Below are 57,671 nucleotides of genomic sequence, written 5' to 3'. Positions count from 1 at the left end.
ATATAAGAACAGCCAGAAGACGAATAAGACTATCTGTAAAGGAGTCACCGCTAAGACCAAATTCCAGAATCAGTCCTGCGAACAAGCCTGATATTACGCCGCCAATCCCAAAGCTTTTAGCCAAATGACGGTTATCAAACATAATTCCCAGACCTAATCCAAGCGCAGCCCCCATCAACATCAGTGACAAAATACGAACCGCAGCATAATAAGGACTGTCTGCCGTTGAATCACTGCGCTCAGTTAGCAGCGTCCGGTCTCCCAGACGGTCATAGATCTGCTGGAACACATCGCCCAGTAGGGCTGAATCCTTGACATCATAATAGTGTCCGCCTGTCACTCTCGCAATATCCTGCAACAGCTGAGTGCCTGCTGGATCATTCAAGCCCAGACCAATGGTATTCACAGCAATACCGCGCTCTACATAAGCCTGCAGCTCTCTTGTGGTATCGAAATTACTCACTCCGTCAGACAACAAGATGACCATGGCCCCTTGGTCTTTTTTGCCGTCACTGTCAATCTCCTTCAGTGCCTCTGAGACCGCACCGCTGATATTCGTGCCGCCTTCGGTTGGCTGCAGATTATCGATTGCAGTCAGCACCTTCTCACGATTCTCCAAATTTGAAAGTGGCGTTAAAGGTTGGACAACTACCGCTTCGTTGTTAAAGGTCACCACGGCTACCTTATTGTCAGTGTCCATTTTTGTAATTAACGCTTTTGCTGCGGAATACCGGCTATTATCGGGATCACTCTGTGTCATACTGCCTGAGTCATCGATAGCCATCACTACATTCTTAACCGGTCTCGCACCGCCAAAATTCAGCTCATAAACGAACTCCGTTAAGGCTCCAACTCCAAGTGCAAGGACAATCATCAGAGGCAGCAGCTTCCACGATAATCCCAGGTAGCGCTGCTTCCATGAAGCTCCGTTCAGTCGTGGCGAGATCATCTCTGCAAGCAGGCAGCCTACACCGACACCCAACGCCACAATGGCAAAATAAATACCCACAAGCAGGATGGAAGGCAGATCGTTATACCAGCTTAGCAGCCATTCGCCAAAAAGAAAGGCGACCCCGCCGCCGATCAGACTGAAGAAGAGCAGCAGCAGATTGATTTTTCTCTGCATCGTTATACTTCCTTTCCGGGTAAAATCTGAATTGTACTCTTATCCTTTAAGATTCCGGGGGTTATGCTGCCTGATAAACGGGCTACCCGGATGTGCTATCATCCCCCAGATTGCGCTTTGTGCAATAGAACGGAATAGGAGGAACATCTATTTCTATTCTATTGCATAGTGTGCATTGGAAATAAGGAGAAATGTCCCTATCCCAGAACTCTAATTAAGGGTTATATCCGATGACTCTATTGCACAAAGGCAATAAAGGGACTCAAAGTGAGGGGACCCTATCTATTACGCCATCAGCGCATCTCAGGAAGCTGATCTTCACTCAGTCCATGGAGCTGATAGCCATTCTGAGCATAAGTCTCATAATAGACCTTACCGTTGCGATAATAGAGCAGGTCCTCTAAATGAAAGCCGCCCATCAGGTTTAGCTTCTCCACTCCGCTCCTCCGCTGCTCATGCACGAATCCTAACCGGTAAATCCGGGTTGTCTCATCCACTCCAAAGGCGTAGCGTAGAAACTCTGATGAACTGTCTCCGAAGAAATATTTCTCCTCATGACGATGCTCTTGCGTATATTCGAATAACCGAACATTAATGGCCGCGCCCTCTTCTAAATTATGATACAAGCGCTTGAACAGCTCTTCCCTCGATAGAACCTGACGATTCTCATAGGCTGCCGCAACATTTGCACGACGCAGAAGCTCTTCCTCAAAAGATAAATTGAAAGGTTCTGCTGCCAGCAGCTCCCGGCGGCAAATATCAATCAAACGCTCAATCACAGCTTCTTTCCCTTGTTCTAAGAGCTTGGAGATACTGCCCATGTACTTCTCACTGAAGAATATTCCAGGGCCACGCCGGGTTTCGATATCCTTCATCACTTCTTCTGTGACTACGCGGTAGTATTCCATTACGTTCTGGCCCGTTGTTTCGTTTGTTCGCCCAATGCTGTCCATAACAGTAATACGCAATTCTTCCTCCAAAGTCTCCATAGCTTTCACACGAGCTATACTTTCCATATGAAGCTGCTCAAGTGCAGATTCCAAACGACTGCATAGGGCAAGCTCACTTTCTAGGCCCAATAGTTCATATTTTTTGCCATATACGGCTGAGAATAAGTAATGAATGAAGTTACGTACTGTTCTTTTGTCAAAAAGCGGCACACGCTGGAACGGCTGGCGCTCCACGCTTTCTGCATAAAGATCCTCAAGCTCCTCCTGCATGGAGAGAATCGCGGAACGCAAGCCTGCCATATGCTGACGTAAAAGATGGAGCACACTTCCGGCTTCATCACGATCTGCCGTCCACTCCGCAAGCTGATAAAAGCTTACCGCTGGCGTAGATGTTTCCTGTGCCGCCAGCATAGTGCGCCATTGGCGTAATGGATTCATTCCCTCCACTCTCCGGTTTGACTCTGCCACAAAGTTATTACGGAAATAAGCTTCGCCCCCGTCACCGAACAACTGCCGTTCAGCTTCACGAAGTGACAGCTGCTTCAGTTCATTATAGGAAGGGCGTCCGTGACTCATTAACCCCGTCATTTCATTCAGGCCGTCTTTCTCCGGAAGTAGCTGTACCGCGTGTTCCCGCAAGCTGTCAGGGTCCAGCCCTAACAACGCCTGCCGTTCACGTATAGTCCACGAACTGCCCTCACGCATATCGGAGACAAGCCGCCGGAACGCATGATACAGCACTGCCAAAGCAATTTGAACATTAGGTCTTCTTACCCCGGAAAAGCCAGCAGAGGCGTAGCCTTGTCTTCCAGTGCTGCCTCTGATGCCACTTTTGAAGGTCATATTGTTATATCCGCCATGACCAGTAGCCTGATCAGAAGCCGGGCGGACCCGATTTTTGAGCAGACTAATATGAGAAATAATCTCGTAGTTGTCATCCATACCGTGTGCAGACATCATACCGCGCTCATTCTTATCGGAGAGCAGATACACAAGGTCAAATAATGCGGAAGGACCATGGGCAACTGGAATCGACAGACCATCTTCCGTCACAAGTAACGGCGCATTAAACTTATAGTCCGTAGCTTGCATTTTGTCCAATTCACGCAGAAAAGCCAGCCCTACTGAGCTGGAATATCCAAAATTATCCCCCTGCTCCCGCTCATTGATCAGAGCGTAGAGATCTGTCTGTACGGACTTAAAGGACTGGCCGAGTACAGCACGAGCCAGCAGTGTAATTTCCGGCAGCAATACATTAAGCGGATCATCAACCCGCGTAATGATAGAGAGATGGATGACGTCAAAAGATGAATATAGACGTCCATAATCCGCTATACTGTTGCTCAGCCGCCGGATAACTTTATTCATTTCAGCAAGATAACGTGTATCCTCATGAAACTTGCGGTAAAGTTCATGACGCACAGTGCGTGGATCTGACCCTGCCGTTTCCGGCAAGGCCATGGCCAGCACCCGGTCTTTTCCTCCCGCAACAGATTCACTTTTGCTTCCGTCTGTTCCCTCTTTTGCCGCACCTGACACAGCATGTAATGCCATAACCCCGCCGGCGTTATCCCATTTTCGTTCGCAGCTATCCAGCACCGGACCGATGGCCGGAGCAACCTTGTCGCCTACGAACAGAAACAGGGCAGGGTAATGGATGCTGCTGCGTCCATCCCCTTTGCTGCGCTGTGCCTCTTCCTGTACCGCATATTGTTCACCATAAGATAATGCCTGTGTTTTGATCATAGGCCTATTTCAACTTTCTGCGGATACTGCCGAGCTTGCTAGTCATGCTCTTGTAGAATCCGTACATCTCATCGCCGCTCTCATACTCTACCCGTTCGTACTCCAAGCTGTCGCGTGCTTCCAGGAATGATACATACAGTCCTTCCAGCTTATAGAGCAGCGGGGTAACGTCTTCAGCGGCAGTCATTTCACCTGCACGACGTGCTGCCTTACGCAGCAGTACACTGCGGCTCTTCTCATCCAGCTCCCGGAAGTGCCGATACACGGCATACTCTACGTAGCTGCGCTCTTTCATCAAATTAGCAAACGGCTCCCAAGCGTCCTCTTCTTCATCACGGTCATAAACATAGAGTGCGCCTTTTTTGATAATGCTGTCCGTATACAAAGCTTCAATGAACTGATCCATCCACTTATCTTCGTCCAGATATTGATGGAGCACACCTTCAAGCTCAGCGGCTTTAGCAGTCAGTTCAGCATATTTAGCCAGCTCGACACGAACACGTGAAATCAGTTGCGGTGAACGAATGAGATTCTCCTGCGCCATGTCCTTGTTGATGCTGCCAAAGATATCTTTAATGCCTTCACGCTCCAAGCCCTTCTCACGCAGGCTCTTCAGCTCATCAACCGCCTTCTTCACTTCACCGAGATTCGGGCGTGTGGATTGCAGTTGCATATCGAAACCACTCAAAATGGCGTCCAGATCAAAAGGTTTGGTGAACACAACAGAATATCTGTTACTTGTGTTCTCATCTACACCTTTTTCAATAATAACTCCACTTGCCAGCGCTTTTGCAAAGTCTGCACGCACTCTAGCGTTATAATCACGTACACGAGAATTGACGTAAGTGTCGCCCCATGATTTTTCCGGAATCGGAGAAGGCAGATACGTCCAGTTGTTCTTATCCGTCATCACGAGATGGCGGCCAATCCCTTCCTTGTCGAGAATGGTCCGCTCATAGTTCTCTTCAAACACCCGCAGCGGCGTGTATACGAAAAGTGGCACACCGTTACGTGTGTTAAGCCAGAAAATACGGTTTTTCACTTGGCTTTCCTTGATCGTAAATTGCGATTTGCCAAGCGCATTATTCTGATAATTACGAATCCCTTTTAGGATACCCGGCGCTTTAACAGGCACGGAAACGAAACCCCATGATGGGAAATGTAAGCTGCCCGAGCTATTGCTAAGGTGGAAGGTAGGCACAGCCTCTTCGTCCAATTTACCGGCAATAATCCGCTCTACGAACTTATCCAGCGGCTCTTCATGGCCGAATTTCATCACAAGGAAATCCTCCATCGAACGGGTAATCAGATCCCCAAACTTATCACTAAGGAATTCCGAAATCGAGCGGACGATATCAATCTCCTGCTCTTTGACCCAACGTCCGGAATGCTTCAGCATTTCACGGGTAAAGTCACGAATCAGGTCGTCGCCATCCTTCTGATCCATAATCTTGGAGATGGTCGCCGAAATATCCGGCACGTTCACAATGTTCCAATAATAAGTTTTGTTTCCTTTATAGTCTGCCTGCTCTTCGCCATTGATAAGGATGTCCCCGTTCTTGGCAAAAATCGAGCTAAGCGCACTAAGAATCTCTGTAAACACACCGTAAATCCGGCTGTTCTCATCGTTTAAGAGCTCATATAAGTCCTCGTAAAATTGAATCATTTGCTCAGTGCGTTCTACATCGGCGTGCAGCCAATATTCATTGATTTTAGCCTCAATATAGGCATTTTTCTTCTTCTCTTTGGAGACAAAAGCACTGCGGGCATCGCTCAGCTTCTCATCCGCACTGTCCTGCGCCGTCTCAATATCACGTGGCAAACGCAACAAGCTTTCACGCAAAGCCTCAATATAAGACTGAATCAGCTTCAAAATACAGAAGCCCTTCTCGGTATACAGCAGGCGGGAAACGTAGAACGGTCCCTGCTCTGGATGCAGGAAGATGCGCTCCAGTTCTTCACTGAAACGTCCCACAATTTCGCCAGGCAGCTGCTTTTTCGATTTGATATATTCTTCACGGGCACGAGCCAGGAAGTTCTGCTCCAGCTCTGTATCCATGCTTACCACTTGATTCTTAACAACATTGGCATGGCTCAAGCGTTCGCTGTTCTCGTAGCCTGGCAACGGCTCAGGCACACGGGATTCAAACGTCTTGATCATACTGTCGAGATCAATCCCAAGCTTACGTGCGAATTTCTCTACATCCTCTTGACCTGGCGCCTGCTGGAACATTTTTTCCATTTTATCAAACAAGCGGAAAGCCAGATAAGTCGTCATTTCCTCAATCGGAAGCACAGCGGACGAGGCACCGATAATGTTGTATTCATAGTTAGCTGGGTAGGTCTTGTTCATCTGCGCAATGTTGGTGCGGATATTACTGATATAGTCATGGATGGCGAATTCTTCACCAGACTGTTTTTCTTCACTCGCCATAAAGTTCGTGATGTTCTCCGCCGTTACGTTCATACAGTAATCGTACGCATTCTCCAGCAGCTTACCCTCGGTATTCGTAGCAGAGATCAAATGACATAGATTAAATGGAGGCAACGGTGAATTTACCGTCAAAATATTACCGTATTGCTGCTGGAACCGCTCACCACGACTGTCCACATTCATCCAGTAATCCAGCTCTTTTAGCGCTGCATAACCGTTCTTGCGAATATATTCACGCGTGTGCTCGCTTAGACTTTTATTAGACAAATTCACGTCAGGTGTAAAGAGGTAGCCCAGCGTGTTCACACGGTCAATACCGGCTGATCCGTAGTCACGTTCAATAATACCGCGTACGATATAGGCAATATCCAAGAACGCCCCACTGCCTGTACCTCCCGACAGACCTGTCAGTAGAAAGACCATCAGCTTTTTGTTAGTGCCTACGGATAACGTCTTGATCTTCTTATCAATCGCGCCTACAACCTGATTAATCTTGGTGAATAAAAGCAGACGTCCAGCCTGCCGCACACCAGCGGCACCATTCATACCATCTGTAATACTTAACTCAGGTGACAGCCAATCTGTAATATAAGAATCGAGAATACTACGGTTCTGTAGCAGTCCGCCGATTTCAGCATTCGCCAACAGTACAAATTCATTTTGCGGGTCCAGCCCAATACCTTTGTATTTTTTTCCGCGATCCTGTTCATTCGTCTCAAAAGCTAGAAATTCTACATTATCCGGCTTGTCCCGTTTCTTCTTGGATATCGGATCCTCCGGCAGCTTAAAGCGGCGGTTAATCTGATATTTAAGACGCAGCAGGGCATCAATGCCCGTGCCCCCTAGTCCAATGATCAGGATCGGATTATCAATCGTATCCACCCTGATTTTATCGCTGACAATCCCGCCGCCTAGTGATACATCCAACTGCTGTATATGCTCTCTTACTACTGGTTTCATATGCTTATCCTCCTAAAAGTTTTGCGGAAGCTGTACTTCAGATATCTTGCAGCAAAACTGTTTCTGCGGCATACATTGCCCATTGCCTACTATACTAAATATTCCAGATAAATCGTCTTATCTACCGTCTGTAGAGATACTGAAACGCGGTCCCCACTCTTCAGTTCAAGACCACGCGAAGCATCCGCAGCACGTCCGGACCTCTCCACAGTAACACCTTCTCCGCTGCGTAACAGCAACCGGTCATTCTTAGCCGGGGTGAAAACAACACTTTCGCTCTCCTTCAGTTCAGGCGCCAATTGCAGCAGCTGATGAAGGGTGAACTTGCCCTTGAAGCCTGCAAGCTTCTTATATTGTGGGTAGGTCTTCTCACCCGTATTGCTGTCTTTAACCTCTACTACCAGCTGTCCAACAAAACCACGCGCCGATTTCTTATTCAGCACATACCATGCTGCACCAGCTGCCAGTACTAGAAGAATACCCCCTATAATGTAATACAGGGTTTTGGACGAAGCTTCCTTCAGGGGTTCTTCCTTGCCAGTCCCTGTAGAAGGTGCTGTTGTTGCTGCTCCGCCTGTCTTCGCGCTGATTTGGACAGGTGCACTTTCCCGATAGAAGCTGCTTTCCTCTGCCCGTACCTTCAGCTCGTAGTTATGGCTTTCTTTTACCTCAAAGGTACCCTTGAAGACAGCTCCGGAGTTATCCAGTTCGATTTCTTGCACATCTCCTGTATCGATATCTGTAGCAAGCAGTACCGCCTTCATATCTTGATACAAATTACTGAGTGTTACCTGAGTACCGTTGCTGAACAGATGCGAGGTGATGTCGATTTTATCACCCTTTTTATAGGTTGCTGATGGCAGCGCATCGATCTTAAGCTCCAGGTCATAGTTAAAGACTAGATTAATATCAATCTTATCCTTTGGCACACCTTTAACCTGAAGTTTCCAATCTCCTTCCTGCGGTGACAGTAGCTTAATCAAGCTATAAGTAGAAGACTTGGACAGCAGGACATTGTTTGAGGGGATCGCAACTTCTTTCCCTGACGGGTCCGTTAACTTCGCTGTCACAGGCTGTGAAGACATAATTGAGATATTGGCTTCCAAAACACTGCCGTTAGGTACGTTGACGGTCACATCCTGATAATCGCCATTTGCAGTAATCGACTGCACAGGCACTACCTTCAGCTTCAAATGGCTGGCAAAAATCTCACTCAGGATTTGCGGCAGATCATCTGCTGAGTCCGTCGAAAATGCTTTACCCCCCGTCTCATTGGACAGGTCGGCGAGGCTTTGTTTATTCAGCTTGCCATCTGCATTAAGTCCAATGGTATAGATGGGATAGCCATTCTTTTTGGCAACCTCTACGGCCGCCTTCAGCTCTTTATCTGATTCACTTTGCGTCCGGCCTGTCGCTTTGTTGAAATCGTTATTGCCGTCAGCGAGCATTACAATGATAGGCTCATGGGAAGGGTCGCTTCCATTCTGCAGAACCTTCACAGCTTCCTCTACGCCAATAGCGATATCGGTATAAGCTCCTCGGTCCAAACCATCAATAAAATCCTTCAAATCCTGCTTATCGCTCTCCGAGCTAATTTGCAGCAGGGCCTTTTCCCGTTGTACCTTGTCGGTATAGGCAACAATACCTACTTTATCACCTTGGGTGGATAACATATCTATGAACATTTTCATCGCTTCGTTGGCGATTTTGTTCTTGTCACTAGTCTTCATGGAGTTGCTGACATCAATAAGAAGCACAGCGTCAATATGAGATTGCGCCGACGTTGCCGCATAGGCCTTAACAGCTGCAAAAGGCGAGGCAGCTAGACAAAGAGCCAGGAGCAATGCCGGAAAGATACGTAGAAAGAGAGTCTTGGTTGTTCTAATACTTTGATATTTACGAAGCATAAATAGGGCTCCTCTTGTGTTATATTAGGCACATATGACAGGTTCAGCACTATCGCTAAAATCTGTAAATAGCATGCCATTATGATATAATTAAACCTTGTAAACTTCAACTTTAGGACCGCCGGACCCAGTGCATTGATGCATAGAAGATTATCATTCTAAAAGCCATCTGGACTGCAGAGCGTCCATGAGAAAGGATTGTTCCATGATTTCATACGTCATTCTTGGGATTACGTTCCTAATTGCCGTAATTCAGATTTCCATTTATGCCGCACATCAGCGCAAACCACTGACACGTGATGATATTAACGATCGACTGCTAGCCGCTTTGAACGGAGGCGATAAAGGCCGTGAATAAGAAAAGACCCGTTACCTTCCGGCCCTTTAAGGCCCCTCGTTACGCTTATGTCAAGCTGCGCATCTGTCGCCACTGCGGGCGGTATACCGCTCTTGGCGAAGACCGCTGTAGCAAATGTGGCAGAGCCTCACTTATTACTGTAGAGCAGCACGCAGCATCACTAGCCAGACGGAAGATGCATACCCGTCTACTATTCATCTTACTGCCCACACTAGCCTCTGTCTATTTTGGAAATAGCATCCAACAAATGATATTGTGTGGTGCCGGTGGTCTTGTGCTTGCTGGACTATTGTACTATACGCAGCGAAAAGTAAGGCAGAACGAGAATCTTCGTTCTCTCAATGAGCTGCTTGGTCGTGGGATCGGCATCATCAAGGAAGGGCTGGAGGTCAACCGTCAGGAAGCTGTCTCCGTACTCCGTGAGGATGATGTTCTTGCCTATGAGAAGCTGCGCGAGCTCTCCATCCTGCTTCGCGGCGACCGGATCGCGCGGCAGCGAGTGGCTTTGCTGCATGGATTTTTACTCCGCAAGGATATGGATCTAGAACTGGAGCAGCTTCTTCTAAAAGACTTCGAACCACTGCTAGCCGAATATATCGGCGAGATCGCTAAAGTCCGTCCCGATCTCATTAAGGATCGTACACTACGCTACGTGAAGAACTATGAAGTGGAGATTCGCCAGATGGCTAACGGCTTAACCATCCTTACGAGCGTTGCGGGAGCGGCGGTAAGAATGAAGCGTTATGCCCTGCTCTACTCCAATATGATTGGCCGATACGTGCAAGATCTGCCTAAAGACCGTTTTATGCGGTTGTCCAAACTCATTACTGCGAATCCCCATGAACCTTGGAACGGCTTAGACCTCAGGGTAGCTGACATTCGTGAAGCCAAATATCGCTGGGACCCGGAGGTCCAATAGATCTGAAAGCTAAGATGAGCCAATATAAAACAAACATCCTTATTGATGACAACCAACCGTTTCTCAAAGAAATATAAGGATGATGTATACCGTGAAACTTATACTTTCTTAGGCTTTCTTATATTTTGAAAAAAGAGGCTACTCTATATGACGTTCAAACAATTAATAACCCTGCGAAACTTTATGATCATTTTGTGTATATGCATGCTTGTGCTGCTTGGACAGAAGGTTTTTCTCATCGCAGATAAAATACAAATTACCAAAGAAGCCGACCGTCTCTACGCTGCTGGGGATCTGATTAATGCAGAGAATCAGTACCGCCAAGCAGCGGCCAACTATTCCATTGATTACCAGGAAGAAAGAGTCGCAAAACGTCTGGATGAATTAGCTCCAATCACAGACATCCGCAAAGTTCTGAATGTTTTGGTAGCCTCTACTAAGGAGGAAGCAGCAACTAAGGATTTTGCCGGATTTATGAAGAGCTATCAAGCTCTGCTTAGTTTAAAAGCTACATATATGAAGCCAGACGGCCCCTATGAATCCTATTATCGCCAGTTATCTTCGGCCTCAGGCATTTCAGACCAGTTCACCTCTTATTTCCGTCAGTTTAAGGAGCAGTTCCTTGCCGAGCTTGCCCAGAACCAGAGCGGAGGGGTGAGTAATGAAGAGAACTTTAAATGGAATCTTTTGCAGATTCCTGATGCTTATTATGGAAGTGCAGCTTCCAAAGAGGATTTACTAACCTCAAAGTTTAAAAGCCATGATACAGCTATATTAAAATCCTTAGCAGGAGCAGGAAACTTTACCGGCATGCTGGAAAGCACCCTGTCCCTGATGAGTGCTTATAGCCAGCATAATTACGAAGCTCCTTGGGTACTTCAACAAGCAGAAAGCAGCGGGAAGATCATCCTGAACAAAGATCTTGAAGGTGACAATATCACAGCTTTTGCTGGGCATGCTGTAGCTTATCGTAATTTTGCAGGATCGGCAGGCATCACGTCATCCAAGGTGCTGACTTTGATCGATACTAGTAAGGCTAAGGTACTGAAAAATGCCAAACGTCTGACTACTAAAGGTCAATATGCTGAAGCGATACAATTATACGGAGCGCTTGCTCCGCTAGAAGATACTTCGACAAACATTGCCGCTGCTAGGCTGGCCTGGAATATCGCAGAGCCTGTTCGCCTCCTTCCTGGCGGTGAAGAGCAAGGCAAATACGACAACGTCATCTCCCGCAAAGGACTATCGGGCACAAAAGTGATCGTCGCCGGGACGGATAACAGTGGCGTGCTCTATTATGCCGCGATGAATAACGACGACAATGTGGTCACATTAACCGGAAACAGCTTGCTACGCTTCGAGAGTCTGCGCAGTCTTACTTTTAATGAACAGTTGGCAACCTCCTCAGGTGTACCTGTGGTTTTAGCCCAATCTGAGGTTGAAGGTGGACGCACCCTTTTCACAGCGTATGAGATGAAATCGAATGGTATTTCGCAGTTATTTTCTTTAGCTGGCGATAGTTATGAATTGCAGCCCGATGACTCTATTCTCGTGCCTAATGCGGATCTTGGAGACGGTGTTGACGGGCAAACGGCACTTTACCGTAAAGTAGACGGCATCTATCAATTTGCGGAGATCGTTCAGGAGTATGCAGTAATTTCAGCTTCCGATCTAACCACTCATCCTTTTGAAAAGGTCTCTTTTCATTGTGAGATCGTCGTAGATAACTTCGGCAATAGTCTTGCTTACTCGGATGGGATTTATATTTTGCTTCAAGGAGAAGTGGGTTCCGTTACAGGTAATGCGTTAGTTAGTGGCCAATATCAGAATGGATATGAGCTCGTTGGAACAGACATAGGCGAGCAATATGTACCTGTGTTTATAGTGGAATCCGTAGGTAGCATGAGCTTTGGGAGGTAGGAATTTGGGATTTGGGATACGGGATACGGGATAACCTTGTCTTTGGCTCGGCTCCACGATCCTGTAAGCTCCACCACTTATAGCAACTGACTTGGACAGCGCTGCGATGGTTAATAGGTACCTAATGGCATGAAGATCACACAGCTCGTTAGTCACTTCGTAATTATCCTGTAGTCTAAGTCTCGTTAAGTCACCTATTTCGGATATTTTTACCAATTCATTGAACTTTCAAGTAATCTACTCCAGACGCTATCACACCATTGGTTACGCATCATCCCTTATGTGATCTCCGTTTGATGTAACTTCTTTAAGCAAATTTGCCATTGTTAGCAATACCTGTTGCTGGACAAAAAGACACTAACCGGGGGTTGGTGTCTTTTTGTCCATGTAGTAGCAGTCTATGGATAGATGAAAAAAATCAAATAGTAACCTGTTACGGGATAATGTACGTATTGCATTAAGCACGGTGACTTTTACTCAGCTACTCAATTGGCACTTATAATTTCTGAAGCACTTCTATATAGGTCCCACTCAACCATTTTTTGATAAAATCAAATTCAAAGGTTTAAATCGGTGTTCTCGTTTACATAGAGCTCGCTGGGTTCAATTCGATGTTGGCGAGTATGCAACAGCTCTGGCAAACGCCCCATCCGCTCAGCCAAACGGGATAGCTTTTGCTCATGAAAATTAGATAATCCTGTATGAATCCGGTCTTGGAAAGGCTCAAGCCATCTTGTTTCCAGGCTGTCAGAACCGAAATAAACCCCGAGCAGAGAGCCTGCTGTTGCTCCAAAGCTGTCCGTATCGTTGCCTTGCATCACCTGCTTGCATATCCCGTCACCGACATTGTCTGCAAATCGAAATGTATTAATTAAGGTACCTATTTCCTGATAAACCTGACAGTGACTATAATTTGCATACTTATGGTTAATGCTCTGATAAGCTTCCAGCCAGTTATCTGCATTCGCTACCATCTGCAGGCAATCCTGAGTAATCTCATAGAACCGGCTCCTTCTAGGTACGAATTGCAGTGCAGTACTTATTATTTTAATAGGATCGCGCAGCACTTGCGCAGCTGCAATCGCAGCGGCGATGAACATCGTGGCGTAGATACCCGTCCGGCGATGTGTAAAACTCGCATCACGCCAAGCTAGCTCAGCGGCAAGCGCGGGCTGACCAGGACAAGCATAACCGTAAGCATCTGCGCGAATTGCTGCTCCGCATAGTTCTGTATCTTGTACCATGAAGTCGGGCCAAGCCTCTATTTCAGAATGATTGAACAGTTCTCTATCATGCTCCAGATAGCTAATTCCCGATCGAAGCAAAATGGCTCTCTCCGGCCCCCAAGTAGTACTTATCGGAAGATGATTTATCCATAAATCTCTTAAATTTCTTTTCGTAAAACCATCACCAAATTGTTCTAACGCCATCATTCCCATTAATGTGTAATTGATATCATCATCAGGTGCCACATAACGAATTCGCCCCCGCGTCGTCTCAAACCAAGACCAATGTCGACGATCTAAAGCATGGAGAACTTCATCAGAAATGTAATCATTCAGTGGCCATTCCCCTACAGAAGTTAACGCTTTACGCAATTCCAACAAACTGGGGTTTACCTCAATCGGTTTGCCTAGCATTGAACCACAGACTGAAGCGAGGAATCCCGCCTCCACACGCTTGGAGCTATCCTTCAGATTCAAGATGCCTACCTGGCCTAAAGGTCGTGCCGGATCGCATTCCTGCCATATCTCTTCTAAATCGTCTGGTTCATAGTAAGGCCAATTGTCCCTCATTGGAATGGCAGCCAAGCTATGAGCGAATTCCAGATAGGCATCATAGCTTGCGGGAAGCTGTTCCAGCTTGGCTAAATAACCCGAGGTTTGATGCCCCTGTGCAAATTTATTGCGTAAAATCCCCTCTAATTGACCTTTAAGAAATGCGAGTGATGGCAGCATGCTGTATCTCCTTTGTCCGTTTATTAATCTACGTTTTAAATGATTTCTACATGAGAATGTAAACGATGCTAGATGGAAAAGCAGTCATCCCATAGCCTTCATTATAAGTTTAAATAAACGAACACACGATGATAGAAATAACAGTAAAAGCAATAAGTTTAATAGACTATTAAATAGTGAAAGACACTCTAAAAAATCCCCCCAACGGGGTGCCAAATGAGTCGCCACCCTTATGGCCTTCATTTTTTTGATTACGGGATTACGGATTACGGGATTACTTGTTGCGTTCAATTAGCTCATTACTTTACCTAATGAGATCGAATGTAATGGTTTATAGCATACACTGTACCAACTAGTGAACATTTATAATGAGTAGTCAAGTAACTATAGCGACTTGGGTGTACATATACGAAGCAGACAACTTTGAACGATTGGGTAAGCACTCCCTATGGGTAGTAGGCTCCTTCTGCCGACCATGGGAATGGGAACTCCTGTCTGGTTAGTTTTTTTGTCCAAGAGGTGTGGGTAGCCCGTCTATACTCTTTCTGTTTTTTTCTTGTCTATATTCTCTCAGGCCTGTCTCGCCCTTTTGGATAGACCAACGCTGCAACGTATCCCGCTCACCCGCATAACTCATGAATGGGACCGAAAACCCGCAGGAAGTCTGTACTTTATGAACATCTATCAAAATGATCTGTCTAGCTCCAGGCAGAGATGTAAACAAAGGGGACAGTGTTTCCCATTCTGCTGATTCAGGCAAAACCACAGCCCCTGTTCCATACAGCCTTAAAATATTAGGCGGTCCCTCAAACGCACAAAACATAACCGTCACTCTTCCATTTTCCAGCAGATGCGCGCTCGTCTCATTACCGCTACCAGTCATATCTAGATAGGCCACCTGATTAGGAGACAAAATCCGAAAACAATCATGTCCCTTCGGCGAAAGGTTAACATGCCCATCTCCTGAAAGCGGCGCTGACCCTACGAAAAAAAGGTGCTGCCGAAGAATAAACTCTTCATGTACAGGTAGTATAGCGGTAAATTGTTTTCCCATTTGACATTCTCCATTTCTGTATATTTGTGTATTGGCTAATTGGTCATCTCTACTCAACTCCATCGGATCCACCGACTTAACAAGTTCCATGATCTACATGATCTACATGATCTACATGATCTACAGCAGCTTCACCAATCACCTCAGTTCCATCAACCACATTTGCTTAACTAACTAGCTTTGCCGACTACATTAACTTCTACAGTTACATTAGCTCTATCAACTCCGTTAGTTACACCAACTGGATCAGTTCCTTAAGCGCTTTAACTCCACTAACAATAACAGCTCCACTAGCTCCTCCAGCAAACTAACTTTGGGTTGGGGCGGCTAATGTAGGGCATTTTTGCCTCTCTTTCCTGCTACTTTAGCTTCGGGCCGCTAATGTAGGGCATTTTTGCCTCTCTTTCCTGCTACTTTGGCTCGGGGAGGTTAATGTAGAGCATTTTTGTCTCTCTTTTCTGCTACTTTAGCTTCGGGCCGCTAATGTAGGGCATTTTGGACTCTCTTTCCTGCTACTTTAGCTCAGGGCGGCTAATGTAGGGCATTTTGGACTCTCTTTCCTGCTACTTTAGCTCGGGGCGGCTAATGTAGGGCATTTTTGTCTCTCTTTCTTGCTATTTTAGCTCGGGGCGGTTAATGTAGAGCATTTTTGTCTCTCTTTCCTGCTACTTTAGCTCAGGGCGGCTAATGTAGGGCATTTTTGCCTCTCTTTCCTGCTACTTTGGCTCGGGGCGGTTAATGTAGAGCATTTTTGTCTCTCTTTTTTGCTATTTTAGCTTGGGGCGGCTAATGTAGAGCACTTTTGCTCTTATTTCTGACTAATTCGACGCTATGCAGCTGATGTAGAGTATTTTTACCGTACATTTCCGCCACTTTGGCTCAACCCAGCAAATCTACGGGATTTTCACCGTTCATTCTCGCCACTTCTGCCCAATCCAGCGATTCTACGGGATTTTTACCGTTCATTCTCGCCACTTCTGCCCAATCCAGCAAATCTACGGGATTTTTACCGTTCATTCTCGCCACTTGAGCCCAAACCAGCAAATCCACGGGATTTTTACCGTATATTTTCCGCAGACACATTAGTTAAGTATATATACTCTAGGGCTTCTCTTATGTCTCCCCCGTCTGCCTAAATGCAAGCGCCTCAGCAAGGATTAACAACATATCCCCAGACGAGACAAGAGTCGTTATCAATTATTTTTTACTGATGTATATATTCTTTAAAGCTGTTTATTCTCTTCCACCGTCAAGTAACCCTTCCCCCCGGTACGAGGCACGTCAGCAAAAATAGGGACTACCTCTCGGCAGCCCCCTTCTCTCGCAAGTTGCTTGATACTACTGTCAGAAGCAAGTCCCTCAAATCCCTTTTCCCCTATAAAACACTTCACTTTAAAACAGTTCTCTATAAACACTTCCTATAACACTTTTCCCAAAAAAATCTCCCGCTTAAGCACTTAAGCCACTAAGCACACAAAACCATCTTTCCCCTACCTATTCAATCGCAATATAAATCTCAACCTGCGTGTCAGCGGGATCAAAATTCTGGGAATCATAAATCTCAAAATCCCCCGTGTAAGTTCTTACCTCCCTAGAGTCCTTAAAGTACGCCCAAATCTCCCCCCACGCTTGCGCGACTACTTCAAATACCGGACCTTTTTTCGTCGTAAAAACCATGTATTTGCTCTCCGGTACAGCCGCATAGGTGAACTGGGTTTCCACTAGTTGGCTTTCCTCTAGCTCGCTTTCCTCTAGCTCGTTTTCCACTAGTTCGCTTTCCTCTAGCTCGCCTACCTCTAGCTGACTTCCCTCTAAATGTCCCTCCTCAGCTACTTCATGCCCGATCACAACGGTATACGCTCCGCTCGCATCACTCTCATAATCCGTATACAAAGCATAGATATACTCAGGATTTACCGTAGCTATCTGCCCCGCAATATTACTCTGAAAATAAGTTTCCCACAGCTGCGGCAAACCTCCATCAGGTCCCATTTCTGCTTCATTAGTTGTGCGGATGCTAACCCCCGCCAAGGTCATTTTTGCTTTCTCTACAAAATAAGTATTCATCCATTCTCCCTCATTTCCTGTGATTGAACTTAGTATACACAGGCAAAGTGGACATCTGTCTGTCCAGTTCGAATAGATTGATTTCATTCTGGGTTATAAAGACACCATTAGGGTAATTAATAGTATGGAACTACACTCGAAGGGAATGACTACTGCATGTCAAAAATCAAATTAGCTGTCATCTACTACAGTGCCACAGGAACTAACTACCAGCTAGCACAATGGGCCGCGGAAAGCGCAGAAAAAGCAGGAGCTGAAGTAAAACTGCTGAAGGTGCAGGAACTGGTTCCCGAGGATAAAATCCAAGCAAATCCAGCCATGAAAGCCCTAGCTGAGAAAACAAAAGATATCCCAGTTGCCACACCCGACGATATAGTCGAAGCGGATGCGATTATTTTCAGTTCCCCAACCCGTTACGGTAACATTGCTTCCCAGATGAAGCAGTTCATTGATACAACCGGTGGCATTTGGGGCAAAGGATTAACAGTAAACAAAGTCGTCAGCGCCATGAGCTCAGCACAGAACCCGCATGGTGGACAAGAAGCTACGATTTTGGCACTCTATACGTCGATGTATCACTGGGGAGCAATTGTTGCAGCACCCGGTTATACTGATCCAGTCACATTCGGTGCGGGAGGCAACCCTTACGGAACAAGTGTCAGCGTAGATGGAGACGGTAAAATGATCGAAGATCAGGATCGGATCCGTGACGCTGTTTTTCATCAAGCGAAGCGTACCGTTGAAGTGGCCGGCTGGGTTCAGGCAGGCAAAAACGCCAATAATCAGAACTAGCGCAACTTAGTTAATATAACAACACCCCTCGGAGCTACTTGTGTAGCACTGCACCGAGGGGTGTTTAATTTATATTTTAATTACTCTCCAGGGTATTTAAGCCCCCACTGTGCACGCACTTGATCCAGCAGTTTCAGAATCGCTAACGATTCATCCAATGTCATCACTGGACTCTCTGTAAGCCCTGCCTGAAGACAACGTCCTACTTCCTCCGCTTCAAAACAATATCCAATAGAAGCACGGTCATCCACAAAGCTCTCTACCTTCTCATCTCCTATATAAAGCGCAGCCGATTTCGGGTTCACTAATGTACCCTCTACAATAATACGGCCTTCTGTGCCAAACACATGCGCTTCCTCCAACATGTTAAGACGAATACCACCGTTCAACGAAGCGGCTTTCCCATTACCATATGACAACAGCATCGAGAAATGCTCGTCCACTCCAGTCTCACCTATGTGCACTGTGCTGGAAATAGACTCAGGATGAGGTCCAAACACCATGGAGGCAAAAGAAACCGGATAAATTCCCACATCCAACAGCGCTCCCCCGCCCAGCTTCGGATTCAGCAATCTGCCTTCCGGATTCCAGTCGGTACGAAACCCTAGATCTGCCTTCACCAATCGAACATCACCGATCTTGCCCTCAGCAATCCATTCTCTAACCTTCACAATCGCCGGGATGTAGCGACTCCACATTGCCTCCATCAGGAATAGCTTATGTGCTCTAGCATAGGCCACAACTTCTTCCAATTCACCGCTGTTTACGGTAAAAGGTTTCTCACACAAGACAGCTTTGCCTGCACGCAGCGCCATTAAAGCATTTTCTTTGTGAAAAGGATGCGGCGTTCCAATATATACCGCGTCTACATTCGGGTCATTCAGCAATTCCTCATAGGTTGCATAGGCATGCGGAATCCCATGATTTTTAGCAAATTTATCGGCACTTTCCTGAGATCTTGACCCAACGGCATAAGCCATACCATTGCTGGCATGCGCCAAATCAGTAACAAATTGATGGGCAATCCAACCTGTGCTAATAATTCCCCATCTCACCTTGTAAGCGTTGTCCATTTTCATTTGCATGTTCCTCCTAATCCTTCTGCTAAGTCTCTTTAATTCTATCAGACCATTCTAATGAATGTATAGGAACTGATGCCAGCAAACACCACCGTCACCACCAAAATAGCAATATTCCAGATCTTGCTCAAGGCCGCTGAGTGCTCGTTAGAGCTTTGAATAAACGCTTTTTGCAAAAGGAACTGTAAAAGCTTCATGATTATGAATCCCAAACAACCCAGCCCGCTTTGCAAAATAACCTCCAGACTAGCTTTACTTACAAATCGATCAGCCATGTTCCCATCATAATGAATCGGAACGGTATCCGGCATTTTAGAATAAAGGAATAAATAAATAGCTACAGGAATCAAGGCCACCACACTGCTTAAGATCATCGTCAGTTTGGTTTTGAACAACGTTTTACCCTCCTTGTGCGGAAAAATAATCTCCCCGTTATTCTCCTTCCACTTTAATCAGATATATCCCCTTCTTAAATCCACCGCGACGTTTAGCTTTCTCTGCACGTTGCTTCTCCAGCTCCACGCTATTGCTCCCGTGTGTCACCGCCAGAGCCTGAATCACTTCCAGCATATCGGCAAGCTCCTCCAGTGCTTCTTCATCACTTGCTGCCTGAAAATATTCCTCCGACTCTTCTTGCAATTTTTTACGTAGTTCAGTTATGTATTCTTTGGACTCTAATATCCTTGTGTTAAAATCTTTACCTTGAGAAGCTATCAAATCAGGGATGCCGTCACGCACTAGCTTTTCATATACAGGCATTTAAGCTCTTCCTTTCTTCTATATTATATTCTATCTCCCTTCAATCCGGCTTTGATTCCATCACTAGACGTTCTACAAAAGGAAGATCTGCCGGAGCAAACATGAACTGACCCAGTTCAGCCGGAAGCACCCACCTATGTTCGTCGTGATCCACCAGATCAATTACACCTCCCTGATACCGCGCTTTCCAAGCAATCAATTGGATCTTTATCTCTCCATAGTTATGCTCGTTTATGCCAAAGCTCTCATAGGGAAGGATTGTGATCCCCATCTCTTCCTGAAGCTCTCTTTGCAGACACTCTGCGATGCTCTCATCCTGCTCTATTTTGCCACCAGGAAATTCCCACAGACCTGCCTGCGACTTACCTTGCCGCCGCCGGGCAATAAGAATCTGCCCTTCTTCATTATGTATAATTGCTGCCGCCACCTTGATCACAAAGAACACCTCCACTATTGCTAGTTATTCGACAGATACTACTATTAAAACATACAATTCATTCCAAACCAAAGAGACTCTCCCAAAAGCCAACACGGTCTGGGAAAATCTCTTCAGTACAGTCTCTCTATACATTTCACAGCAGCGTTATCCTTACGGAAGAGCTACTATTTTGTCAGCACAAGCTCCAAGCGAACCTCAAGATTATTTTCTGTATCCAGCACAACGGTGTGAGGATTGCTTAGACCAAAGTCAGAAAAGGCCACTGTTGTCGTTCCCGACAACATCAACTGTCCCCCGCTATACGCCGCTTGCGACTGAAAGGTGACGTCCTTTTCTACTCCTTTTACGGTAAGCGTCCCCTTCATTTCAACAGGCACAGTTGCTCCTTCAGTCCATTCTGCCGGCAGCTCCGAAAATGACTTCACTACAAACGTGGATTGTGGAAATTCCGTAACGGATAGAAAATCCTCTCCTTTTACATGCTCGTCCCGTTGGCTATTGCCAGAATCCAGAGCGCTCATATCCACTGTCCCTTCCCCGGCCATCGAAGTAGAATCCTCTATATTTACCTTCCAGGTACCCTGAACTTTGTTGTCTACGAAGTTTACTGTTTCTTTAGAGGTCGTCACTGACCAATAGACTTTAGAGGTTTCCGCAAGGGTCCAATCCCCGTTTAATTGTTCGGCCGTGACCGCCACCCCTGCTGATGCTCCAGTGTTATTTGTTGCCTCTCCAGCACCTGCTGTTGTTGCTTGATTCGGAATCACGGACTCGATCTCTACATTATTGCCCAGCGATTTATCCAGTAATGTATAACCTGTGACTACTCCTACGATAATAACTCCTGCAGCGATCAAGGCTATTCTTTTTCTCTTCATCCTGTTCCCTCCAATATTCATAATTTCTGTATGCTTTCAAGCTCGTCCCTCATTCTAACAAAACAATATGTCGGGAAGAAGTCAGAGCAGAACGGGCTATGATGTGTTAAACTTGTCGTAAATTTTATGGACTGGAGGTACTCCAATTTGACGAAATCCATTCTTGTTGTAGAAGATGAAGAAGCCATCTCTAGAGTCCTCAGTGCTTATCTGAAAAAAGCAGGCTTTCAAGTCACCCGTGTAGCTGATGGACGCGCTGCGCTGGAGTCTTTTGCTATATCTCCCCCTTCATTAGTATTACTAGACATCATGCTGCCAAACATGGACGGCTTTGAACTGCTTAAGCTCATCCGTGAAAAAAGCAGCTGCCCTGTGATCATGCTGACGGCAAGAGATGGGATCAATGACCGGTTAGCCGGCCTCGACGGTGGTGCGGATGATTATATGTCTAAACCTTTTATTCCCGAGGAAGTGGTGGCACGCGTGAACGCTGTCTTACGCCGTCCCTCGCAGTGGTCAGATGGCAGCCGTAAACGGCATTATGGCAGTTTGTTTATCGACTTCACAGCACGTGCTGTCTTTTTGAATGGGGCTGAGCTGAGTCTTAGTCCTCGGGATATGTCAGTACTGTTATTTCTCGCTGAACGGCCTAATCAGATTTGTACGCGTGAGCAATTAATAGAATTTGTATGGGAAATGGATTATGAAGGAAGTGACCGGGCGGTAGATTTGTCGATCAAAAGACTACGCCAGGCGTTGTCGCACTGGCCTACTAGTGAGGGGGAAATCCGTACCCTAAGGGGGACGGGATATCAATTATGGACAACTTAAAGAGAACCAACGCCAAACGCACCTCTATCCTTTCTTACTGGACGATACGTTATCTGCTCATTATTAGTGTAGGCCTGCTCCTCACAGCTTTAGCTACATTATGGTGGATCCGTCAGGAGGCTATGAGCAATCGTCTGCAGACTGCGGGGCTTTTGGCACAGGAGATTGCAGATCGCAGCTTAAATATGGAGGGCTCCATTGAAATCAGCCAAAATCTCGAAAAACTGATCGAAGACCGGAAGCGGTTTTTCAAGTTAACCATAGAGATGTGTGTGATCATTACTGATCAACAAGGTCAAATGCTGTTCTCCCTGCCACCTCTAACTGACAAGGAAATGAGATATAAGCTTAATGATAGCCTTAACGACTCCCGCAGTCCGGAGTTTAAAGCTGCTGTGGCACCCATAAATTCGAATGACAAAACACTGGGACAGGTTATTGTCCTGCAATCCAAAAAATCGCTGCGGCATATTCCACAGGAGGAGATCATATTTTTCTCCATACTGCTGCTGTTTCTAATCATCTTAAGTTGGCTAACCATTTACCTCTTATCTCGTAAACTGGCCAAACCCATTCAGAAGGTAGTCGAGGCAGCGGCTCAAATCAGCCATGGCCGTTATGATATCATTCTAGATAAGGATGCTAAAGAGCGGGAAATTCATGAGCTGATGATGTCTTTTGAAGAGATGGCAGGCAAGTTACAGCAATTTGAGCAGTCTCGAGCCGTAATGCTGGCCGGAGTCTCCCATGAGTTGAAAACACCCGTAACTTCTATTAAAGGCCTGGTGCATGCCGTCCGCGAAGGGGTCGTTGAAGGTGATGAAGCTGTGGAATTTCTGGATATTGCCCTGCTGGAGGCTGGGCGGTTGCAGCGAATGGTAGCCGACCTTCTGGATTACAATGCCCTGACTGCAGGAATGGTTTCCGTTCGTCATGACCGACTCGAGGCCGTACCCCTGTTATCCGAAATCGTATATCAATGGAAGCTGACACAGGCGGAAGAAGTCGCTGAACCCGTGCTCCATATGCCGATCAATCCCTTATTTTTGCGTGGGGACTCCCTTCGTATCCAGCAGATTATCGTCAATCTACTTAATAACAGCGTACAAGCCAAAGCTCCTGATCGAAGGGTGCAGCTTACGATAGAACTGCTGGAGCAGCAAGGTCATGGCTTTGCCGAAATTCGTGTTCAAGATAATGGGCTTGGCATCTCATCCAATCATAGTGAGCATGTCTTCGAAGCCTTCTTCCGGGGCAGCGACAAGCAGAGCACACTGCGTGGTCTAGGACTCGGCCTAACCTTCAGCCGACTGTTGGCCGAATCTATGAATGGAAGCCTCGTGCTTGAGGCGCACTCAGACAAAGGCTGCACCTTCGTGCTGTCTCTGCCGCTTGATGACTAAAAAAATAGTCTACGATCCATCGACATGGTATAATCATGTGCACAATCACACCGAAAACCGGAGGCTGTATATGCTTACTTTTGAACAAAAATTAGCGATTCTCGACTCTTACCCCCAGCTGGAACGCAAAAACGTATCCCTTGGGCGCGTGAACTATCACTACGAGGAAAGCCAGCATGATAAGAAAACCGTGGCTTTTCACCTGCATCCAAATGGTAATGGCTATGTGTTCGCAGGCTTACTGCGGGGCTACGAGACAGACGATAAGGGCTTCGTGAATATTCGCGACTACTCGGAATCCGAGCTGCGTAGTTTGCTGGATGCCTCCATCACCTCACTGTCTATTTACATTCCTGATGCTCCTGTAGCCAGCAAAAGAAAGAAAAAGGCTGCGGCAACTGCCGATACACTCTGGACTAATGATGAGGGCCAAACCCTAACCCTAAAGCTTGAGGATGATTTATGGTATGTCTATGCCGACCTCAATCTGGAGATGGCGTTTGAAACGCTTGAGGAAGCTAAAGAATATTTAGCGGAAGAGGGATTTACAGCAGCGCAGGAGTAATTGTCAGACTTTAATCTACACACTCACAACAAAAGAGGTGTCTGAGCAGCCATTTATTTTGGCCGTTCGGACACCTCTTTTCTAATAAAACGATCCTTAATATACAGGTTCCGTATATATGTAACTATAAATACCCAAATCGAGCTCGGAAACCACTTCATAATCTAGTTGGAATTCTATAATCTTATTTGATAGACCTCCTACAAAATAGCTGCCCTCCACAACCAACCTATCCTTCCCTCCAACTGGGGCGACCAAGATCAGCTGTTCAGCTTTATTGGCTGGGATCACAAAGTTTTGCAGCCCACCCGTCTGATCTTGAATATATTTACGGACAGACACGAGGTTACTGCCTAATTCCGAGAGGCCGGAATTGTTGTTCCGCCATTCATCAAGCGCATCTTGTTGGGATTGGTTGGAACTGACACATGCCTGATTAACTGAAAATTCCGGGATTTTATATATATTCCCGCCCATATTATCGATAACTACTTTATGGGTTACTTCCGTACAATTTTCAATTTTCAGAGTCGGCATGGGGTCCTTTTCCTTAGAGAACGTCTTAATGATTTTTTGATCACCAGACTTAAAACTTATTGAGATGTCTTTATTATCCATGTTAGAAAATTCGAGCAAGCTATACAACTGATTATTTTTAATTCCGTAGTGCTTTACGTTTATAACAAACCTGTTTCTCTCATCTGATAACGATTTTGATTGCTCTTGACTTCCTACTGAAATTGTTCTGTTAACCGGAGCAATAAGCTTCTCCTCGGCAACTGGTGAGGTTATGTAAATAGATTTTGCACCTTCATCCCAAGTGACACTACTACCTAACACTTCGCTAATAAATCTTAGAGGGACGAGTGTATTATTTTGAAAATTGATACCTTTTAAGACTTGCTCATGCTCTTTGGCGTTTACAATTACTCTTCCTTCCCTGACCAGATAAAAAATGTTAATATCCCCTTTAACCGCTGAGACCGACTTCGCATGATTATCCCATTTAATAGTTGCGCCTAAAGCTTCAAATATCGCCCGCATAGGTACGTATGTAACTCCATCTTTCAGTATAGGACTTACATTAAAATGTAATTGCTTACCGTCCAAATAACATTTGAGATCACTGTCGTCCGCCAAGGCTTGACTTGAAAATAAAACAGCAAAACTTATCATCACCATAAAAAAAGTGATCATTTTTGAAGCAAAGTTGTGGTTTTTCATGTTCTTAATTTAGCTCCTAATCTAGAAAAATAAAGTATTACTTTGCACACCTGAATATATCAAATGGTCAAGCAAAATGTAAGTCTAAAAAGAAAACTACCAACGACACCCAAATTATGGTTAGATGAAGAAGAAGCCATATCCTAGAGGGAAAGAAGCGTGAACGTATATGAGTTTTGAAATCGTAGAGGCCACCATACCGGACATCCAAGCCGCATTAGAAGCCGGAGAAATTACGTCAAAACAACTAGTTCTCATGTATTATGAACGCATTGCTGATCACGACAAAAACGGCCTAACGATTAACTCTGTACTGGAGATTAATCCTGATGCGTTGTTTATCGCAGAATCTCTGGATGTGGAACGGGCAATTAAAGGCCCGAGAGGACCCCTGCACGGGATACCTGTGTTGTTGAAAGATAACATCAATACTGGGGACAAAATGCATACAAGTGCGGGTTCGCTGGCTTTGGCGAATTCTTTTGCCGGGGAAGATGCGTTTATAGTTACCAAGCTGCGTGAAGCCGGAGCCATTATTATGGGTAAAGCCAATATGACCGAATTCGCCAATTTTATGACGAACGGCATGCCCTCCGGGTACAGCTCCCGCGGCGGGCAAGTCCTTAACCCCTACAATATTTCTACGCCAACCGGCGGCTCTAGTGCGGGTTCAGCAGTAGCTGTCGCTTGTAATTTCTGTACGGTCTCTGTTGGCACAGAAACCTCAGGATCGATTCTTAACCCCGGTAATTTGGGCTCCATCATCGGCATTAAGCCAACCGTGGGGCTGCTCAGCCGTTCAGGAATCCTGCCGCTCTCCAATACACAAGACACCGCAGGTCCTATGGCTAGAACCGTTCATGATGCTGTTTTGCTGCTAAACGCCATGCTGGGCAAGGATCAGCACGATGCAGCTATGGGAACAAATACAGGTAAAATCCACGAGGATTATACTGTATTCCTTGATCCGAATGGTTTGCAGGGCGCTCGAATTGGGATACCACGTGATTATTATTTTGAGGAGCTCACAGATGAGCAGCTTGCTTTGTTCAACGCTTCCGTCGACAGGATGAGAGAGCTTGGAGCGACCATCATTGATCCCGCGGATATTAAGACCGCCCGCGAAATTAGTTACTCTTCGGTGGTATTAAACGAATTCAAAACAGCACTGAATGCTTATTTATCTCATTTGGGCCCCGGAGCACCTATGCGAACCTTAAAGGATATTATTGATTTTAATCATGCACACCCTGTGGAGACTTTGAGATTTGGTCAAGCTACGTTAATAGATGCGGAATATACCTCCTCCGGCACACAAAGTGAAGCTCAATATTTACGCCATCGTGCGACTGACCTGAAGCTGTGTAAGGAAGAAGGGATCGATGCCACTATGAAAGAATACAATCTGGATGCCCTGCTGTTCCCTGCCGATTTTGGCGCCAGAATTACTTCCAGAGCAGGATATCCGTCTATCGTCGTTCCTTCTGGATACACGTCAGCCGGTGCTCCCTTTGGTGTAACCTTCTCCGCAAAAGCTTATCAGGAGCCTACGCTTATCAAGCTAGCCTATGCTTATGAGCAGCATTACAAGGTGCGAAAAGCACCTTCGCTAAAAAGCTTCATTTGATTAAGCCTATTCCTGGAGTGGAACAATACCTAAATGCCTGTTTCCCTCATGTGAAAGACTCCATGTACGCACTTCATAGCTACGAATGCCAGACAGCACGTAAGGATCTTTTTCGGCAAGGAGAACGGCTTCTTCGCGTGAGCTCGCTCTTACAATAACCATACCACCAGGACAATCACTAAAGGGACCACACAGCACTAATTGACCTTTACGGTCCAGCTCTTGTAAATGCTTAACATGACCACGAATAATCTCCATGTCTCTACGGTCTTGATTCGTCGGGCTAAGCAAAATAACATAACAAATATCTGCTTGATTGACCTCACTCATCCTATTCTCCACCTCTCGTTCAAATAGAAACTAAAGCCCGTAACGGTGATTTCCCAATGCCGATTCGGGCTTTTTTATTTCGTGATGTCTTCGTTCGTAGCTTCATTCATAATCTCGCTGATTTTCTTCATCGGCAATATTTTGAATCTCATCAGAATGAATAAGAAACAGCTCGTAGTCCCCCTCTGCATGCAGCTTCAGCGCTCGTTCTTTAAAAAACTTTGGACTGCCTTCCGCCGCATCCTCATCATAAAAGAGCAATATCCCGTCACTTTTGCGGAACAACAAGTCGTCTCTGGCCCGGAACTGCCAGCTGCCGTCATAAGGAGCATTACTGACCGCCCTGCAAAAGTCCGCGCCCGCAATAATACGTCGGTATTCCTCCTGCTTCTCTTCCTTCCACTTCTCTTCCTGTCCAGTATGCGCCGTAATGATCCCCAATTTCAATTCAGGATATTGAGTCTTGAGTTCACTTACCACCTCACAAGCCCAAAGATCGACACCATACTGGCCGGGGGTAATAATCCATTCGACGCCTTCTTCAATTAGCGGTTTTAATCTGTTAGACAGCGCCCTTTTGATATAAGGAATTCCCGGATGTTTATTGTCAAAAATACCGAGCTCATGCGCACGGTAGCCTGTTACGAGTAAATTCTTCATGTACTGCCTCTTTCCTGAACGTTGGTTATGTCTTACCATGACTTACCTTTGTAGAGTTTTATCCCACTTTTATGATTATTATATAGCATTTCCTTGATCTATTTCTTTAGGCAAACTTTCAGCTGATCTTAAGCAACCTTTCAGAACCTTCTGATATAGTTCTCCTAATCAATCTAAAACTATGAAGGAGAGAAAATAAATGAAGAAATTAATACCGATTATGATCTCAGGAAGTCTACTCGCTTCTCTACTATTGGCTGGCTGCAGCACGAACTCGGAGGCCGAAGGAACAGCAGTCGCTAATAACCAAGCGAACACGGCACCCGCAGATAACACTGAGGCACAGCAATCTCAAGGAAACAGCAATCAACAAAACGGCAGACCCGACATGTCTATGAATTTCGGCAAGATTAAGAGTATTAGCGACAACACAATTACAATCTATACGTCAGAAATGCCTTCCCCGCCCGTACAAGGCACTGGAGATACGGCTGGAGCCGATAAGCAGAACGGCCAGGCTGGTACTCCACCGGAAAGACCCGAAGGTGATCAAGGCTCAGAAAACGGTACACCTCCAGAGGGGGGAATACCGGAAGGAGGAGCCCCTGACGGCGGTGGACAAGGTGGTGGACCACAAGGAGGTGGGATGAAGCAAACCTTCTCCGAGGAAACCACAGATATTACAATTGATGCTGATACCAAAATTGTAACGATGACCTTTGACAATGGCACAAGTCAGGAGAACACGATCAGCTTAGCTGACCTGAAAGCTGAGGACATTATCCAATATACACTTAAATCAGATTCCAATGTGGCGGAGAGCATTACCTTAAGCAGCGGAAACCCCGGCGGATCCGCTCCAGCCGGGAGCACGGGCAGCAGCAGCTAATCAGTTTCTTCACAACAAAAAAACTTTCCGGGGACAAGCTATACCCGGAAAGTTTTTTAAAAATCGTATACTATAAACTATTTTTTATCCGACAAAATCAATACTCCACGACCCGGTACAACTGCTGAACCACTGATTACATTACCAGTCAGTAGATCAGTACGCTCAGCTGGCCCAATATCCGCGCTTAAATCCCCGGCAGTGTGGTTCAGTAAGAACAAGTAAGCTACGCCATCCTTCACACGTTGAACAGATTCGATACCTTCCGGTGCAGTTACCAGCGGCTGAATGTTCTTTTCGGCACACAGATTCGCTAGGAAACCTTGCAGGAATCCAGCTTCTGGGCTAGTCGCCACATAATAAGCTTTACCTTCGCCAAATTTATTCACAGTCAACGCAGGCATTCCTTTATAGAAATCAGAACCGTACTCCGCCAAAACTTCTGCCCCTTCGGCATGGATCAGATCGCAGAGCAGATCACATTTATAAGAACCACTCAAGCTACCCCACGTTTTATCCAGCACGAGCTCATTGCTCATACCTGGCAGTAATGCATCAATTTCCTCTGCCCAAATTCCAAGCACCTTACGCAGTTCACCTGGATAACCTCCAACCGTCACGAGGTCGTTCTCATTAACAATACCACTGAAATAAGTCGTAATGAATGTACCGCCCGCTTTTACAAAGGCTTCAACCTTCTCTGCAAAACCTGGCTTGACCATGTACATTACAGGTGCGATAACAATTTCATACTTGGACAGGTTCTCTTCGACCCCGATCATGTCGGCTTCGATATTTTGCTGATACAGCGCATCATAATATTTGTGAACTTCATTCACGTAATCCAAGGCAACCGACGGTCCGCTTGAGAGATCAAGCGCCCAACGATTTTCCCAATCGTAGATGATCCCTACTTTAGCTGCACTGCGCGCATCCAGTAGTTGATCTCCAAGCTGCTCCAGCTCTTTACCCAGCTCTGCACATTCACGGAATACCCGTGTGTGTTCATGACCCACATGCTCAATTACCGCTCCATGATACTTTTCACATGCCCCTATCGAACGACGCAGCTGGAAGAACAACACAGTATCTGCACCACGCGCTACAGCCTGGTAACTCCATAGACGCATAACGCCTGGACGTTTCAAAGAGTTGTACGGTTGCCAGTTCTGCTGGCTCGGTGTTTGCTCCATCAGCATGAACGGTTGGCCATTTTTTAATCCACGCATAAGATCATGTGTCATTGCTGTAAAGCTGACTGGTGTGTCCAGTGAAGGATAGTTGTCCCAAGAAATTACATCCATATGCTTGGCCCACTCAAAATAATCCAGCTCCGGATAAAAGCCCATCAGGTTCGTTGTAACAGGTACGTTAGTGCTGTGTTCTTTGATCGCTTCGTATTCGATTTTGTAACATTCGAGCAAGCTATAAGACATAAAACGGCGATAGTCCAACGAGATTCCTTGGAAGTTAGTACGGTTACCGTTCCATTCTTCACTCAGCTCATTTGGTACCACAATTTCTTCCCAATCATAAAACGTATGTCCCCAAAAGCGTGTATTCCAAGCCTTGTTCAAAGCATCCAACGAACCATAACGCTCCTTCAACCAGACACGGAAGGCAGCAGCGGACTGTTCGGAATAGTCATAGCCACCATATTCATTAGAAATATGCCAAGCTACCAGTGCCGGATGATCCTTGTAGCGTTCTGCTAGCTTACCAGCCAGCTTCGCTGCATACTTGCGGTAAACTGAACTGTTCGGATTGGAGTTATGTCGTCCGCCGAACTTACGTTTTCTGCCCTGCACATCGACACGGGTCACTTCAGGATAACGATGAGCCATCCAAGCTGGATGTGCTCCTGTTCCTGTAGCTAGACATACATAAGTTCCATTTTTATATAGTCTATCCATTAATTCATCCAATGAGGAGAAGTCATAAGTATCTTCGGAAGGTTGGATTAAAGCCCAGGAAAACACATTAATTGTGGCAACATCAATTCCCGCCAGCTTGAACATCCGTTCATCCTCAGCCCATACAGGCGCATCCCATTGCTCCGGATTGTAATCTCCACCGTACCAAATTTTAGGTAATTTATCGTTAATCACACTTCGCACACCCTTTATAGTATAATTATATATCTATTGTAAATGGTTAAGGTTGCCCTTTAAATATAAAATAATATCTCATACATATAAGAATATAGAACTAACAGGAGAGGATAACATTGTCCGAAATCATGCATCGCAGGATCGTATTCGTCCATGAAGGTGGACAGCACTTGCCAATCACTTTAGACAGTATGGGGCACAATCATGATCAGGAAAAAGTATCCCGCCCCGATGGCTATGACACGTATCATTGGCTTCAGACCTCAGAAGGTGAAGGGATCATCCATTTTGATAATAAAACCTTTTCCCTGCCCGAAGGCAGCGGCGTATTACTACTTCCTTATACACCCCATCGTTATGAGGCTTCCACCAAAAACTGGGGCACCTATTATCTAACATTCGGTGGCGATTCGGCACAATCTATTTTGGAGACGCTTGGGATGAATAGTAATTCTTTTTACCGTTGGGAAAATGAAGCGCCTCTCCCCAATCTGCTGAAGGAAATGCTGGATCGTCATGATGCCTATCAGGATATGTTTGGTCTCGGCGCCTCCACAGATGCTTATCGTTTTTTACTTACTTTGAGTAAATATGGCCAGCTTCATAATAATACGGCGATTTCCCGCAATGTAGATAAACTGCAGCCACTGCTAAAATGGATGGACAGCCATTATGGCGATCCTGATCTCGGACTGAACGATCTAGCCGATGAACTAGGGGTATCTGGGCGCTATCTTAACAACCTATTCGTCCAAACTTTCGGACTCTCGCCTTATGCCTATTTCGTACGTTTACGCATCCGCAAAAGCAAAGAAATGCTCGTAAGCCAACCCGATCTTACGGTAAAAGCTATCTCCCAGCTAGTCGGCTTCCGCGATGTCAGCCATTATGTAGCCACATTTCGCAAGCAATCCGGGACTACGCCGGAGCAATTTAGACGCCTGCATTAAAAATGTCCCGCCCACTGTGGAGAAATTACTCGTTGGGAATATGCGGCTAGAACGTAGTAAGAGTATGGTATGCGCTACTATTGTGTAGAAATGGGCGATACGGTGAAGTGCGGTATGGCCCGTTGGCTGGGTTTATGGCTGCGAGTGTACGGCAGCTCTGGGGTTGGATCGTGTAGATCTGCTCATGGATGACTCCATGTGGGAATCTGCACATGGTGGACTCCATATGGAAATCTGCCCATGGTTGGACTCCATATGGAAATCTGCTCATGGTTGGACTCCATATGGAAATCTGCCAGTGATGGGGACTCCATTGTGCAGCTCTCTTCAGTTCAGTATGAGTAAGTCAGACGAAATAATTGCACTTTGTACACTTAAAATAGCCTGCACGGCAGAAATTATCCATATAAGTGTATTCTGTGCAACTATATTCTCGGAATACGACCTTGCAGCGGGATTAGCCAATTTTTAGCTGCACAAAGTGCAACTAAAACCAATTAAGTACTCCAACACTTCAAATAAGTGTACGAAGTGCAACTATTTTCTGTTGTACTTCTGTTGTACTTCTGTTGTACTTCTGTTGAAGTTTCTCCATCCCCTAATCCACTCATTTTTTACTCCACACTTCCACTTACTTCACTATTCCCTACTCCACACATTCCCCTACACCGCTCTTCACTTACTCCACCATCTACTTACTTCACCCTTCACTTTCCTCTCTTCCCTCACTCCATCTTCACCACCCCTCACTTCACCCTACTCCACACATCCCTCAGTCCATCTTCACCAACCTCACTTCATCCTACTCCACACATCCCTCAGTCCATCTTCACCAACCTCACTTCATCCTACTCCACACATCCCTCACTCCATCTTCACCAACCTCACTTCATCCTACTCCACACATTCCCCACTCCACTTTCCCATCTCCTGCCACACTCTCAAACCCACTCTAATAATTTTTTACTCAAAACTACTCAAATCTCCAGCAGCTCAACGCCATACGGCTCGAGCTGGAGTTCTCCCGATCGAATCTTATTATCCAGCAGGCTGCTGTATTCTCGTGGCAACGGAACGATCACCGACTCGCGGCTCAGGTTAAGCAGGAACAAGAAGCTTCCCTGATCTCCAGTCCGCACGGAGGCTTGTACTCCGTTTGGCAATCCTTCAAAGCGTAACAACCCTTTTTCCTTAGCCAGGTTCTCCAATAGAACTGACCAGTATCGCTCTTCCGCATGGGTTCCGAAGTAATAAACCTGACCTTTGCCGAAGGAATTAACAGTTACAGCGGGTGTGCCGCGATAGAAATCATCACCATACCAGGCAATTGGCTGGGCCACTACAGGTCGGAGGATGTCGCACCACTGCGTACATTCATATGAGTTACCCTCCGCATCCACGATGACATGTGTTTCAACGCCAATCGGATCATACTCCAGCACTTCAACGCCGGTACAATAGCTCAGCTGCCCAGGCAGCGGTTGCATGACTGCGATGTTGTTTATATTTTTGACGCCACTACGGTTGGTGATCAGCAAGGTCCCGCCAGCGAGGGCAAAATCCTCTAGATGACGTACGATCTCCTCATCCAGCAAATATAAATTTGGAGCGATTACTACTTTGTATCCATCAAGCGGTTGTCTGAGGTCGATAACATCGCAGCCCATGCCAAGCTTGGTCACCGCCCGGTGAATCTGCTTAATGTTCTCATAATAATCAAAGCCCTCTGCCTGCGGCTGAATATCCAGCGCAGCCTTCTCTTCATGAGAATGGAGGATAGCCACTTCGTTTTTCAGCATCGTTCCTTGGAGCTTGCCGCTCAGCCCATTAAGCTCATGACATAGCTGCGTGAACTCGGCTAATCTGCGTCCGGGAACATTGCTGTGATCAATCAGCCCGTGCCAGAATTGTTCCGCTCCTGAAGTTGCACTTCTCCAGCGAAAATGAACAACAGTATCCGCACCTCTAGCAATCGCCTGCCATGCATAGGCACGAATCAGTCCTGGATAAGGAGTTCGCCACATCGGCATCCAACAACCCGGAGATCCACTCAGCTGCTCCATGATCCAGAAGTTTTGGCGTTTGATGCCACGGGTTACGTCCAATGAAAGTGCTCCGCTATAAAGTGTCGTCTCTTGTTTGGTTGGCGAAGTATTCGGATAATAATCAAACGCAGCCACGTCCAGATCTGCACCCACTGCGTACATATCGAGACGCTGCGGATAGCTGTGAAAGTTATGGGTTATGAAATGCTCTGGACATATCATACGCAAAATATTGATCTGTGCTGTCTGAAACGCTACCACCGAATCCCACTGAAACCGCTGAAAGTCCAGCAGAAAAGATGGATTCTGATGAGGTGATCCGCCCAACGGCACGGTAAGCTCATTCCAATCGCTGTACTCCCCGCTCCAAACAACGGTTCCCCATTCTGCATTGACCTCAGCCAGTGTTCCGTATTTAGCTTGCACCCATGCTCGAAAAGCAGTATTACAAGCGTCACAATGACAATCCAACATGCCAAATTCATTATCAGTCTGCCAGCCTATGACAGCCGGGTGTTCACTGTAACGCTCGGCAAGACGCAGAATAATACGGCTGCCATACTCACGCAGCGATGTGCTGTTATAGCAGCGGTGACCACGTACCCCCGGGTGAAAGGTCTCTCCATCAGCAAACACCGGAAGCACATCCGGAAATTTCGTCGTTAACCATCTTGGCGGTGTAGCTGTTGGCGTACCCATCACAACCTGCAGATCATATTGATGAAAAAGGTCCAGCGCACGGTCCAGCCACTCGAACTGGTAGTTCCCCTCAGTAGGCTCCAGTCGGCTCCATGCGAACTCAGCAACCCGGGCTACTTTAACACCTGTTTCTTTCATCAACTTGATATCTGGTTCCCACATGGATTCATCCCAATGCTCCGGGTAATAGTCCACACCCATCTGAACATGATCATATCGTTTCATTGGCGCTTCTCCCCATCCCTTGATATTCAGCCCTGTTTCCCAAAAAAAGCGCTCCCCGTCTCAAATTGATGAGGTATACGGAGAGCGCTTCTGTTAACCACTAATATCCATTAAATCTTCTCTATAATGTGCTTCACTTATTTTTTAAGCTTGTCCCATGCAGCTTGCATACCAGTCATCCAGCCGTTAACGTCAACCTTGTCAGCGATGAACTGTTGGATCACGCTGGCAAATTCTTGCGTTACACCATCAGGGAATTTGGAGGATTGCAGGCCATAAACTTTGTTTTCTTTTACATAGTTCCATACGTCTGCTCCAAGCATACCGATGTCTTCAGGTGTTGCTTCGATTGTGGACAACGCAGGGATGAATTTCCATTTTTTAACGATGTACTCTTTACCCATATCGGAAGTTACCAACCAGTTCAAGAAAGTTTTTGCTTCTTCTTTAGAACCGGATTCTTTGTTGACTACAAGGTTCGCAGGGATACCAACAGTCATTTTGTCATTCTTCTCAGCATCTTCATTGATTGGCATAGGGAACATACCAATGTTCATATCAGGTGTGATGTTATCAACAAGAGTTTGTGCCCAGTTACCTTCTTGCATCATTGCAGTTTCACCTTTTGCGAACATTGCCAGGTGAGTGTTAGCATCTGTGGTCAAAGGATTCTTTTGTCCATATTGTAAAGTCAGTTTGAGATACTTACTCCACTCTTCAAACGTTTTATTGCCTACAATTGTACCAGTTCCTTCATTCAAACCTTTGATGAATTCATCTACATTATCTTGTTGTGCAAAGGCTACGCTGATCCCTTGGTTACCTAGCAGCCACCATTCCTGATATGCATTACCAAAAGGAGTTACGTCGATAGCTTGCAGCTTTTTAGCTGCTTCTTCAAGCTGTGACAATGTTTTTGGAGTTTCAGTGATTCCCGCTTTAGCGAACAAGTCCTTGTTATACACAATACCGATACCCTCAAGGTTCATTGCCATACCGTATACTTTGCCATCTTTAGTCATAGGCTCTGCAGCCATAGGAATCAGATCTTTTACCCAAGGTTGGTCGGACAGATCTTCCATCTTGTCTCCCCAAAGTTCCATTTCTGCATATCCACCATTGGAAAAAATATCAGGCGCATCGCCGGAAGCGAATTTAGTTTTCAATGCTGCTGCGTAGTCCGCACCACCACCAACTGTTTGGATATCCAGCTTGATGTTAGGGTATTCTTTTTCGAATTCAACCTTAAGCTCATTGAGGCCTTCTACGATTTCAGTTTTGAATTGGAAGATCTTAACGGTCTTCACTTCACCTGAATTTGTGCCAGCGCTTCCATTTTGTGAGTTACTAGAAGCGTTATTATTACCACCACATGCCGTTAGAGCTAAGCTCATTGCCATTACTGCTGATAGAGCAACTGCGGAGTGTTTCTTCTTCATTATATATTCCCCCTTAAAATAGTGGACTGCTTAAAAAATATTTGGAACGGAGGGCTCGGTGTTAACCTTTCACCGAGCCAGCCGCTATTCCCTCAACAATGTAACGTTGCATAAACAGGTAGAAAATGATAATTGGTGCGACCCCGATTACGAGAGCCGGAAGTGCCATATCCCATTGTTTGGTGTATTGACCAAAGAAGGAGAAAGTCGCCAGTGGAATGGTCCGAAGCTCTGGTGCCTGAAGAATCAAGGATGGCAACAGATAGTCATTCCATATTCCAAGTGCGTTTAGCACGATTGTTGTCATCACCATTGGCTTCAGCAAAGGAAGCACAATACGGAAGAACACGGTAATAGGATTACATCCATCTACTGTAGCCGCCTCTTCAATTTCAAGAGGAACGGACTTGATAAAGCCGTGGAACAGGAAGATCGCCATCGGAACACTGATCCCTAGATTCGTGATAATCAAACCAAGGAAAGAGTTGTTTACTCCAATAACATTTACGACCTTCAGAATTGGAATCATAATCGTTTGAAACGGAACTACCATTGCCGCTACAAAGATAAGCAGCAAGAACTGATTGAATTTCGTATTCGCCCGAACCATACGATAGGATGCCATCGCACTGAACAGAGAGATTAGAATAACACTGATCACTGTGATAATAACCGAGTTTCGGAATGCTTCACCGAAACGGGCTAATTTCCAAGCGGTTGAATAGTTCGACCACATAAATACTTTTGGCCAGCTTGCCGCATCACTCAGAATTTCACCGAAGGATTTCACCGAGTTCGCGAGCAAGAAATAGAATGGAGAGAGAAAGAGCAGGGCCAGTAGGATCATTATCACTTCCGTGCCAATATTCCATCTCTTTTTTTCTGTAGGTTTCATTACGCTTCAACCTCCTTGCTCTTCGTGATACGGACCTGAATCAGAGTAATGATGGCTACAATTACAAAGAACAGCAGCGCTTTTGCAGTACCCAGCCCGTAACGATTGTTCAGGAAGGCTTCATTGTAAATATTCATAGCAACGGATTCCGTCGATTTGAACGGTCCGCCCTTCGTCAAGGACAAGTTAAGGTCAAACATTTTGAATGACCAGGAAATGGCCAAGAATAATCCGATAGTTACAGCAGGCATAATTAGTGGAACTACGATATTGCGTAGCACCTGCCAACGGGAAGCACCATCAATATCAGCCGCTTCTAGTACTTCTTTAGATACGTTACTCAACGAGGCAATGTAGATAACCATTAGATAACCAGAAGACTGCCAAACAAAGACCATTACAATCGCCCAGAATCCTGTTGTGGCATCACCGAGCCAAGGAAGATTAAAGAAGGACCATCCTGTAAGGTCGCCCATAGTGGCGAACCCTTTGATGAAGATAAATTGCCAGATGAAACCAAGCAACAATCCCCCGATCACGTTCGGCATAAAGAAAATAGTCCGAAGCATGTTACGTGTCTTTAAAGGTTTAGTTAACAGATAAGCTAAGAAGAAGCCTACCACGTTAGTCAAAATCACACCTAACACCGTAAATCTTACCGTGAACCAAAAGGAAGACCAGAAGTCAGGGTCATTTGAGAAAATAGTGGAAAAGTTTTGAAATCCGACCCAACTTACGTTACCCGATACACCGTTCCAATCTGTGAAAGAGTAATACATCCCCATCAAAAATGGGATAATCGTTATTAAGGTAAAAAACAAAACTGCCGGACCAACGAAAAAAAGCTGTTGACCTAACTGGGACAACTTAGTGCCGCGCATTTATTGCCCCCCCCTTTCTTTTGCTCACTTACTTGTTTATGCTTTATACACATATTATCTGTTTTTTTCAGGGTACCTCACACCTACTAAAGTGATCTTTCAGGTGTAAAATATTGATCGGATGTGACAAATTTCGATGAAATGGAACACGATTCGCACAAAATTGATCGTTTTTATCCTACTACCAACGTTAATCTGTATTATGGCCACCATGTTTATTAGCTATCACTATAGCACTCAATCCCTAAGAACAAGGGCAGTAGATGAGAATACGAACCTCCTCTTTCAAGGCAATAGAAACATCGAAAGTCTGATTCAGGAGATCAATCGTCTCTCCCTTATTGTCTATTCAGATTCAGATTTCTACAGACTGCTCGAAGCGGGATACGAGGATATGGCAGCAAATACACGAATTTATTCTTCTCTAAATTACATTTCTTCATCCATGCCAGATATATCCCAGGTGTATCTTTACGGTGTCAAGGATAGAAAAGCCACTTTGCTCACCCAAAATACACCCAAACGTTGGCAGGGTATCCCCCCTTATGCCGACTCAGAGATCACTAGCAGTTCTCCTGTATTTATACAAAGTACACATATAAGCCACAGCTATGGCCTAACTTCACCTATCCCGCAACTCATACCGGAGCCTGTGTTCACATTGCATAGACGAATTGAAAGGATTCCAACTACCACTCCACTCGGCTTCCTGTCGATCGATGTTAAGCTAACGGCTCTTACCGACATCGTCAGCCAGTTATATGATCAGAAGCAGGAGAACATTTGGCTGCTGGATGGCGATGGCAGGATTGTATACGGAAGCAACAGTGAGGAATACGGCAAACGCCTACACGCTTCTTGGTACAACAAGCAAATCGCCGCGAATCAAAGCTCGCAAGGGTATTTTGAAGAAGAAGATGCTGTGTTTATTTACCAAAGAATCGAAACCCAAGGTTTAAATTGGACTCTCGTGAAGCAGATTCCAACGTCCTATCTGTTCCGGGAAGCCAACGAGGCGGCAGCGATCAATATAATCCTCCTTGTTCTACTTTTGATTACAATTGCCACGTTAACGACCCTGATCTCTTTTCGAATCACAGCTCCGATCAAGCAGTTGACTCGTTACATGAATCAGGTACAGACCGGTAATCTTGATGTAGAAATTCAACCTATGGGCAAAGATGAGATTGGCGTGGTTACCGAGCGATTCCGCAGTATGATGGACACGATCAACAACCTGATTTTAAGAGAGTACAAGCTGGAATTGTCCAATAAAACCAATGAACTGCGGGCACTGCAAGCACAAATCAACCCGCATTTTCTGAATAACACGTTGCAGATCATTGGCACGCTGGCCTTAGAGCTTAAAGTGCCCCAAATTTACTCACTTCTTTCAGCTCTAGCTAAAATGATGCGCTACAGCATGTACAATGAGGAGAAGATCGTAACTGTTAAGGATGAGCTGGATCATGTCAAAGCCTACAATGAACTGCAAAAGGAACGTTTTGAAAATAAGTTCAGTTTCCGCTACGATATGGAGGAATCACTTTTAGAGACGTTTATGCCGAAAATGATTTTACAGCCTATTGTCGAAAATTATTTCAAACACGGCTTTAATCTTTCCCGCAGTGACGGATTCATTGAAATCACCGCAGCAAGAGTGGATGACAACCGGATGGAAATCTGTATCCAAAATAACGGAAATGCGATCCCTTCAGCGAAGTTAGATCTTTTAAAGCAGAAGCTACAGCATCCTACTAGAACAGATATAGATTTATTAAGAAATACAGAGCAAACCAAGGAAGCTACAGGATCAGGTATTGGTCTGCCGAACGTTCTGGCTCGACTCAAGTTTGTGTGCGGAGATAGTGCCACTTTAACTGTTGATAACCTTAGAGCGGGCGGAGTAGTAGTGAAATTGGAAATTGAAATTATAGCGGAGCGTGAAAAGATATGAAGGCGTTGATTGTTGATGACGAGGCAAGAGTTAGAAAGGCAGTCAGACTGCTTGTCGACTGGGACGCCCATCAAATAGATGAAATTCTGGAAGCCGGAAACGGAAATGAAGCCATCGAGATCATCCGGCAGGTTAAACCAGCATTAGTCATTATGGATATGATGATGGAATCAGGTAATGGGATAGAGTTAATGACCTGGGTGAATGAATTCGCCGGCAACACTAAGTTTATTGTAGTCAGCGGACATAATGATTTTGAGTTCGTACGGCAGACTGTGCGGCATGGGGGGATTGATTATATCCTGAAGCCCATCGAAGCCGAGGCAATCAATGTAGCGGTAGCTAAAGCAGTTGCAGCCTGGCGCTCAGAAGAAGATGACCGAAGCGAGCGGCAGAAACAGAGTATTCAGCTTAATGAGTTCAAACCCATTTATGGGGAAAAGCTATTATCCGCACTAATTGATGATCCGATCAATTCTGAATTATCTTTGCGGAGGTTATGCAGTGATGGTATCATTCCGGAAAACATCCATTCCGCTCGGTTAATATTGGTGCAGACAGATGCGGGGAACAATCCGTTGATTAAACGTTTTGGCGGAGACACCGAGCTAATGAACTACGCTATCGTCAATATTTGTAATGAATTTTTGCACAGTCCGCATAAGGGTGTTGCTTTTCGTTATTGGGGAGGTCCTCCGGAGATTGCGATTATTCTGTGGGATATTCAGACCTCTGTGGTCGAGCTAATAGGCCGAATCAATCATGGCATCTACTCTACCCTGCAGGTCCGAATGCATTTTGGAATCAGCAGCATCGGCAACCTACCTAAGCAGTTACCTTATCAGCGTGCAGAGGTGGCAGAGGCATTACAGCGCCGAAACTTATTAATTCATGAGGATTACTGCCATTTCTCCTCTTCCTCCGAAGAATTCAGAGATCGTAAAGAGATCGCCAAAGCAGAGGTCCGCGGTAATGTATCAACAACGAACTTTGCGGACGTCAAGGAAGATTGGAAGATGGCAGTCATCAGCGGAAGTCCAGAGATATTATCAACAGCTGCGCAGCACTGGGTAGATGAGCTTAGCCGAGGCGGGGTTGTGACACCAGAAATCCTAAACGCATGGAAAAATGATGCTCTACTATTTCGTTCCCAGCTGGTTCGGGAAATGTTAGGCCCTGAAGCTGAAGGCGCACTGGCCGAGCTTGAACAGGCCGACCAGCTTCACCCAGCTCCTTTTACGAACGGTTACTCGTTCTCTTTATTCGCTTGGCGTGACTGGTCGTATACCCTAATGCAGGAGCTCGCCGAAGTAATCGCCCTGAAACAAGCTAAAGAACGTAATCCGATGCATGATATCGTCAAATACATCGAGCTTAATTACGCTTCCGACCTGTCCTTACAGGAAGTGGCCGGAAAGTTTTTTGTTAGCCGTGAATATATTTCCCGCCGATTCAAACAGGAATACGGAATTAACTTCTCCGACTTTATTGTTAATATTCGAATAGATAAAGCTAAACTGCTATTGCAGAATCCTCGTCTGAAGCTGGCCCAAATCTCCGAAATGGTCGGTTTTCATGATGTTAAATATTTCAGCAAAGTGTTTAAGAAGCAGGTTGGATCTTCACCTAAGGACTACCGGGACACATTTAAGAGTTGATCAATACCAGTTTAAAAAGGCGTCCGCAACCGTCTTACCGGCTATGCCGTTCGGATGCGGGTCGTCTTGTCCACTCATATATTCCCGTCTGATCCGGTGATCGTCTGGTGCAGGCAACGATAATAGGCTTGCTATATCAAACACACGGTCTACTCCAGCGGGTGGGTTAGTCAGGATTTCATGATTCACTCTACGCCAAGTTTCTTCTCTTGCCTCCTGAAAATTAAACGGCGGCACCGTACTTAGAATAATACTAGCATCAGCATTTGCTGTTTTGATCTTAGCAATAATAGTTGTCAGATCACCAAGTAACTCATCTGCAGAGCGGCAGCCAATATCAATATCATTTACGCCGAGGACAATCATCAGTTCATCACTCTGTTTAGCTTTGTGAAGCCAAGGGCCATCCGCAGCCACATCATACGCTCTAGCCCAGCCTGAGCCGAGATTCCATACGCCAATCTCTGCACCAAGACCATCCGCAATTCTCGCTGCCCAATATTCGTATCCGTCCTTTAATGTCCGCACACCTTGAGTAATCGAATCTCCCAAAAATACTAGCTTCTTATTCACAGCTTTCTTATACCCGATATAGCTTGGCAGTACCAGAAGCTTGTCGGATTCTGTAAATCCATCGGCTGATTCCTGTGCAGCCAGATTTCCGGGCGCATCATAAGCGGTTGCCAGCATCCCTTCTACGTTGAAAGGAATGGATTTGCCCGCAGTAGTTGTCTTAATCGTCCATGTAAACGCTAAGTAATGGCCATCGGGTAGATGAATGCTTGTCTCATCACTCCAGAAGCATTCACCAGCTGCTACTGACTTGGAGACATTGCCTTCAAAGGTGACAGCATGTTGTGTATGCTCAAGAATAGCTCCGTTTGGCTCAGTGCCCCCATCAGCGATAAAAGCCGATTCGATGACCCAACTGCCCCCAGGTTCACTGCCCGAAGCTTCAAGCCCTTGGTCCCAGGTGGAATCCACCGCATTGCTATGCCAAAATTTCAGCTGCAACGGGCCGTTTTCCCGTAAACGAATATAAGTCCGGAAGGTATGTGTAAAAGGTTCTTGCCTATTCATAATAAAATTAGCGGCGGTTGAAAGAACCGTAGCAGAGGTATAGTCCGTCTGATTCAAAACTCCACTTCCCTTAATTAAATTAGTATTCATAACGTTTCCCCCGTTATTAGTTAAGATTGTAACACTAAAACCTCTCCTATAAACCAGGGAACGGATCATTCACCCAGTCTACAAGAGAGGTTATGGCTATATCAATATGCTTTAAAAAATCATCTTATTTCAGTGTAATGGTAAACGATGCGGATTTTGCACCTGCGTTTACTTTCACTGTAGTCTCATCTACTTGCTCTGCACCTTCTACGGAAGCGATAGCTCCCAGATCTTTAAGGGAAAGCGAGAATTCTTTACCGCTGCCTTCTGCAGTAACTGTTACGCTGTTGCCTTTGCGGGCAGCCTTCACAGTCAATTCAGGAGCACCCTTAAGATCACGTACGGTTGCAGAAGTAGTAGTACCTTCTTCAAGTGAATACAGGCCAAATTTCACGCCATCCGCAAAGTCGTAATCCGGTTTGTTGTCGATGCTGCCGATTGCCAGCAAGGAGTTCTGACGAACGAACAGTGGTAGGCTGAAGAAATCATATTTCTCTTTGCGCCATGATCCGCCTTGTACAGTTTCACCAGATAACAGGTGAGTCCAGCGACCTGCTGGCAGGTAGTATTTCACTTCGCCGTTTTCTTGGAAAATAGGCGCTACGAGCAAGGAATCACCCAGCATGTATTGGCGATCCAGCACTTCGCATGTTGGATCTTCCGGGAATTCCATAACCATCGCCCGCATAGAAGCCCAGCCATGCTCTGCAGCCTGCCCAGCCACATCATACAGGTAAGGCATCAAGCTGCATTTAAGCTTCGTGAAGAAACGGGTGACATCACAAGCTTCATCATCGTATGCCCAAGGCACACGGTACGAAGTGCTGCCGTGCAGACGGCTGTGGCTGGACAATAGTCCAAAAGCTAACCAGCGTTTGAATACATGTGCCGGTGCAGTGTTCTCGAAACCACCGATATCGTGACTCCAGAAACCGAAACCGGACAAGCCCAGGGACAAACCGCCACGAAGGCTTTCTGCCATGGATTCATAATCTGCGTAGCAATCTCCGCCCCAGTGAACTGGGAACTGTTGGCCGCCAGCAGTTGCAGAACGTGCGAACAATGCTGCCTCATTCTTACCAAGCTTCTCTTCCAATACTTCAAATACAACTTTGTTGTACAGTTGCGTGTAGTAGTTGTGCATTTTCATCGGATCAGATCCGTCGAAATAAACTACATCTGTAGGAATCCGCTCACCGAAGTCTGTCTTGAAGCTGTCTACGCCCATATCTACCAAATCGCGCAGGTAGCCGGCATACCATTCACAAGCCGCAGGGTTAGTGAAATCCACAAGTCCCATACCTGCTTGCCACAGGTCACATTGATAAACATCGCCGTTAGGCTTTTTGATCAGGTAGCCGTTTTTCTTGCCTTCTTCGAACAAGCGTGAACGTTGACCAATATAAGAGTTGATCCATACGCAGATCTTCAGGCCTTTTTCCTTCAGGCGTTTCAGCATGCCCTCTGGATCTGGGAATACACGTTTATCCCATTCAAAATCAGTCCATTGATACTCACGCATCCAGAAGCAGTCAAAGTGGAATACATGCAGCGGCAGATCACGTTCTGCCATACCTTCTACGAAGGAATTTACAGTCTCTTCATCATAGTTGGTAGTGAACGAAGTTGTCAGCCACAAGCCAAAAGTCCATGCTGGTGGAAGCGCTGGTTTACCTGTAAGAGCAGTATAGTTGCTAATAACGTCTTTAATGGTAGGTCCATCGATTACGAAGTATTCCAAGCTTTCTCCAGCTACGCTGAATTGGGCTTTTTTCACTTTTTCTGAAGCGATTTCATAGGAAACCAATTCCGGATGATTAACGAATACGCCATAACCTTTGCTTGATACGTAGAAAGGAATGTTTTTGTAAGCTTGCTCAGAGCTAGTGCCGCCATCTTTGTTCCAGATATCAACGGTTTGTCCATTTTTCACGAAAGCGGTAAAACGTTCGCCCAGACCATATACGAATTCGCCTACGCCGAGATCCAGCTCATCACGCATGTACGTGTTGCCGTCTTGGTCGGTGATGTAAGCCATGGATTTAAAGCCACTGCCTGTAATACGTTCTTCGCCGCGATAGAAATCCACCGCCCATTGTTCGCCTTTGCGAATCACTACACGAAGTCCGCCGCTGATCAGCACGGTTTCGAGATCCGTTTCTTCAATCTTCACATGATCGCCAGTACCTTTAGTCAGTTCGAAAACCGGACCACGTTCCTGTACACCATCATGATGAATAATTTTAATACCTACCACGCCTGGAAGCGGGGAATGGAATTTTACAGTAAGCAGGGTTGAATTCAGCGTTGCTGCGCGCCCTGTGATTGGAGTCGTTTGTGTAATTGCTGTTAATCCTTCGGGAGTCTTTTCTACAACATAATTTTGAACTGCGCCGTTAATCGTGATACCTTCACGAACCAGCCAGAGACCATCAGTAAATTTCATTGTGTACTTGCCACCTTTCAATTTGGTGTTTATAGTTGCATTATACCGATAAAAAATGAACAAAACTAATACTATATAGCTCATTTATAACACTATTTTGATGTTCTTTAAGAAAAGAGGCCTTTATATGGACCGTACAACTCAGAGTTTGCTAAAAGAAAACAGAGTTCATGGAGATAGTATGTTTCCACTCGCAGCTTATTGGATAGAACTTCCATCCGGAACGCATGTACTCGATACACATTGGCATGAAGAAGCGGAGTTCTTTATGCTGCTAGAAGGAGAAATTCTGTTCCAAGTAGACACAGAATATTTTCCACTCCACGCGGGCGAAGCAGTATTTATCGAATCTGGCGATATACACGCCGCCTATGTGCTGAACGAAGACACCCCCTGCAAATTCTGTGCGCTTGTATTTCTGCCTGATCTTTTGGCTAGCGCCCAGTACGATGCGATCCAGCAAAACGCGATTTTGCCACTGCAAGAGAAACGCCAGAGCTTTCCGAGACATCTTACACCCGGTGTCCCTTGGCAGCAGGAGTTGCTTCATCATCTGGAGCAAATGATGGAGGCATACGCTAATAAAATGCCCGGATTTGAGACCTTTATGAAAGGAACTTTGCTAATCATGCTTTCCAAGATTACCGCAGAGGGCCGATTTGAGAACCGCAGCCAATCAGATGATGCAGATACCACCAAGATTAACCGCCTTAAAAAGGTGATCCTTTATATCCAAGATAACTATCAGGAACCGATACGTACCCGTGATCTATCAGAGCTTATTCCCATGAGCGAGGGGCAATTCTGCCGCTTCTTCAAAATGATGACTCGTAAAACGCCGGTCGATTATATCAACTCTTACCGGATTCGCCAGGCTGCCGATCTGCTGCAACAAAGTGAAAGAAAAATATCCGACATCGCATTCGAGGTCGGATTTGATAATGTAAGCTATTTCATAAAGGTTTTCCGCAAAGCGATGAAATGCTCGCCTTCGGAGTTTAGGAAAGGTGCAGGCTAGTTTTATCTACATCATAAAAAAACCGATGGATTCCAAGCTGATTTTTTAGGAAATACAACCTTTTGGAGGCTCGCGATGAACTCACCGATTCTTAGCTTTATCACACCGCCTATTCCTTATTTCATAGACTGTGGCCGTGCTCACTACAATGCTGGAGACTATCATATCAGTCGTAATTGCATCGGCGTATTTGATCTAATCATTGTTAAAAAGGGGATGTTGCCCATCGCCGAGAACGAGGTGCACTGGGAGCTAAAGGAAGGAGAATTCCTCATCCTTCGTCCAGATGCCCATCACTATGGCTTTGCCCCCTGTCCTATCGAAACAGAAATCATCTGGATTCATTTTCAGACCTTCGGCAGCTGGATCGAGTGTCAGGATATGAACGAATGTCTGGAGAATCAGAGCGAGCTCATCGAAAGCCATAAACAAAAAGCTTATTTAAATCACTGCGATGTATGCTCGATCTTTATTCCGAAGTATACGGAAATATCAGAGAAGGCAATGGAGGTATTAGAGTTCTTTTTCCATCTGGAACAAGAACCCCAGTCGATGCGCAACTGGAAGCGCCAAGCCTCCTTTCAACAGTTCCTGCAATTCTTGGACCGCGATCTGGCCGAGGCATCCGATGCAACCGCCATTCATCTCGCCGAGAAGATTGAATTGTTCATTCGGCAAAATTATACTCGCGATGTCTCTAACTCCTTACTTCAAAAAGAACTTAACTATCATCCCAACTATCTCGCCAAAAACATGCTAAAAATATACGGTGTGACCCCTATGGCCTATCTCCTGTCCTATCGTCTAGAACAATCCAAACGGCTGTTAATTCAAACTTCCTGGTCCATTGCCCGCATCGCTGAAGAGGTTGGCTTTCATCATATTACTTACTACTCTTCCTGCTTCTCCAAGAAAGAAGGCATTTCTCCCTCTAACTTCCGACAAAAATTCACCGGCAAATAGACATAACAAAGCCTGGCATCGAAAATATCTTCCTCTTCCAGGCTTTGTTCAGATATGCTTACCAAATATAATTCGGATAAAGAAGTTGTTAAGCGTCCATCAAAAAGCGCTGCCGCTAACAGCTCTCTTTATTAAATATTACTGCTGATTTGCCGATATATTATAGATAGATCTTATCGTCGTAGGAGGATAATGAACCATGCATATAACGAATATGACCTCATCTATGGGAACGAGGTTTAATGTATCTGTTAGTCACCAAACTAATGATAAAACTATGAAATCAAACAGCAATATTAGTGGTAATGGTAATGGAGACAAATTATCAATAAGTAAATCTGCAAAGGCCGCTTTTCAAAGTCAATCCAAAATGGACGGAATGGTTAACTCCCTGCTTAAACAAAAACAAAATATCATCGACAGTAAGAACAGTCTAATTGAAAGAACTACCAAAAGTTCACATAATCTCGAATCTATTCAAGATCAACTTAAGGAGTTCGACAAGCAGCTTCAAACGATTGACCAACAAATTGCAAAATACAGCTTCGAAGAGCAACAAAAGAACTTAGAAGATGCACAAAAAGCTAATCCAACGGATGAACCTAAAACCGAGCAAGAGATACAAAATGAAAGATTGAATACGATTGTTTCTGTAAGCCAAGATGTTAGCCAAATGGAGGTAGTTTCTTCTACCCACACTAAGATGCGTGGCGAGGCTAAAGTTCTGACCAAGGAAATAGAGCTGGATGAGACTCGTTCTACGCATTCTGCAACAGCCAAACGGGAGCAGTTATCCAAAATCGAAACTAAACTATCGGAAATGAACGAAACGTTAGGCGATGCCATGAAAGACACGGGAGATAAAATTAAAGATCAGATCGATAAAGCAGGTGCAACAGAAATTAAACCTTCTGAAGAGAATACCAATGAGCGGACAGAACAATTAGCTACCTATCAAGAAATTCAACGTTTAGCCGAAGAATCTGATAAGTCGCAGCTAGAAATACTAATCTAACAAGGGCAAGATTCTCTATATAAAAAAGCAATCGGATCTCCTTCGCATCAGAGGGTCTGCCGATTGCTTTTTTAGATGCAGCTGATGTTATTTTTCGGCTATTCCTTCCGAATCACAATAAAGCAGGTGCTGTCCGGCAGCGCCACTTCCTGTCCGCTCTCATCCATGAACCTTACTCTATCACGCAGAGCTTCGGTATAACCTTCTTGCAGGTAATGCCGGAAGACCTCAATCTTCGCCTGCTCTCCTAAATTCTGTTCAATAAATGAGGCAAACTCCGTAGGGGTGAAATAACCAAATTGTTCTTGGACTTCGTGAATATAAGCCTCTTCCCCCCAAGTATACGTATATAAAAATTCCATGGCATCATTAACGGGCATGAGCACTTCTTGTTCCCCTAATCTCTGAAACTGAATCTGACGTCCAGCAAAATCCTTCGCATAACGCTCCAGCCACATCAGACCGTCCTCTTCCAAAAAGCGAACTCTCCGTAGCAATGATGCAGGTTCGGTCATGATCCCATCGCGGATAATGATAACCCCGCCAGCTGACAATACCGCAAAGGCACTTCGCAGAGCTGCGGAGACGGTGTCGTGATTGAATTTATTACCATTTAGCGGCACATAAGAATATAGCTCATGCAAAATCGAAGAGAAAATTACCGTGTCCACCGTTCCGGCCTCCACGAAATCTTTAAGGTTCAACGCATCTCCCTGCAGCACCTCCCAGTGGCGACCTTCCCGCTGCTTGCGTTGCCGCAAGGCTTCCACTACATTGCTTGATATATCAATGCCGATAGGGGTAACCTCGGGCATACGCTCTTCCAGTAAATCCAGCAGCACACCGCCGCCCGGACCGATATCCAGCACTTTTTGTCCAGTGACATGATCCAGAATTACGGCTTTATAATCTGCTGTATTATTCATTTGGCTTAGGTAGGTTTCTTCATTATGAAAACGGTCGAAAGCATCCCTGCGCAACTCGAATAGGTCGAATAACAGCAATACAGCACGTTCATACAAGGGTGATTTTTCAGCTTCCATACAGAATTCAATCAGCTTCTCAGCCGCTGCCGAGAATTGGAATTGAAAAAACACCGTGCCTGGCAGATGTTCCTTAGAATATTGCTGCAAGAGTAGGTGAAGGTTCTCAGCAGGCAAAGTCCCTTGCTCGATATCCTTCCATGTAAGCTCCGCTAAATATTTTTCGATAATCCGCTTCTTATAAACATTGGTCTTCTTAACACCCTTGTAATCGTAGTAAATGCTGTTCATGACGTGTTCGAAGCTGATATGGCTTAAGAATTCATTCTGCGCCCTCTGGGCAGCAAGCACCATCACCTTCAAAAATTGCTCCAGCGAAAAGGTCTGTAGTGCAGATTCCACATACCAGAAGGTAATCTTACTTAATGACTCCAACCGTTCGGCATGGAAACCTTCCTGCGTCAGCTTAGCCCATTCCGTAGTGAAATCCTCTCCTCTAGAGATCGGACCCAGCCGCATTCTGCGCAGTCGTTCCTTCATCGGCATAGGACTAGCAAGATTGCCTGAAGAAATCAGCTCAATAAGCTGCTTCACTTCATGCTGCACATTCTGCCATAACTCGGGAGACACAGCTCCGATGATGCATTGATTGAGCACGGTCAGCAGGCGTTCCAGTTCCTCCGCGGTTAGCAGCTGATCTTCCACTATATCATGGAGTGGCTTATTGACTTCCGGCGGCACTTCTCCGCGAATTTGCTGTCCTATGAGTCCATGAGTCTCAATTAGCCGCTGAATCATCGCACCTTTCTCGGAGACAGCCCTCCCTAAATATCTCTCATATAACTGTGCGGAACCTAAATTATGTACAAAACAATTGATCCCTTCCTCCTGCCAAACCAGCCGCTCCTTTGCTGTACCTCCCTTAGCCGTTTCTGACCAAATTAACGTTTCCTCCACCAGCTCTTTTATCCAAATAGAACGGGGGAGTTGGTCCAGAATCTGCAAGCTACGTTCCACATAATCCAGTACGGGATTCCTGCGATCCAGCTCCTCCAGAGATTCCACACGTTCCAAATTTACAATCTGCTCCTCCGCTTGGACAATAAGCTTCAGCCAGAGGTGATCCTCCAAATGATCTTGCACACCTTCACGGTATAAGGCGATGGCTTTCAGTGATTTCAGCATATGCTCCTCCTTCGCTCCAAAGTGGAGACTATAAAGACCTATTATTATATATATACAATCCCGTTAATTAAAAAACAGAACCAGGACTCATGAAATAGCCATGTCCCGGTTCTGTTTGCATTCCAATCATTAGGTTCCGAACCGCTGCCGATACCCACATTTGCGGCACAGCTCCTCCACCGCTTCTCTACGTGAAAAGCCATAGAATAAGTTGTTCGCCCGCTCCCCTTCCACAATCTCTGAGAACGGAGTTTCATGGATGTTGCCTAGGTTAATTACTCCTTCACCATCCAGACAGCATGGCACAACAGTGCCATCCACAAGGATCGCCGCTTGGCTCCGCAGGGCATGACAGAACCCTTTTCCGTCATCTTCCGGCTCATTTAGCGCTGGCCAACGGAACTCATGGTCCTGATTAAGGTAGACGCGTGGGGCAATCTTGACACCACTGCCAGGCATAACCTTTTCTTCGATCTTGAAATCCAAGTTGAAGGCTTCCTCCAGCAGGGCGAGGGTTTCACGGTTACGGTTTCTCTCCAGATTCGTCAGATTATCCTCCGTCAAATTCCACAAGCGGAAAGAAATAATGACCCCTTGCGCCGAGGCTTCCCGTACAAAAGAAATTATCTCTGAAAGATAGCCTTCACGGTTCTCTGACCCTTCATGCCCATCAAAGCTGTGCAGAGAAAAGTTCATCTGACGCAGTGCGGGCTTACCAAGAATTTTAGGTCCGGCTTTATGAATTAACGTGCCATTAGTTGTAATATTAACTTTGAACCCTTTGGCATGAGCAGCATCCAGCAGTTCACCTATCTTGGGATGCAGCAACGGCTCCCCTTTGACGTGAAGATAAATATGATTGCTGTGTGGTTTAATTTCATCCAATATCGTATTAAACGTATCAAGCTTCATGAAATTTTTCGTCCGGGCGGTTTGTGGACAAAAGCTGCAGGCGAGGTTGCAGACGCTTGTTATCTCAATATAAACCTTTTTAAAAGTCTTCAAGTCCTGCTCCCCATTCTATTTATTATAAATCTGAGGCATAGCGGAGACCGATCTGTGCTCTGGCTTCCTCCATAATCTCTGCTGCGGCCATGGAGTTCTCATGAGTATTAATTCTGCTCTCCCGTTCACCATTCTTAATCAAGTTGATGAATTCCTCAACCTCATAATACATAGGTTCAAACACCTGAGGCAACGTAAGCTCCTCAACTGTACCATCACGATAGTAAATTTTCACCTGATAAGGCTCATTGATCTTGTCGATCACCATCGTACCGTTCTCTCCATGAATCTCAGCTGGCAGATAGGAGTCGGAAATCTTGGAGTGCATAACTACCGCATCCATATCGTCATATTTCATAATGAGACTTCCTTCACCATCCACACCTGAGGAGAGCATGACACCCACTGCCTGTACTGATTGAGGCTTGCCAAAGAGCACTACCATTGGATACAAACAGTACACACCAAGATCCATTAATGAGCCATTGGAAAAAGCGGGATTAAACGCATTTAGCACAGTCCCCTGCCGATAAGCATCATATCTGGAGGAGTACTTACAGTAACTTGCAAAATAACGGCGAACTTGGCCGAGTTTATACAAATTATCCCGAATCACTCCAAAGTTCGGCATAAAAGTCGATTTCATCGCCTCTACCAGCAGCACATCATTTGTACGCGCAGCTTCAATCATAGCTTTAAGCTCCGTACTGTTGGATGCAGCCGGTTTCTCGCAGAGCACATGCTTGCCGTGATTTAAGCACATAATCGCTTGTTCTGCATGCATAGAATTTGGACTGGCAATATATATAGCATCTACATCTTTGCTTTTCACCATATCTTCCAGATTCGTATAAATTGTAGCTCCCGCATATTTAGCAGCAAAGGCCTGACCTTTCTCCATTGTGCGAGAGTACACGGCTGTCAGGATAAACTCCTCATTCTCCAAGCCGGCTTGCACGAAGCGGTCTGTAATAAAGTTTGTTCCAATGACCCCGAAACGAATTGTCATGATGTTATCCCGTCCTTTTTAGTTATTACTAACTCTACATGCTATTTTCTCACTCATAGGTAGTCATGTCTACTTTTTAAGGCAAATTAACGACAATTTCTGATAAATTCAGCAATTCTCTTGTTACTGGCGGAGCACCTCTCATCGTACAACGCAAAAAAAGGCGTATCCCAGCCACCCTTTCATGGCTTTTGAGATACCCTTTTTTTGGAATTAAAATGATTCCCTGAGCTTACGGACCCAGATGAGCTCTATATAATCGTCCAGCCGCCATCTACAAACAAAGTCTGACCTGTAGTGTAGCTGGAAGCATCTGAAGCAAAGTAGAGCACAGCGCCGTTTAATTCCCCCGGATTACCAGGGCGACCCATCGGACACACTGCGTTGTACATTTTTAGCGCTTTTTCTGCAAATAACGTATTCTCAGTCATTTCAGTTTTGAACAAGCTTGGTCCAATCGCATTAACAGTAATCCCATGCTTAGCATAAGTTGCCGCCACCCCTCTTGTCAGATGGATCACTCCACCTTTAGCAGCATTGTAAGAATGTGTAGGAACCGAAGCAGAAGCTGTAAGGCCTAGCATTGAGGCTGTATTGACGATTTTACCGTAATTCCGTTCCTTCATATGCCGGATCACATGTTTCGACATCAGGAAAACGCCCTTTAAATCAGTATCCAGTACCCGATCCCAAGCTTCTTCTTCCAGTGCCTCAATCGGAACCGCATCCACCACACCAGCATTGTTCAGCAGAATATCAATTTTGCCAAAGGCTTCCATAACCTTTTGAACAGCCACAATAATCTGGTCCTCTTTTCTTACATCACACTCAATAGGAATTATTCTGCGTTCAGGGTATTTAGCACGGATATCCTCGGCTACTGCTACAAGCTTGTCATATCTTCTAGCCAAAATAGCAATGTCTGCTCCTTGCTCAGCAAGCATCTCTGCGAATTGTACCCCGATCCCACTGGATGCTCCTGCGATAATAGCTGTCTTACCCGTCAAATCAAAAAGGTTAGTCATTCTAATTCCTCCTAATGTTTGGTTAGCCGTTCCTTCTTCGGTTTCATTTCGTACAAACTCACTTCAAACGTGTAGGCTTATACTGAGGAAACAGGTTGCAAATTGTTCTCCCACCAGTCCCAGCGGAGATAGCAGTATGGAAGATACTCCATTGGATTCAGAGGCTCCAGAATTTTACCTTTTTCAAGCACATTTGTACTGACGGTGTAAACCGCGCCCAGCATATTCACAACTTCAAGCTCACTCCAAGGATCATGCGGAGAGTCTTGGAAGGTGATAGAGGCTTCAGCCGCTTTATAGACTTTAACCTCACTTACTAAACGCTGTGTGACCAAGGTTGGCATCAGATCGAAGCCGTTTCCGTCAATTGCATTGGCATATTTAATGTTATACAAAGGGATATCTTTGCCGTAATATTCCTCCAGAATCTTCTCGGCTCCATTGTCATTGAAGTGTCCATCCATAGTGGCTTTTACGTTGAAAAAGTCAATGCCATGCCGGCCGATTGCCCCATCAATGCCATCTTCTGAGGTGTTCATACGCACATCGGCCATTTTCTTAGGCAGCCCACATACTTCCCGGCCCATAGCCATCCCGATATCGCTTGTAATAGGCATCGACAGACAGTAGTTGCCTAATTGTCCGTTATAGTCTGCTAGAACGAACAATCCAGCTTCACGATAAGGTGGACAAAAGTTCGTAGCTGGGTAATTGGCGATAAAAGCATTTACCAGCGGCCGGCTTGTTGGCTTCAGTGGCTTCGGCAACAAACGCTCGATAATCTCTGGTTTGGTCTCCCAATACACCGTCAGCATCTCAGCATCATAAAAAGTGGTTGGCTTGCCTCCGTATTTCTGCAAATCTGCGAAACTTTTCACAAAACTCACCATGAATGAACCCTCCTTAGATTAGTAACCCTTTAGTTCAGCACAAATGCCGTCTCGAATCCAGATTGAATGGCCTGTCCGATTCGTCCTGGCTTGCCTGCATCGCCGATTACCTTCACATTGGGCAGTACCTGCTTCAGCTCATCAACGAATGAGCGATCGGGTGTAACACCAATGGATAATACAACAGCATCCGTCTTTTTCAGCGAAGTTTCCCCAGTGGACGTATTCTCAAGCACAACCGCGCCGTCCTGCACTTCTACCAGCTTGGTTGATGCTAAGAGCTCCACGCCGTTCTTTTTCAGCCTAGTCACAATGTCGATCAGATTTGGCAGATAGGCGTCTGGGCCAACCCGCGGCTGCATTTCCACCACCGTGACCTGATTTCCCATATCAGCTAAATATTCAGCCGTTTCCAGCCCTGTCATGCCGGAGCCGATGACCACAGCCTGCTTGTTCTTAATCACAACTGACCCACTAAGTACATCAACAACGGTGCAGACCGCTGCCTTCTTCACTCCCGGAATAGCAGGCACTATAGGCTGTGCCCCAGCAGCAACAAATACCGCATAAGGGTTCAGTTGCTTCAGTTGTTCCAGCGTAGGTTTCTTAGAGAGACGCACATCAACATCCAGGTCCTCTAACTGATGCTGCATATTATCAATAAACCAGTTCAGCTTCTCCTTCAATGGTGGCCGGCTTCCCAGCTCTACGCTGCCGCCTAGCACATCTCTGGCTTCGAACAATACAGGCTTAAAATCTCTGAGTGCCAGAATCCGTGCTGCTTCCATACCTGCTGGACCTCCGCCGATCACAGCTACTACTTTGCCATTGCCATCTTTTGCTGGTTCTGCAAATTCAAGCTCCCGGCCCACTCTGGCATTGACAGCACACTTGATTACCTTGCACTCCATCACTTCCTGAATACAGTAGAGGCAAGAGATACAGGTTCTGATCTCTGCTTCTTTACCTGCTGCGGCTTTGTTCCCCCACTCCGGATCGGCCAGTTGGGCTCTTCCAAGGGCTACAAAATCCGTGTTTCCTTCCTGTAGCAGACTCTCAGCAAATTCAGGCTTACGGATCACATCACAAGCAATCACTGGAATTTGCACCGCTTGCTTAATGGCTGCGGAGAGATGTTTTTTCCAGCCTTGCGGGTAGGATATCGGCTCAATGATCGTATTGGATGATTCATAAGTGCCGGAGCTTACATTTATGCAATCCACTCCGATGCTTTCCAGATGTTTCGCAGTCTGGATAGCCTCATCCAGTGTAATCCCGCCTGAGACAAATTCATCGCCGTCGATTCGCACCGATACTGGGAATCCTGCGCCACAGGTCTTTTTGATGCCAAGCACAATTTCGTTCAGGAATGACATTCTACCTTCCAGTGAACCGCCATATTTATCAGTTCTCAGATTGGTAAGCGGGCTCAGAAACTGTCCTACGAGATAGCCGTGGGCACCATGGATCTCCACGCCATCAATACCTGCTGTTTTAGCTATATAAGCTCCGAACACAAATTTACGAACTAACTCTTCTACCTCTTCAGTAGACAGCTCCCGGGGCATTTCCCCAATCGCTGAAGACATCACTGCGCTAGGAGCAACAATTTGTTTGCCTCCAATAAGCCGTCCGTGATTTTGCCGGCCCGGATGCTGGAGCTGAAGGAATATTTTGCTGTCATGACGATGCACAGCTCTTGCCAGTTTCTCCAGACGCGGCACAAACAGCAAGTCACTTGCATTCAGCTGGTTCGGTGTACCTACTCCGGTCTCATTATCCACACGCGTAATTTCCGTAATGATTAGACCACAGCCACCCGCGGCACGCTCCTCATAAAAAGCAATCATTTCATCCGACGCTTCACCACTGGCCGCGGCCAGTGACGTTCCCATAGCCGGCAATACAATTCTATTCTTAAGTTCAAGGCGTCCAATTTTACCTGCTGCAAACAGTTTTTCATATTTCATCTGCTTAGCACCTCCACCTTTAGTTTAAGGCGTCCAATACTTTGTGAATATATTTACAAGCACCAAAAATCACTTCTTTATAGTGCATATTGCACTATTATTGAAACAGGGGGCGATATGAATGGATGTTTCCTTAAATGAGCAAGTATCAGGTAAAATCGAAATGGAGCATTATACCGCATCTTTGTTTACTGCATACATTTCAGGTGCAGGCCTTTCAGCTATCGTACAGACAGCTGCCGAGCTACTGCAGAATCCCGTCATTGTATTTGATTGCAGCTTCAAAATTGTAGCTCACTCTGACCTTTCCGATATCGACGATTACATATGGAGTGATAATATCCGCAAAGGTTATTGCTCTTACGACTTCATTGCGGCCGTGAGCAAAATGAACAGTGTCCAGCGTGGGAAACAAAGCGATGAATCTTATGAGGTAACCTGCGAGGAAACGTCAAACTCCAAACTGATCTCCAAAATAAAAGTAGCCGGCAAACAAATCGGCAATGTATTGCTTCTTGGATGCAAAAATCCTTTTCGCGCCAGAGATAACGAGCTGCTGTCCATCACCGCTACCATACTTGCCGAAGAGATGGGCAAAAACAGCTACTATCGCAACGCCAAAAATATAAAAGTTGAAGATTTTATCTGCGCTCTGCTAGAGGAACAGCTTCAGGACAACCGGATTATTCAAGATAGAATGCGGAGTGCAGGACTAAAGTTCGGGAATCAGCTGCTTGTGCTGCTGTTCGATCTTACCTGGTATGAGGGTTCAGGCCGTTATGATGATTATTTAAGAGAACGTTTGCAACAGCTTTTTCCGGGCAGTCCCTCCACTTATTATGACGGGCAGATTGTAATGATCCATGATGGAAATCTCTCCAAAGAGCTTGTAAATAAGCAGCTGCAGGAATTTCTAGCCCAAACCGGCATCTCGCTTGGCATCAGCAATATGTTCACTAATCTTACGCAATGTAGGAGACACTATCTTCACTCCCGAAACGCTATTCGGATCGGTTCCATTCTCAGCCCGCAGCAGCAGCTGACTTACTATTCAGATATCCAGCTCTATGAGATGCTCTCTGCTGATGTTGTGTTTAACGAGGATAATAACTACTACCATCCAGAGCTGCTCAAGCTTCAAGAATACGATACTGTGCACCAGTCCAATCTGTATCATACCTTTTACGTTTATCTCAAAAATAACCGGAACATGCAGATTACCTCAGACGAGCTGTACATTCACCGGAATACACTCAG

At 45.7% G+C, this 57,671-nt stretch carries 46 protein-coding genes (2 of these 46 running past the window's edge); 17 read left to right on the top strand and 29 right to left on the bottom strand.

The genetic code is table 11. The features are described from left to right. The 4 genes from MKZ09_RS05150 to MKZ09_RS05135 form a co-directional block, all read right to left on the bottom strand. Positions 1-1,126, bottom strand: the 5' portion of a protein-coding gene (locus MKZ09_RS05150; RefSeq protein ID WP_076207880.1) for a vWA domain-containing protein. It extends 149 nt beyond the left edge of the window; only the first 1,126 of its 1,275 coding nucleotides appear in the window; its start codon is at positions 1,124-1,126; the stop codon falls past the left edge of the window. A 293-nt stretch (positions 1,127-1,419) separates the two neighbouring features. Beyond that, the gene (locus MKZ09_RS05145) at positions 1,420-3,822 is read right to left on the bottom strand and encodes a transcription initiation factor TFIID (RefSeq protein ID WP_081394399.1); all 2,403 of its coding nucleotides are present in this window, start codon (positions 3,820-3,822) and stop codon (positions 1,420-1,422) included. Positions 3,823-3,826: 4 nt separating this feature from the next. Continuing rightward, positions 3,827-7,216 (bottom strand): tubulin-like doman-containing protein, encoded by a 3,390-nt coding sequence (locus tag MKZ09_RS05140; RefSeq protein WP_076104209.1) that lies wholly within the window; start codon positions 7,214-7,216, stop codon positions 3,827-3,829. 89 nt (positions 7,217-7,305) lie between these two features. Further along, on the bottom strand, positions 7,306-9,123 hold the full coding sequence (locus MKZ09_RS05135; RefSeq protein WP_076207882.1) for a vWA domain-containing protein: 1,818 nt from the start codon (positions 9,121-9,123) through the stop codon (positions 7,306-7,308). A gap of 205 nt (positions 9,124-9,328) precedes the next feature. Here MKZ09_RS05135 and MKZ09_RS05130 point away from each other — a divergent pair, with 205 nt between their 5' ends. The 3 genes from MKZ09_RS05130 to MKZ09_RS05120 all read left to right on the top strand — a co-directional run bounded on the left by MKZ09_RS05130 (position 9,329) and on the right by MKZ09_RS05120 (position 12,320). Continuing rightward, positions 9,329-9,481 carry a hypothetical protein gene (locus MKZ09_RS05130; RefSeq protein WP_155986556.1) on the top strand — a complete coding sequence of 51 codons (153 nt, stop codon included), beginning with the start codon at positions 9,329-9,331 and terminating at the stop codon, positions 9,479-9,481. After that, positions 9,474-10,400 carry a hypothetical protein gene (locus tag MKZ09_RS05125; RefSeq protein ID WP_076207884.1) on the top strand — a complete coding sequence of 309 codons (927 nt, stop codon included), beginning with the start codon at positions 9,474-9,476 and terminating at the stop codon, positions 10,398-10,400. Before MKZ09_RS05130 ends, MKZ09_RS05125 begins: the two co-directional genes overlap by 8 nt. Before the next feature lie 147 nt (positions 10,401-10,547). After that, positions 10,548-12,320 carry a hypothetical protein gene (locus tag MKZ09_RS05120; RefSeq protein ID WP_076207897.1) on the top strand — a complete coding sequence of 591 codons (1,773 nt, stop codon included), beginning with the start codon at positions 10,548-10,550 and terminating at the stop codon, positions 12,318-12,320. A gap of 557 nt (positions 12,321-12,877) precedes the next feature. On the opposite strand, the gene MKZ09_RS05115 is transcribed toward MKZ09_RS05120, so the two are convergent. From MKZ09_RS05115 to MKZ09_RS05100, 4 genes are all read right to left on the bottom strand, one after another. Then, positions 12,878-14,278 (bottom strand): ADP-ribosylglycohydrolase family protein, encoded by a 1,401-nt coding sequence (locus MKZ09_RS05115; RefSeq protein ID WP_076207900.1) that lies wholly within the window; start codon positions 14,276-14,278, stop codon positions 12,878-12,880. 499 nt (positions 14,279-14,777) lie between these two features. Next, positions 14,778-15,332: a pyridoxamine 5'-phosphate oxidase family protein gene (locus MKZ09_RS05110; protein WP_076104205.1), complete on the bottom strand. Its 555-nt coding sequence runs from the start codon at positions 15,330-15,332 to the stop codon at positions 14,778-14,780. A gap of 879 nt (positions 15,333-16,211) precedes the next feature. Continuing rightward, positions 16,212-16,349: a hypothetical protein gene (locus MKZ09_RS05105; protein WP_341040660.1), complete on the bottom strand. Its 138-nt coding sequence runs from the start codon at positions 16,347-16,349 to the stop codon at positions 16,212-16,214. A 477-nt stretch (positions 16,350-16,826) separates the two neighbouring features. Next, the gene (locus MKZ09_RS05100; protein ID WP_076207907.1) at positions 16,827-17,399 is read right to left on the bottom strand and encodes a GyrI-like domain-containing protein; all 573 of its coding nucleotides are present in this window, start codon (positions 17,397-17,399) and stop codon (positions 16,827-16,829) included. Positions 17,400-17,555: 156 nt separating this feature from the next. On the opposite strand from MKZ09_RS05100, the gene wrbA reads away from it, so the two are divergent. Further along, positions 17,556-18,191 carry an NAD(P)H:quinone oxidoreductase type IV gene (gene wrbA / locus MKZ09_RS05095; RefSeq protein ID WP_076138996.1) on the top strand — a complete coding sequence of 212 codons (636 nt, stop codon included), beginning with the start codon at positions 17,556-17,558 and terminating at the stop codon, positions 18,189-18,191. An 80-nt stretch (positions 18,192-18,271) separates the two neighbouring features. On the opposite strand, the gene MKZ09_RS05090 is transcribed toward wrbA, so the two are convergent. The 5 genes from MKZ09_RS05090 to MKZ09_RS05070 all read right to left on the bottom strand — a co-directional run bounded on the left by MKZ09_RS05090 (position 18,272) and on the right by MKZ09_RS05070 (position 21,346). Then, positions 18,272-19,270, bottom strand: coding sequence for a Gfo/Idh/MocA family protein (locus MKZ09_RS05090; RefSeq protein ID WP_370511187.1), 999 nt, complete (start codon positions 19,268-19,270; stop codon positions 18,272-18,274). Between the two features lie 44 nt (positions 19,271-19,314). Next, positions 19,315-19,665 carry a DUF1648 domain-containing protein gene (locus MKZ09_RS05085; protein ID WP_081387265.1) on the bottom strand — a complete coding sequence of 117 codons (351 nt, stop codon included), beginning with the start codon at positions 19,663-19,665 and terminating at the stop codon, positions 19,315-19,317. A 37-nt stretch (positions 19,666-19,702) separates the two neighbouring features. Beyond that, positions 19,703-20,029, bottom strand: a complete 327-nt coding sequence (locus MKZ09_RS05080) for a nucleoside triphosphate pyrophosphohydrolase (protein ID WP_076207910.1) — start codon at positions 20,027-20,029, stop codon at positions 19,703-19,705. A gap of 40 nt (positions 20,030-20,069) precedes the next feature. Then, positions 20,070-20,465 carry an 8-oxo-dGTP diphosphatase MutT gene (gene mutT, locus MKZ09_RS05075; protein WP_076138994.1) on the bottom strand — a complete coding sequence of 132 codons (396 nt, stop codon included), beginning with the start codon at positions 20,463-20,465 and terminating at the stop codon, positions 20,070-20,072. A gap of 167 nt (positions 20,466-20,632) precedes the next feature. Beyond that, positions 20,633-21,346 carry a YceI family protein gene (locus MKZ09_RS05070; RefSeq protein WP_076207913.1) on the bottom strand — a complete coding sequence of 238 codons (714 nt, stop codon included), beginning with the start codon at positions 21,344-21,346 and terminating at the stop codon, positions 20,633-20,635. 147 nt (positions 21,347-21,493) lie between these two features. Between MKZ09_RS05070 and MKZ09_RS05065 the strand changes: the two genes are divergently transcribed. The 3 genes from MKZ09_RS05065 to MKZ09_RS05055 all read left to right on the top strand — a co-directional run bounded on the left by MKZ09_RS05065 (position 21,494) and on the right by MKZ09_RS05055 (position 24,145). Continuing rightward, a complete protein-coding gene (locus tag MKZ09_RS05065; protein WP_232061150.1) occupies positions 21,494-22,177 on the top strand; it encodes a response regulator transcription factor in 684 nt (227 codons plus the stop codon). Next, positions 22,165-23,580, top strand: a complete 1,416-nt coding sequence (locus tag MKZ09_RS05060; protein ID WP_076207916.1) for a HAMP domain-containing sensor histidine kinase — start codon at positions 22,165-22,167, stop codon at positions 23,578-23,580. Before MKZ09_RS05065 ends, MKZ09_RS05060 begins: the two co-directional genes overlap by 13 nt. Before the next feature lie 70 nt (positions 23,581-23,650). After that, entirely contained in the window at positions 23,651-24,145 is a 495-nt protein-coding gene (locus MKZ09_RS05055) for a hypothetical protein (RefSeq protein WP_076099543.1), read from the top strand. A 96-nt stretch (positions 24,146-24,241) separates the two neighbouring features. On the opposite strand, the gene MKZ09_RS05050 is transcribed toward MKZ09_RS05055, so the two are convergent. Continuing rightward, positions 24,242-25,369 (bottom strand): copper amine oxidase N-terminal domain-containing protein, encoded by a 1,128-nt coding sequence (locus tag MKZ09_RS05050; RefSeq protein ID WP_076207919.1) that lies wholly within the window; start codon positions 25,367-25,369, stop codon positions 24,242-24,244. Positions 25,370-25,538: 169 nt separating this feature from the next. Here MKZ09_RS05050 and MKZ09_RS05045 point away from each other — a divergent pair, with 169 nt between their 5' ends. Next, complete coding sequence (locus MKZ09_RS05045; RefSeq protein ID WP_076138989.1) at positions 25,539-26,996, top strand: amidase family protein; 1,458 nt, start codon at positions 25,539-25,541, stop codon at positions 26,994-26,996. 6 nt (positions 26,997-27,002) lie between these two features. Here the strand turns inward: MKZ09_RS05045 and MKZ09_RS05040 are convergent, their stop codons facing one another. Together MKZ09_RS05040 and MKZ09_RS05035 are read right to left on the bottom strand one after the other, a co-directional pair. Next, complete coding sequence (locus MKZ09_RS05040; protein WP_081389215.1) at positions 27,003-27,326, bottom strand: YciI family protein; 324 nt, start codon at positions 27,324-27,326, stop codon at positions 27,003-27,005. A gap of 102 nt (positions 27,327-27,428) precedes the next feature. After that, positions 27,429-27,986 (bottom strand): DUF1273 domain-containing protein, encoded by a 558-nt coding sequence (locus MKZ09_RS05035; RefSeq protein WP_076207922.1) that lies wholly within the window; start codon positions 27,984-27,986, stop codon positions 27,429-27,431. Between the two features lie 199 nt (positions 27,987-28,185). Between MKZ09_RS05035 and MKZ09_RS05030 the strand changes: the two genes are divergently transcribed. Continuing rightward, positions 28,186-28,875 (top strand): hypothetical protein, encoded by a 690-nt coding sequence (locus tag MKZ09_RS05030; protein WP_076207925.1) that lies wholly within the window; start codon positions 28,186-28,188, stop codon positions 28,873-28,875. Between the two features lie 77 nt (positions 28,876-28,952). Here the strand turns inward: MKZ09_RS05030 and MKZ09_RS05025 are convergent, their stop codons facing one another. Next, positions 28,953-30,983, bottom strand: a complete 2,031-nt coding sequence (locus tag MKZ09_RS05025; RefSeq protein ID WP_076207928.1) for a beta-galactosidase — start codon at positions 30,981-30,983, stop codon at positions 28,953-28,955. A gap of 119 nt (positions 30,984-31,102) precedes the next feature. Here MKZ09_RS05025 and MKZ09_RS05020 point away from each other — a divergent pair, with 119 nt between their 5' ends. After that, positions 31,103-31,936, top strand: a complete 834-nt coding sequence (locus MKZ09_RS05020; protein ID WP_244886422.1) for an AraC family transcriptional regulator — start codon at positions 31,103-31,105, stop codon at positions 31,934-31,936. A gap of 163 nt (positions 31,937-32,099) precedes the next feature. Further along, a complete protein-coding gene (locus tag MKZ09_RS05015) occupies positions 32,100-32,408 on the top strand; it encodes a hypothetical protein (RefSeq protein ID WP_143767386.1) in 309 nt (102 codons plus the stop codon). Positions 32,409-32,913: 505 nt separating this feature from the next. Here MKZ09_RS05015 and MKZ09_RS05010 read toward each other — a convergent pair. The 4 genes from MKZ09_RS05010 to MKZ09_RS04995 all read right to left on the bottom strand — a co-directional run bounded on the left by MKZ09_RS05010 (position 32,914) and on the right by MKZ09_RS04995 (position 38,120). Next, the gene (locus tag MKZ09_RS05010; protein ID WP_076207933.1) at positions 32,914-34,905 is read right to left on the bottom strand and encodes a beta-galactosidase; all 1,992 of its coding nucleotides are present in this window, start codon (positions 34,903-34,905) and stop codon (positions 32,914-32,916) included. Positions 34,906-35,042: 137 nt separating this feature from the next. After that, positions 35,043-36,344, bottom strand: a complete 1,302-nt coding sequence (locus MKZ09_RS05005) for an ABC transporter substrate-binding protein (protein ID WP_094902687.1) — start codon at positions 36,342-36,344, stop codon at positions 35,043-35,045. A gap of 61 nt (positions 36,345-36,405) precedes the next feature. Next, a complete protein-coding gene (locus MKZ09_RS05000) occupies positions 36,406-37,239 on the bottom strand; it encodes a carbohydrate ABC transporter permease (protein ID WP_036680774.1) in 834 nt (277 codons plus the stop codon). Then, positions 37,239-38,120 carry a carbohydrate ABC transporter permease gene (locus MKZ09_RS04995; RefSeq protein ID WP_036680772.1) on the bottom strand — a complete coding sequence of 294 codons (882 nt, stop codon included), beginning with the start codon at positions 38,118-38,120 and terminating at the stop codon, positions 37,239-37,241. The genes MKZ09_RS05000 and MKZ09_RS04995 overlap by 1 nt, the downstream gene beginning before the upstream one ends. 136 nt (positions 38,121-38,256) lie before the next feature. Between MKZ09_RS04995 and MKZ09_RS04990 the strand changes: the two genes are divergently transcribed. Next, the gene (locus MKZ09_RS04990; RefSeq protein WP_076207935.1) at positions 38,257-40,077 is read left to right on the top strand and encodes a cache domain-containing sensor histidine kinase; all 1,821 of its coding nucleotides are present in this window, start codon (positions 38,257-38,259) and stop codon (positions 40,075-40,077) included. Then, positions 40,074-41,735 carry a response regulator transcription factor gene (locus MKZ09_RS04985; RefSeq protein WP_076137734.1) on the top strand — a complete coding sequence of 554 codons (1,662 nt, stop codon included), beginning with the start codon at positions 40,074-40,076 and terminating at the stop codon, positions 41,733-41,735. The genes MKZ09_RS04990 and MKZ09_RS04985 overlap by 4 nt, the downstream gene beginning before the upstream one ends. On the opposite strand, the gene MKZ09_RS04980 is transcribed toward MKZ09_RS04985, so the two are convergent. Beyond that, positions 41,736-42,905: an SGNH/GDSL hydrolase family protein gene (locus MKZ09_RS04980; RefSeq protein WP_076137736.1), complete on the bottom strand. Its 1,170-nt coding sequence runs from the start codon at positions 42,903-42,905 to the stop codon at positions 41,736-41,738. It abuts the gene before it with no gap. A 124-nt stretch (positions 42,906-43,029) separates the two neighbouring features. Continuing rightward, entirely contained in the window at positions 43,030-45,351 is a 2,322-nt protein-coding gene (yicI, locus tag MKZ09_RS04975) for an alpha-xylosidase (RefSeq protein ID WP_038568831.1), read from the bottom strand. Between the two features lie 127 nt (positions 45,352-45,478). On the opposite strand from yicI, the gene MKZ09_RS04970 reads away from it, so the two are divergent. From MKZ09_RS04970 to MKZ09_RS04960, 3 genes are all read left to right on the top strand, one after another. Then, positions 45,479-46,369, top strand: coding sequence for an AraC family transcriptional regulator (locus MKZ09_RS04970; protein WP_076207936.1), 891 nt, complete (start codon positions 45,479-45,481; stop codon positions 46,367-46,369). Positions 46,370-46,444: 75 nt separating this feature from the next. After that, on the top strand, positions 46,445-47,332 hold the full coding sequence (locus MKZ09_RS04965) for a helix-turn-helix transcriptional regulator (RefSeq protein WP_076129612.1): 888 nt from the start codon (positions 46,445-46,447) through the stop codon (positions 47,330-47,332). Between the two features lie 199 nt (positions 47,333-47,531). Then, positions 47,532-48,347 carry a hypothetical protein gene (locus tag MKZ09_RS04960; RefSeq protein WP_076105412.1) on the top strand — a complete coding sequence of 272 codons (816 nt, stop codon included), beginning with the start codon at positions 47,532-47,534 and terminating at the stop codon, positions 48,345-48,347. 98 nt (positions 48,348-48,445) lie between these two features. Here MKZ09_RS04960 and MKZ09_RS04955 read toward each other — a convergent pair whose 3' ends face one another. The 6 genes from MKZ09_RS04955 to MKZ09_RS04930 all read right to left on the bottom strand — a co-directional run bounded on the left by MKZ09_RS04955 (position 48,446) and on the right by MKZ09_RS04930 (position 56,414). Then, positions 48,446-50,515, bottom strand: a complete 2,070-nt coding sequence (locus MKZ09_RS04955) for a class I SAM-dependent methyltransferase (protein ID WP_076207937.1) — start codon at positions 50,513-50,515, stop codon at positions 48,446-48,448. Positions 50,516-50,644: 129 nt separating this feature from the next. Further along, the gene (locus tag MKZ09_RS04950) at positions 50,645-51,520 is read right to left on the bottom strand and encodes a radical SAM/SPASM domain-containing protein (protein ID WP_076105414.1); all 876 of its coding nucleotides are present in this window, start codon (positions 51,518-51,520) and stop codon (positions 50,645-50,647) included. 22 nt (positions 51,521-51,542) lie between these two features. Continuing rightward, positions 51,543-52,529 carry a Gfo/Idh/MocA family protein gene (locus MKZ09_RS04945; protein WP_038568824.1) on the bottom strand — a complete coding sequence of 329 codons (987 nt, stop codon included), beginning with the start codon at positions 52,527-52,529 and terminating at the stop codon, positions 51,543-51,545. A 251-nt stretch (positions 52,530-52,780) separates the two neighbouring features. After that, the gene (locus MKZ09_RS04940) at positions 52,781-53,554 is read right to left on the bottom strand and encodes an SDR family NAD(P)-dependent oxidoreductase (protein WP_036680744.1); all 774 of its coding nucleotides are present in this window, start codon (positions 53,552-53,554) and stop codon (positions 52,781-52,783) included. 77 nt (positions 53,555-53,631) lie between these two features. Beyond that, positions 53,632-54,444, bottom strand: coding sequence for an acetoacetate decarboxylase family protein (locus MKZ09_RS04935; RefSeq protein ID WP_081393419.1), 813 nt, complete (start codon positions 54,442-54,444; stop codon positions 53,632-53,634). Positions 54,445-54,473: 29 nt separating this feature from the next. Beyond that, complete coding sequence (locus MKZ09_RS04930) at positions 54,474-56,414, bottom strand: NAD(P)/FAD-dependent oxidoreductase (protein WP_076105415.1); 1,941 nt, start codon at positions 56,412-56,414, stop codon at positions 54,474-54,476. A gap of 121 nt (positions 56,415-56,535) precedes the next feature. On the opposite strand from MKZ09_RS04930, the gene MKZ09_RS04925 reads away from it, so the two are divergent. Then, a protein-coding gene (locus MKZ09_RS04925; protein ID WP_076207938.1) for a PucR family transcriptional regulator crosses the window boundary here: on the top strand, positions 56,536-57,671 show its 5' portion. 139 nt of this gene lie beyond the right edge of the window; only the first 1,136 of its 1,275 coding nucleotides appear in the window; it begins with the start codon at positions 56,536-56,538; its stop codon lies beyond the right edge, outside the window.

The sequence above is a fragment of the Paenibacillus sp. FSL R5-0908 genome (genome assembly GCF_038006245.1).
GTDB classification, from domain to species: domain Bacteria; phylum Bacillota; class Bacilli; order Paenibacillales; family Paenibacillaceae; genus Paenibacillus_AQ; species Paenibacillus_AQ odorifer.
Note: the sequence above shows the minus strand (reverse complement) of the source record. Positions and strands in the feature narration are given on the sequence as shown.

Excerpts from the sequence above, each read along its gene's own strand:
- MKZ09_RS05145 (WP_081394399.1), bottom strand. The coding sequence starts at position 3,822 with ATGATCAAAACACAGGCATTATCTTATGGTGAACAATATGCGGTACAG.
- MKZ09_RS05140 (WP_076104209.1), bottom strand. The coding sequence starts at position 7,216 with ATGAAACCAGTAGTAAGAGAGCATATACAGCAGTTGGATGTATCACTA.
- MKZ09_RS05135 (WP_076207882.1), bottom strand. The coding sequence starts at position 9,123 with ATGCTTCGTAAATATCAAAGTATTAGAACAACCAAGACTCTCTTTCTA.
- MKZ09_RS05130 (WP_155986556.1), top strand. The coding sequence starts at position 9,329 with ATGATTTCATACGTCATTCTTGGGATTACGTTCCTAATTGCCGTAATT.
- MKZ09_RS05120 (WP_076207897.1), top strand. The coding sequence starts at position 10,548 with ATGACGTTCAAACAATTAATAACCCTGCGAAACTTTATGATCATTTTG.
- MKZ09_RS05115 (WP_076207900.1), bottom strand. The coding sequence starts at position 14,278 with ATGCTGCCATCACTCGCATTTCTTAAAGGTCAATTAGAGGGGATTTTA.
- MKZ09_RS05110 (WP_076104205.1), bottom strand. The coding sequence starts at position 15,332 with ATGGGAAAACAATTTACCGCTATACTACCTGTACATGAAGAGTTTATT.
- MKZ09_RS05105 (WP_341040660.1), bottom strand. The coding sequence starts at position 16,349 with ATGAACGGTAAAAATCCCGTAGATTTGCTGGATTGGGCAGAAGTGGCG.
- MKZ09_RS05100 (WP_076207907.1), bottom strand. The coding sequence starts at position 17,399 with ATGAATACTTATTTTGTAGAGAAAGCAAAAATGACCTTGGCGGGGGTT.
- wrbA (WP_076138996.1), top strand. The coding sequence starts at position 17,556 with ATGTCAAAAATCAAATTAGCTGTCATCTACTACAGTGCCACAGGAACT.
- MKZ09_RS05090 (WP_370511187.1), bottom strand. The coding sequence starts at position 19,270 with ATGAAAATGGACAACGCTTACAAGGTGAGATGGGGAATTATTAGCACA.
- MKZ09_RS05080 (WP_076207910.1), bottom strand. The coding sequence starts at position 20,029 with ATGCCTGTATATGAAAAGCTAGTGCGTGACGGCATCCCTGATTTGATA.
- MKZ09_RS05070 (WP_076207913.1), bottom strand. The coding sequence starts at position 21,346 with ATGAAGAGAAAAAGAATAGCCTTGATCGCTGCAGGAGTTATTATCGTA.
- MKZ09_RS05060 (WP_076207916.1), top strand. The coding sequence starts at position 22,165 with ATGGACAACTTAAAGAGAACCAACGCCAAACGCACCTCTATCCTTTCT.
- MKZ09_RS05055 (WP_076099543.1), top strand. The coding sequence starts at position 23,651 with ATGCTTACTTTTGAACAAAAATTAGCGATTCTCGACTCTTACCCCCAG.
- MKZ09_RS05050 (WP_076207919.1), bottom strand. The coding sequence starts at position 25,369 with ATGAAAAACCACAACTTTGCTTCAAAAATGATCACTTTTTTTATGGTG.
- MKZ09_RS05045 (WP_076138989.1), top strand. The coding sequence starts at position 25,539 with ATGAGTTTTGAAATCGTAGAGGCCACCATACCGGACATCCAAGCCGCA.
- MKZ09_RS05040 (WP_081389215.1), bottom strand. The coding sequence starts at position 27,326 with ATGAGTGAGGTCAATCAAGCAGATATTTGTTATGTTATTTTGCTTAGC.
- MKZ09_RS05035 (WP_076207922.1), bottom strand. The coding sequence starts at position 27,986 with ATGAAGAATTTACTCGTAACAGGCTACCGTGCGCATGAGCTCGGTATT.
- MKZ09_RS05030 (WP_076207925.1), top strand. The coding sequence starts at position 28,186 with ATGAAGAAATTAATACCGATTATGATCTCAGGAAGTCTACTCGCTTCT.
- MKZ09_RS05010 (WP_076207933.1), bottom strand. The coding sequence starts at position 34,905 with ATGAAACGATATGATCATGTTCAGATGGGTGTGGACTATTACCCGGAG.
- MKZ09_RS05005 (WP_094902687.1), bottom strand. The coding sequence starts at position 36,344 with ATGAAGAAGAAACACTCCGCAGTTGCTCTATCAGCAGTAATGGCAATG.
- MKZ09_RS05000 (WP_036680774.1), bottom strand. The coding sequence starts at position 37,239 with ATGAAACCTACAGAAAAAAAGAGATGGAATATTGGCACGGAAGTGATA.
- MKZ09_RS04995 (WP_036680772.1), bottom strand. The coding sequence starts at position 38,120 with ATGCGCGGCACTAAGTTGTCCCAGTTAGGTCAACAGCTTTTTTTCGTT.
- MKZ09_RS04990 (WP_076207935.1), top strand. The coding sequence starts at position 38,257 with ATGAAATGGAACACGATTCGCACAAAATTGATCGTTTTTATCCTACTA.
- MKZ09_RS04985 (WP_076137734.1), top strand. The coding sequence starts at position 40,074 with ATGAAGGCGTTGATTGTTGATGACGAGGCAAGAGTTAGAAAGGCAGTC.
- MKZ09_RS04980 (WP_076137736.1), bottom strand. The coding sequence starts at position 42,905 with ATGAATACTAATTTAATTAAGGGAAGTGGAGTTTTGAATCAGACGGAC.
- yicI (WP_038568831.1), bottom strand. The coding sequence starts at position 45,351 with ATGAAATTTACTGATGGTCTCTGGCTGGTTCGTGAAGGTATCACGATT.
- MKZ09_RS04970 (WP_076207936.1), top strand. The coding sequence starts at position 45,479 with ATGGACCGTACAACTCAGAGTTTGCTAAAAGAAAACAGAGTTCATGGA.
- MKZ09_RS04965 (WP_076129612.1), top strand. The coding sequence starts at position 46,445 with ATGAACTCACCGATTCTTAGCTTTATCACACCGCCTATTCCTTATTTC.
- MKZ09_RS04960 (WP_076105412.1), top strand. The coding sequence starts at position 47,532 with ATGCATATAACGAATATGACCTCATCTATGGGAACGAGGTTTAATGTA.
- MKZ09_RS04955 (WP_076207937.1), bottom strand. The coding sequence starts at position 50,515 with ATGCTGAAATCACTGAAAGCCATCGCCTTATACCGTGAAGGTGTGCAA.
- MKZ09_RS04945 (WP_038568824.1), bottom strand. The coding sequence starts at position 52,529 with ATGACAATTCGTTTCGGGGTCATTGGAACAAACTTTATTACAGACCGC.
- MKZ09_RS04940 (WP_036680744.1), bottom strand. The coding sequence starts at position 53,554 with ATGACTAACCTTTTTGATTTGACGGGTAAGACAGCTATTATCGCAGGA.
- MKZ09_RS04935 (WP_081393419.1), bottom strand. The coding sequence starts at position 54,444 with ATGGTGAGTTTTGTGAAAAGTTTCGCAGATTTGCAGAAATACGGAGGC.
- MKZ09_RS04930 (WP_076105415.1), bottom strand. The coding sequence starts at position 56,414 with ATGAAATATGAAAAACTGTTTGCAGCAGGTAAAATTGGACGCCTTGAA.